Origin of the sequence: Pseudomonas migulae NBRC 103157 (assembly GCF_002091715.1) — a bacterium.
Taxonomy (GTDB): Bacteria; Pseudomonadota; Gammaproteobacteria; order Pseudomonadales; family Pseudomonadaceae; genus Aquipseudomonas; species Aquipseudomonas migulae_A.
In genome coordinates, this window is the sequence record NZ_BDAG01000034.1 from 1 (window position 1) to 56563 (window position 56563).

The window sequence follows — 56563 nt, forward strand, 5'->3', positions numbered from 1 at the left end:
GGCGGCTGGCGGTTTCGCCCTTACGGCGAGTCCCTTTTGGCAAACGCCCCAAAAGGAACCAAAAGGTCTCGCCCCGAGCGTCCGGCCCCTCGCTAAGGCTCGGCGTTCCTTCGCTCCGGTATTCATCCGGGGGCATCGCCCTCCGGTTGGCTTCGCTGGCACCTACATGCGATGAGTTCGACTGCGTCGAACGGCGCTGCGCGCCACTCCCCGGATGAACACCTCCACTCAGCCTCCCGAAGGGGCGGGTGAATCAAGATCAAGAGCTGCAGGCGAGCTAACGCTCGGCCTGATGAGTGGTGAGAAGCGGGGGTACGCCGATCTGCTTTTGTAGGCGCCGGCTTGCTGGCGATGGCGGCCTGACAGCCGGCCTGTTCTCGCGGATACACGCAGACCTCGTAGGAGCCGGCTTGCTGGCGATGACGGCCTGCCAGCCGACCTGCTCTCGCGGCAATACGCTGACCTCGCAGGAGCCGACTTGCTGGCGATGACGGCCTGCCAGCCGACCTGTTCTCGCGGAAATACGCTGACCTCGTAGGAGCCGGCTTGCTGGCGATGACGGCCTGCCAGCCGACCTGCTCTCGCGGCTATACGCAGACCTTGTAGGAGCCGGCTTGCTGGCGAAGACGCCCTGCCAGCCAACCTATTCTCGCTAATTTACGCTGACCTCGTAGGAGCCGGCTTGCTGGCGAAGACGGCCTGCCAACCAACCTGTTCTCGCCGACATACGCTGACCTTGTGGGAGCGGGCTTGCTCGCGAAAAACGTCCGGACACCGTGTTCATTCAGACCGCACGCGTAATCGTTAGCGTTCATCGCTAGCAGGGGGGGGTGTACGATCAAAGAGAAAGGCCGGCCCGCAGGCCGCCTCGCGGTGCTGTGGCGGCGGGCCCACGGAGCAGGGTCGGAAGGAGGGCTTGGCGAGGCACCGAACGAAAGTGGCAAAAGCGCTTGGTTACTTGGCGCATTTCCAAGTAACCCGCCGCAAGGGCGGAACCATAGGCGGCCGTTACCGAAGAAACGGATATACACACAACCAAAGAGCCAGTCGGCCCTAAGGCCGCTGCGTCAGCGCAAACAAAAACGGCCCCTATATAAATAGAGGCCGTTCCCGATACGACTTTAAGACGTTATCGCAAGACAGGTCTTATTTGCGGTCTTCCAGCTTGGTGATATCACGCGACTCGTAGCCGGTGTACAGCTGGCGCGGACGGCCAATCTTGTACGGGCTGGAGAGCATTTCTTTCCAGTGGGAGATCCAGCCGACAGTCCGCGCCAGAGCGAAGATCACGGTGAACATGCTGGTTGGAATGCCGATCGCCTTGAGGATGATCCCCGAGTAGAAGTCGACGTTCGGGTACAACGAGCGCTCGATGAAGTACGGATCGGTCAGGGCGATCTCTTCCAGGCGCATGGCCAGTTCGAGTTGCGGATCGTTGGTGATGCCCAGTTCCTTCAACACTTCGTCGCAGGTCTGTTTCATCACGGTGGCGCGCGGGTCGCGGTTTTTGTAAACCCGGTGACCGAAGCCCATCAGCTTGAACGGATCGTTCTTGTCCTTGGCCTTGGCGATGTACTTGTCGATGTTCGAGACATCGCCAATTTCATCGAGCATGGTCAGAACGGCTTCGTTCGCGCCGCCGTGGGCAGGGCCCCACAGTGCAGCGATGCCGGCGGCGATACAGGCGAACGGGTTGGCACCCGAAGAGCCGGCCAGGCGCACGGTGGACGTCGATGCGTTCTGCTCGTGGTCGGCATGGAGGATGAAGATCCGGTCCATGGCCTTGGCGAGTACCGGGCTGATCGGTTTGATCTCGCACGGGGTGTTGAACATCATGTGCAGGAAGTTTTCCGCGTACGACAGGTCGTTGCGCGGGTACATCATGGGTTGGCCCATGGAGTACTTGTAAACCATCGCTGCGAGGGTCGGCATCTTGGCAACCAGGCGGATCGCGGAGATTTCGCGATGCTGCGGGTTATTGATGTCGAGGGAGTCGTGGTAGAAGGCCGAGAGGGCGCCGACTACGCCGCACATGACGGCCATCGGGTGGGCGTCGCGACGGAAGCCGTTGAAGAACGTCTTCAGCTGCTCGTGAACCATGGTGTGGTTCTTTACGGTGCTGACGAACTGGGCCTTCTGTTCTGCGGTCGGCAGTTCGCCGTTGAGCAACAGATAGCAGGTTTCCAGGTAGTCCGACTTTTCAGCCAGCTGTTCGATCGGGTAGCCGCGGTGCAACAGAATGCCGTTGTCGCCGTCGATATAGGTGATCTTCGACTCGCAGGAAGCTGTCGACATGAAACCAGGGTCAAAGGTGAAACGGCCCGTGGCCGTCAGGCCCCGAACATCGATAACATCGGGACCAACGGTGCCGGTTAAAATGGGCAGCTCGACGGGGGCTGCGCCCTCGATGATCAACTGCGCTTTTTTGTCAGCCATGTGGCCTCCTATTTATGCTTGAAATCATCAGACAGACCCCCCACGCAGGGCCCGCACCACTATAGTGAGATAAATTCGAATGTCAATTTGCCTAAAGTCTTGCTCCAGAAGGCTTTAACCGGACTTTTTCCTCGAAATTGACTGCCATTTACGCCTTTTATCCAACTTGTGCAATCAGCTATTAGGGGAAGGCGAACGCGTTGTCATTAGTAGCCTAACTGTCTATACTCGGCCACCGACCGCCAGGGGCTTTTGGGCCTGCTTTATTGGGGGTCGCATCCCTGGGTGGTGGTTACCTGACCAGTGCACTCCCCAACAACTTTGCCCTGATTGTTAGGGGCTCTTCAGTGTGAAAAAAAGCCGTGAAAAGCCAACGACCTGTAAACCTAGACCTAAGGACCATCAAACTCCCCATCACCGGCGTTACGTCGTTTCTTCACCGTGTTTCCGGCATCATCCTCTTCCTGGGCCTTGGCTTCATGCTGTATGCATTGAGCAAATCCCTGGGTTCCGAGGAAGGTTTTGCCGACGTGAAGGCAACCTTGACCAGCCCTCTGGCCAAGTTCGTAGCATGGGGCCTCCTGTCCGCTCTTCTGTATCACTTGGTAGCCGGTGTGCGCCATATGATCATGGACATGGGCATCGGTGAGACGCTGGAAGGCGGCACACTGGGCTCGAAAATCATTATCGCCGTGTCTGCGGTGTTGATCGTTCTGGCGGGAGTTTGGATATGGTAACCAGCGTTACGAACCTGTCGCGTTCAGGCCTCTACGACTGGATGGCACAACGTGTGTCTGCGGTCGTTCTCGCGGCTTATTTCATCTTCCTGATCGGATACCTCGTTGCGAATCCGGGCATTGGCTACGACCAATGGCATGGCCTGTTCGCGCACAACGGAATGCGTATCTTCAGTCTGCTGGCCCTTGTGGCCCTGGGCGCTCACGCCTGGGTCGGCATGTGGACCATCGCGACCGACTACCTGACGCCGATGGCGCTGGGCAAGTCCGCGACTGCAGTACGTTTCCTTTTCCAGGCGGTATGCGGCGTTGCGATGTTCGCTTACTTCGTCTGGGGTGTGCAGATTCTCTGGGGTATCTGATTCATGTCTACTACAGTTAATACGCTTTCGTTCGACGCCATCATCATTGGCGGCGGCGGTGCCGGCATGCGCGCTGCGCTGCAGCTGGCACAAGGTGGTCACAAGACTGCCGTAGTTACCAAGGTTTTCCCGACCCGTTCGCACACTGTATCCGCCCAGGGTGGCATCACCTGTGCCATCGCTTCGGCAGATCCGAACGATGACTGGCGCTGGCACATGTACGATACCGTCAAGGGTTCCGACTATATCGGTGACCAGGACGCTATCGAATACATGTGTTCCGTAGGCCCGGAAGCGGTCTTCGAACTCGAGCACATGGGTTTGCCGTTCTCCCGTACCGAACAGGGCCGCATCTATCAGCGTCCGTTCGGCGGTCAGTCGAAAGACTTCGGTAAAGGTGGCCAGGCTGCCCGTACTTGCGCTGCTGCCGACCGTACCGGTCACGCATTGCTGCACACCCTGTACCAGGCCAACCTGAAGGCCGGCACCGTATTCCTCAACGAATACTACGGCGTCGACCTGGTGAAGAACGAAGACGGCGCCTTTGTCGGCATGATCGTCATCTGCATCGAAACCGGTGAAACCTCGTACGTCCGCGCTAACGCCACCGTTCTGGCGACTGGCGGTGCAGGCCGTATCTACTCGTCCACTACCAATGCCCTGATCAACACCGGTGACGGCGTCGGCATGGCTCTGCGTGCTGGCGTACCGGTACAAGACATTGAAATGTGGCAGTTCCACCCGACCGGCATCGCCGGCGCCGGTGTACTGGTTACAGAAGGCTGCCGCGGTGAAGGCGGTTACCTGATCAACAAGCACGGCGAGCGTTTCATGGAGCGTTATGCTCCGAACGCCAAAGACCTGGCGGGTCGTGACGTTGTTGCCCGTTCGATGGTTAAGGAAATCATCGCCGGCAACGGTTGCGGTCCGGATGGCGACCACGTAATGCTGAAACTCGATCACCTCGGTGAAGAAGTTCTGCACAGCCGTCTGCCAGGCATCATGGAACTGTCCAAGACCTTCGCTCACGTCGATCCAGCCGTGGCGCCGATTCCGGTCGTTCCAACCTGCCACTATATGATGGGCGGCGTTGCCACCAACATTCACGGTCAGGCAATCACTCAAGACGCTGAAGGCAAGGACCAGATCATTCCTGGCCTGTTCGCCGTAGGTGAAGTGGCGTGCGTATCGGTTCACGGTGCCAACCGTCTGGGCGGCAACTCGCTGCTCGACCTGGTGGTATTCGGTCGTGCCGCTGGCCTGTTCCTGGAGCAGACCCTGAAAGAAGGCGTTGATTACGCCCGTCCTCGCCAGTCCGACATCGACGCTGCCCTGGCACGTCTCGATGGCCTGAACTCGCGTACCGAAGGCGAAGACGTCGCTACTCTGCGCAAAGAGCTGCAAAGCTGCATGCAGAACTACTTCGGTGTATTCCGTACCGGCGAATACATGCAGAAGGGTATTGCCCAGCTGGCTGATCTGCGTGGCCGTATCGCCAACGTCAAGATCAACGACAAGAGCCAGGCGTTCAACACCGCTCGAATCGAAGCCCTGGAACTGCAAAACCTGCTGGAAGTGGCCGAAGCCACCGCCATCGCTGCAGAGATCCGCAAAGAGTCCCGCGGCGCTCACGCCCGTGAAGACTACGAAGATCGCGACGACGAAAACTGGCTGTGCCACACCCTGTACTTCCCGGGTGACAAGCGCGTGACCAAGCGTGCTGTGAACTTCTCGCCGAAGACTGTTCCGACTTTTGAACCTAAGATTCGGACTTATTAAGGGTGGCCGCCATGTTGCAAGTCAGTGTTTATCGCTACAACCCTGATCAGGACGCTGCGCCGTTCATGCAGGAATTCCAGGTCGATACCGGTGGTAAAGACCTGATGGTGCTGGACGTGCTGGCCCTGATCAAAGAGCAGGACGAAGGTTTCTCATATCGTCGCTCTTGCCGTGAAGGCGTTTGCGGTTCCGACGGCATGAACATCAACGGCAAAAACGGTCTGGCGTGCGTCACGCCGCTGTCTTCTGTCTTAAAAGGTAACAAGCTGATCGTTCGTCCGTTGCCAGGTTTGCCGGTTATCCGTGACCTGGTCGTCGATATGAGCATCTTCTACAAGCAATACGAGAAGGTTAAGCCATTCCTGCAGAACGACACGCCGGCTCCGGCCATCGAGCGTCTGCAGACTCCGGAAGAGCGTGAAAAGCTCGACGGTCTGTACGAGTGCATCCTGTGCGCTTGCTGCTCGACCTCTTGCCCGTCCTTCTGGTGGAACCCGGACAAGTTCCTGGGTCCAGCTGCTCTGCTGCAAGCGTACCGCTTCCTGGCAGACAGCCGTGACACCAAGACTGCCGAGCGCCTGGCTTCGCTGGATGATCCGTTCAGCGTATTCCGCTGCCGCGGGATCATGAACTGCGTCAACGTTTGTCCGAAAGGCCTGAACCCGACTAAGGCCATCGGTCACGTACGTCACATGTTGCTGCAAAGCGGCGTGTGATTCAGCAGTACCCGTAGGACCGCTGTACCCGTAGATGCTACGGCGCAGGCTTCAACCGGCGCCGTAGTTTTAACCTGAGCAGCAGCTCACAAAGCTGCCGCTCTTATTTTGAAGAAATGAGACAAGCAGGGGCATCCGGGCTGGTACCCGGACTATCAGCGTGATCCTAAGTGGCTTGTTTTGGTCGCTGCATTCGGACTTCTGCAAGTTTGCTCGGTGTCGACGCCGGTGGTGTTCCCCTAACCGAGGGTGACCAAGCATGCAAGAAAGCGTGATGCAGCGCATGTGGAACAGTGCCCACCTTTCAGGTGGAAACGCTGCCTATGTGGAAGAGCTTTATGAGCTCTACCTGCACGACCCTAACGCTGTGCCAGAAGAGTGGCGCACCTACTTTCAGAAGTTGCCTACTGACGGCAACTCTGCCACCGATGTTTCGCACTCCACAATTCGCGATCATTTCGTCTTGCTGGCAAAGAACCAGCGCCGCGCACAACCGGTTTCCGCCGGCAGCGTGAGCAGTGAGCACGAGAAGAAGCAAGTTGAAGTGCTGCGATTGATCCAGGCCTACCGTATGCGTGGCCACCAGGCAGCCCAGCTTGACCCGCTGGGGCTGTGGCAGCGTCCTGCACCTGCAGACCTGTCGATCAATCATTACGGCTTGACCAATGCCGATCTTGATACGACCTTCCGTGCCGGCGACCTGTTCATCGGCAAAGAGGAGGCGAGCCTACGCGAAATTCACGAAGCGTTGCAGCAGACATATTGCCGCACCATCGGCGCTGAATTCACGCATATCACCGATTCCGAGCAGCGCCAGTGGTTCCAGCAGCGTCTGGAAAGCGTGCGTGGTCGTCCGACGTATTCCGCCGACATCAAGAGCCACCTGCTCGAGCGCGTGACTGCCGGTGAAGGCCTGGAAAAATACCTGGGCACCAAATACCCGGGCACCAAGCGTTTCGGTCTGGAAGGCGGCGAGAGCCTGATTCCGATGCTCGACGAGCTGATCCAGCGTTCCGGTTCCTACGGCACCAAGGAAATCGTCATCGGCATGGCCCACCGTGGCCGTCTGAACGTGCTGGTCAACACCTTCGGCAAGAACCCGCGCGAGCTGTTCGACGAGTTCGAAGGCAAGAAGAAGGTCGAGCTGGGTTCCGGTGACGTTAAATATCACCAGGGCTTCTCGTCCAACGTCATGACCACCGGTGGTGAAGTTCACCTGGCCATGGCGTTCAACCCGTCCCACCTGGAAATCGTATCTCCAGTGGTCGAGGGTTCCGTTCGCGCCCGTCAGGATCGTCGTAACGACCTTACCGGTGAGAAGGTTCTGCCGATTTCCATCCACGGTGACGCGGCATTCGCCGGTCAGGGCGTGGTCATGGAAACCTTCCAGATGTCGCAGACCCGCGGTTTCAAGACCGGCGGCACCGTGCACATCGTGATCAACAACCAGGTTGGTTTCACCATCAGCAACCCGCTGGACTCGCGTTCCACCGAGTACGCGACCGACGTTGCGAAGATGATCCAGGCGCCGATCCTCCATGTGAATGGTGATGATCCGGAAGCCGTATTGTTCGTGACCCAGCTGGCCATCGACTACCGCATGCAGTTCAAGCGTGACGTGGTGATCGACCTGGTCTGCTACCGTCGTCGCGGCCACAACGAGGCCGACGAGCCTAGCGGCACCCAGCCTCTGATGTATCAGCAGATCACCAAACAGCGCACTACCCGTGAGCTGTATGCCGATCGCCTGACTCAGAGCGGTGTGCTGGACGTTGAGCGTGTTCAGGCGAAAGTCGATGAATACCGCAACGCGTTGGACAACGGTCTGCATGTTGTAAAAAGCCTGGTCAAAGAGCCGAACAAAGAGTTGTTCGTGGACTGGCGTCCGTATCTGGGCCACGCCTGGACCGCGCGTCACGACACGCGTTTCGATCTGAAAACCTTGCAGGAACTGTCTGCCAAGCTACTGGAAATTCCAGAAGGCTTTGTGGTTCAGCGCCAGGTCTCGAAGATCTACGAAGACCGTCAGAAAATGCAAGCCGGCGGCCTGCCGATCAACTGGGGTTACGCCGAAACCATGGCGTACGCGACCCTGGCGTTCGAAGGTCACCCGATTCGCATGACGGGTCAGGACATCGGTCGCGGTACGTTCTCGCACCGTCACGCTGTCTTGCACAACCAGAAAGACGCGAGCAGCTACATTCCGCTGCAGAACCTGTACAACGGTCAGCCACGCTTCGACCTGTACGACTCGTTCCTGTCGGAAGAAGCGGTACTGGCGTTCGAATACGGTTACTCGACTACCCAGCCGAATGCCCTGGTTATCTGGGAAGCCCAGTTCGGCGACTTCGCCAACGGTGCCCAGGTGGTTATCGACCAGTTCATCACCAGTGGCGAGCACAAGTGGGGCCGTCTCTGCGGTCTGACCATGCTGTTGCCGCACGGTTATGAAGGTCAGGGGCCGGAGCACTCTTCGGCTCGTCTGGAACGTTATCTGCAACTGTGCGCCGAGCACAACATTCAGGTAGCCGTACCGACTACACCTGCTCAGATCTACCACTTGCTGCGTCGTCAGGTGATTCGCCCGCTGCGCAAGCCATTGATCGTTCTGACTCCGAAGTCGCTGTTGCGTCACAAGTTGGCCATTTCGACCCTGGAAGATCTGGCCGAAGGTTCGTTCCAGACCGTTATCCCGGAAATCGATGCACTGGACCCGAAAAAGGTCGAGCGCGTTGTTCTGTGTAGCGGCAAGGTCTACTACGACCTGCTGGAAAAACGCCGTGCCGAAGGTCGTGATGACATCGCCATCGTGCGTATCGAGCAACTGTATCCATTCCCTGAGGACGACCTGAAAGAAGTCCTGGCTCCTTACACCAACGTCAAAAATGCCGTGTGGTGCCAGGAAGAGCCGATGAACCAGGGGGCGTGGTACTGCAGCCAACACCACATGCGTCGCAGCATCAGCAATCTCAACAAGTCTCTCGTACTTGAGTACGCGGGCCGTGAGGCTTCTGCTGCACCTGCATGCGGTTACGCATCGATGCACGCTGAGCAGCAGGAAAAACTGCTGCAAGACGCCTTTACTGTTTAACGCCTTCGCGCACCTGAAACCGAATTTAAGGACTCACAGATAATGGCTATCGAAATCAAAGCCCCCACTTTCCCGGAATCGGTTGCCGACGGCACCGTTGCCACCTGGCACAAACAACCGGGCGACGCTGTAAAGCGTGATGACCTGATCGTCGACATCGAAACCGACAAGGTTGTGCTGGAAGTGTTGGCGACTGCTGACGGCGTGCTGGGCGCTATCGTCAAGAACGAAGGCGACACCGTTCTGTCCGACGAAGTTCTGGGCTCCATCGTTGAAGGCGGCGCTGCTGCCGCTGCTCCGGCTGCCGCTGCTGCTCCGGCCGCGGCACAGGCTGCTGCTCCTGCCGCCGAAGGCGAAGACGATCCTGTTGCTGCACCGGCTGCTCGCAAGCTGGCTGAAGAAAACGGCATCAACATCGCTTCCGTTGCCGGTACCGGCAAAGGCGGTCGTGTGACCAAGGAAGACGTGGTTGCAGCCGTTGCTGCCAAGAAAGCCGCTCCGGCTGCCGCGCCTGCCAAGGCTGCCGCGCCTGCCAAGGCTGCCGCTCCTGCTGGCGCTGCTCCTGTGTTCGCCGCTGGCGACCGCATCGAGAAGCGCGTACCGATGACCCGCGTTCGCGCTACCGTGGCCAAGCGCCTGGTAGAAGCTCAGTCGAACATGGCGATGCTGACCACCTTCAACGAAGTCGACATGACCGAAGTCATGGCCCTGCGTTCGAAGTACAAGGACCTGTTCGAGAAGTCCCACAACGGCGTACGCCTGGGCTTCATGTCGTTCTTCGTCAAGGCTGCCACCGAAGCGCTGAAACGCTTCCCGGCTGTCAACGCATCGATCGACGGTGGCGACATCGTTTACCACGGCTACGCTGACGTCGGCGTTGCTGTTTCCAGCGACCGCGGCCTGGTTGTACCGGTTCTGCGTAACGCCGAACTGATGAGCCTGGCTGAAATCGAAGGCGGCATCGCCACCTTCGGCAAGAAGGCTCGCGACGGCAAACTGTCGATGGACGAAATGACCGGCGGCACGTTCACCATCACCAACGGTGGTACCTTCGGTTCGATGATGTCGACTCCGATCGTCAACCCGCCGCAAGCGGCTATCCTGGGCATGCACAACATTCTGCAGCGTCCTATGGCGATCAACGGTCAGGTCGTAATCCGTCCGATGATGTACCTGGCTCTGTCCTACGATCACCGTCTGATCGATGGCAAAGAAGCTGTGACCTTCCTGGTTACCATCAAGAACCTGCTGGAAGACCCGGCTCGTTTGCTGCTGGATATCTGATTTCGTTGCATGGGCCGTGCAGGATGGCGGCCCGTCTGTAATGACCAGCTTCGTCCCACGACGGTCCCCATAAGGGGCCGTCCGGTTTGATTCGAGAAGGAATGACACATGACTCAGAAATTCGACGTGGTAGTGATTGGCGCGGGCCCTGGCGGTTACGTGGCTGCCATTAAAGCAGCGCAACTGGGCCTCACCACTGCCTGCATCGAGAAATACACCGACAAGGAAGGCAAACTGGCCCTCGGCGGTACTTGCCTGAACGTCGGTTGCATTCCATCCAAGGCGCTGCTGGACAGCTCCTGGAAATACAAGGAAGCTAAAGAAGGCTTCGCGATCCACGGTATCAATCACGCTGGCGTGACCATGGACGTGTCGGCAATGGTTGGCCGTAAAGCCAACATCGTCAAAGGCCTGACCTCTGGCGTTGCCACCCTGTTCAAGGCGAACGGCGTCACTTCCCTGCAAGGCCACGGCAAACTGCTGGCCGGCAAGAAAGTCGAACTGACCAAGCCAGACGGCAGCGTTGAAATCATCGAAGCCGAGAACGTGATTCTGGCTTCGGGTTCGCGTCCGATCGACATTCCACCGGCTCCGGTTGACCAGAAAGTGATCGTCGATTCGACCGGCGCACTGGAATTCCAATCCGTACCCAAGCGTCTGGGCGTTATCGGCGCTGGCGTAATCGGTCTGGAACTGGGTTCGGTATGGTCGCGCCTGGGCGCTGAAGTGGTTGTTCTGGAAGCGCTGGAGAAGTTCCTGCCGGCTGCTGACGACGCCGTTTCCAAAGAAGCCTACAAAACCCTGACCAAACAAGGTCTGGACATCAAGCTGGGCGCTCGCGTCACCGGTTCCAAAGTGAACGGCGACGAAGTCGTTGTGAACTACACCGACGCCAACGGCGAACAGAGCATCACCTTTGACAAGCTGATCGTTGCCGTTGGTCGCCGTCCAGTGACCACCGAACTGTTGGCTGCCGACAGCGGTGTGACCATCGACGAGCGCGGTTTCGTATTCGTTGACGACCAGTGCGCCACCAGCGTACCGGGCGTTTACGCGATCGGTGACGTGGTTCGCGGCATGATGCTGGCGCACAAGGCGTCCGAAGAAGGCATCATGGTGGTTGAGCGCATCAAGGGCCACAAAGCGCAAATCAACTATGACCTGATCCCTTCGGTTATTTATACTCACCCGGAAATCGCATGGGTCGGCAAAACCGAGCAGACCTTGAAGGCTGAAGGCGTTGAAGTTAACGTTGGTACCTTCCCGTTCGCAGCCAGTGGCCGTGCCATGGCAGCCAACGACACCGGCGGTTTCGTGAAAGTCATTGCCGATGCCAAGACTGACCGCGTATTGGGCGTCCACGTGATTGGCCCGAGCGCTGCAGAACTGGTTCAGCAGGGCGCGATCGGCATGGAATTCGGCACCAGCGCTGAAGACCTGGGCATGATGGTTTTCTCCCATCCGACCCTGTCTGAAGCCTTGCACGAAGCAGCTCTGGCTGTGAATGGCGGCGCCATCCACATCGCCAACCGCAAGAAGCGTTAAGACAATAAGAAACCACGGCGGTATGGCCCGTCGTGAGCCTTGCATGCAAGACTCACCGCGGAATATCCGCTGGACGCAGTCTTGCGTGGCTGCACCGGGTATCCGGAAAGGCTACGCAAGCAGCAGTCACAGGTGGTGCGGCACTTGAACAAGTGCAGCACCGAATGCGCAGTACCTAACGAAGACGGTAATAAGCATGAATCTTCACGAGTATCAGGGTAAGCAGCTGTTCGCTGAATACGGCCTGCCAGTTTCCACCGGTTATGCGGTAGACACCCCGGAAGCAGCAGCAGAAGCTTGCGACAAGATCGGCGGCACCGAGTGGGTTGTCAAAGCCCAGGTCCACGCTGGTGGTCGCGGTAAAGCGGGCGGCGTAAAGCTGGTTCGCAGCAAAGAAGACGCCAAGGCATTCGCACAGCAGTGGCTGGGCAAGCGTCTGGTGACTTACCAGACTGATGCCAATGGTCAGCCAGTCACCAAGATCCTGGTTGAATCGTGCACTGATATCGCTAAAGAGCTGTACCTGGGCGCTGTCGTTGACCGTTCGAGCCGTCGCATCGTGTTCATGGCTTCCACCGAAGGTGGCGTGGACATCGAGAAAATCGCTCACGACACCCCTGAGAAAATCCTCAAGGCCACTATCGATCCACTGGTTGGCGCTCAGCCATTCCAGGGTCGCGAGCTGGCATTCCAACTGGGTCTGGAAGGCAAGCAAGTTGCTCAGTTCGCCAAGATCTTCGTAGGTCTGGCCAAACTGTTCAAGGATCACGACCTGGCTCTGCTGGAAGTGAACCCGCTGGTGATCAAGGCTGACGGCGATCTGCATTGCCTCGACGCCAAGATCAACATCGACGCCAACGCCATGTACCGTCAGCCTAAGCTGAAGACTTTCCACGATCCGTCGCAAGACGATCCGCGCGAAGCGCACGCTGCCAAGTTCGAACTGAACTACGTAGCGCTGGAAGGCAACATCGGTTGCATGGTCAACGGTGCTGGCCTGGCCATGGGTACCATGGACATCGTCAACCTGCATGGCGGCAAACCAGCCAACTTCCTCGACGTGGGCGGCGGTGCTACCAAAGAACGCGTTACCGAAGCGTTCAAGATCATCCTGTCCGACACTAACGTCGCTGCAGTACTGGTCAACATCTTCGGCGGCATCGTTCGTTGCGACATGATTGCCGAAGGCATCATCGGCGCTGTGAAAGAAGTCGGCGTGAAAATCCCGGTTGTTGTTCGCCTTGAAGGCAACAACGCTGAGCTGGGCGCTAAAGTACTGGCAGAAAGCGGTTTGAACATCATCGCTGCTACCAGCCTGACCGACGCTGCTCAACAAGTCGTTAAAGCTGCGGAGGGCAAATAATGAGCGTCCTGATCAATAAAGACACCAAAGTTATCTGCCAGGGTATTACCGGTTCGCAAGGTAGTTTCCACACCCAGCAAGCCATCGAGTACGGCACCAAGATGGTAGGTGGTGTAACGCCTGGTAAAGGCGGCACCGAGCACCTGGGTCTGCCAGTGTTCAACACCGTGAAAGACGCTGTAGCTGCCACTGGCGCCACCGCCAGCGTGATCTACGTTCCAGCTCCTTTCTGCAAGGACTCCATCCTGGAAGCAGCATTCGGCGGCATCAAGCTGATCGTTTGCATCACTGAAGGCATTCCTACCCTGGACATGCTGGATGCCAAGGTCAAGTGCGACGAGCTGGGTATCACCCTGATCGGCCCTAACTGCCCAGGCGTGATCACTCCAGGCGAATGCAAGATCGGCATCATGCCAGGTCACATTCACTTGCCAGGCAAGGTCGGTATCGTTTCCCGTTCCGGCACCCTGACCTACGAAGCTGTGAAGCAGACCACTGACGCCGGTTTCGGTCAGTCGACTTGCGTCGGCATCGGCGGTGACCCGATCCCGGGTTCGAACTTCATCGACATCCTGAAGCTGTTCCAGGAAGACCCGAAGACCGAAGCGATCGTCATGATCGGCGAGATCGGCGGTTCGGCTGAAGAAGAAGCGGCTGCCTACATCAAGGCACACGTGACCAAGCCGGTTGTTTCCTACATCGCTGGTGTGACTGCTCCTCCGGGCAAGCGCATGGGCCATGCTGGCGCAATCATCTCTGGCGGCAAAGGCACTGCGGACGAGAAATTCGCTGCGCTGCAAGACGCAGGCGTTAAAACCGTGCGTTCGCTGGCAGACATCGGCAAGGCCTTGGCCGAGCTGACCGGTTGGGCTGTCAAGTAAGCCTCGCGCTTAGCTGACGCTTCACCAGACAAAGGCCACCTTCGGGTGGCCTTTGTCGTTTCCGGGGTTTACTTCAAGCAGGACCGGCCCCTTCGCGAGCAAGCCCGCTCCCACACTGGATCTGCGTTGTTACAAATTCTTATGTACGACGCTGATCCAGTGTGGGAGCGGGCTTGCTCGCGAAGGCGTACTTACAGACGCCAACCATTTACATGCAAAAACGCGACACGAAACTGTCGCAGATCGGATAGTTCGCCCCCTAACAGTGCGTTTGTCGCGCAAATTCGTTAGGCTAGCCGCCATTTTTGCGTCCGCAGCCCACAAGGCCGCTACGCGCTAAAGGGTCAGTCCTATACGGACCGACAGCATTTCCCTCACCCATAAGGGAAATCCCTCTCTAAATTCCGATTCAGTAGTGTGGTATTTCCTTAATGAAAGTGTTGAAAGGCCAGGACATCCTGGCACTTGGTTTTATGACATTTGCCCTGTTCGTCGGGGCTGGCAACATCATCTTCCCGCCTATCGTCGGTTTGCAGTCCGGGCCTCATGTCTGGATGGCGGCGCTGGGCTTTCTGATTACCGCGGTCGGTCTGCCGGTGATCACCGTCGTGGCCCTGGCCAAGGTCGGCGGCGCGATGGATGCCTTGAGCAGTCCGATCGGCAAAATCGCCGGTGGCTTGCTGGCCGCTGCGTGCTACCTCGCCGTTGGCCCGCTGTTCGCGACGCCGCGCACTGCGACCGTATCGTTCGAAGTGGGCCTGGCGCCGCTGACCGGCGAAAGCCCGCTGGCGCTGTTCCTCTATAGCTCGGTGTATTTCCTGCTGGTGTTCTTCATCTCGCTCTACCCGGGCCGTTTGCTGGATACCGTAGGACGGTTTCTCGCACCGCTGAAGATCATCGCCCTGGCCGCTCTCGGCATCGCCGCGTTCGCTTTGCCGGCCGGTGATATCGGCGTGGCGACGCCGGAGTATGTCGCAGCACCGTTTTCCCAAGGCTTCATCAATGGTTACCTGACCATGGATACCCTCGGTGCGCTGGTGTTCGGCATTGTCATCGTCAACGCCATCCGCTCCCGTGGCGTCGAGTCGCCGGTGTTGATCACCCGCTATGCGATCATTGCCGGGTTGATTGCGGGCGTTGGTCTGGCGCTGGTGTATGTCAGCCTGTTCCGTCTCGGTTCGGGCAGTCATGAAGTGGCTGCCGGTGCGACCAACGGCGCAGCGGTATTGCACGCTTACGTTCAACACACCTTTGGTTCGCTGGGCAGCGGTTTCCTCGCGGTGCTGATCTCGTTGGCCTGCCTGGTCACAGCGGTCGGCCTGACCTGTGCTTGCGCCGAATACTTCAGCCGTGTGTTGCCACTGTCCTACAAGACACTGGTCATTATCCTCGCCGTGTTTTCCCTGTTTGTGTCCAACCTGGGCCTCACCAAGCTGATTGCGTTTTCGATCCCGGTACTCACCGCGATCTACCCGCCGTGCATCGCGCTGGTCGCCCTGAGCTTCTGCAAGGACTTCTGGCATGAACAGGGCCGCATCGTCGGTCCGGTGATGCTGGTGTCGTTCATCTTCGGTCTGATCGACGCGCTCAAGGGCGCAGGTCTGGCGGACTGGATGCCGACGCAACTGGCTCACCTGCCGCTGAGCGAGCAAGGCCTGGCGTGGCTGGTGCCGTCGGTCATGACGCTGGTGGTTGCGGTGGTTTGCGACCGTATGCTGGGCAAGCGCGAAGAAGCGCTGGCTTAAGGCTGTCACGGCCCGCCATAAGCGGGTCTTGAGCTACAACAGAAATGCCCCGTATCAATCGATACGGGGCATTTTTTATGCGCGTGATGCGGTGTCTTTTTTCTTGAGCTAACGTCGAAGCATTGCAAAATCCAATGTGGGAGCGGGCTTGCTCGCGAAGACGGCTTATCATTCAACGTTGATATCGACTGACCCTCCGTCTTCGCGAGCAAGCCCGCTCCCACATTGGATTTCGTTACTCCTTAACACATCACAAGGACCTGCATGTCGTTCATCCACGCCAACCTGATCCACATTCTCGCCGCTATCTGGTTTGTCATCTGCTGGGGCGGCTATACCCGTTATGCGACGTGGAAGGGCCGCGACACTGCGTGCCTGGCCAGTGTGCTGCACCTGTACCGCGAAGACTGGATGCGCCGCATGCTGCTGCGCGACAACCGCATCGCCGACGCCAGCGTGGTCGGTAACCTGGAGCGCAACGCGTCGTTCTTCGCCTCGAGCACACTGATTATCCTGGCCGGCATTCTCACCGTGCTGGGTGCGTCGGAAAGGGCTGTGTCTTTGCTGGCGGATATCCCGATGGTGCAGCAGGCCTCCCAGGGAATGTCCGAGATCAAGTTGTTGTGCCTGGCGCTGGTGTTTGTGTATGCGTTCTTTACATTCAGCTGGTGCATGCGCCAATACAACTTCGCGGCCATTCTGATCGGTTCGGCGCCCATGGTCGGCGAGCGCCATGTCTCGGAGCAGGAGCGCAAAGCCTTTGCGTCCCGGGCGGCGCGTGTCATTTCAATGGCCGCCAACCAGTTCAACTTCGGCCTGCGCTCCTATTACTTCGGCATGACCATGCTGGCCTGGTTTGTCAGCCCCTGGTTGTTCATGCTGATGAGTGCCGGCGTGGTGCTGGTGCTCTATCGCCGGGAGTTTCATTCCGACGTTCTCGACGTGATGGTCTATACCCCTACAGAGGCGCCCTTGCCTGAAGCGATCAAAGAGGCTGCTTGATGAGTATTCCGTTCTGGTGTGTGTTTATCAGCGCCTTGCTGATTTACGTGGCCCGCATGCCGGTGGCCAAGGCCATGAAAGAGCAGGGGGGTTACAACAATCACCTGCCGCGCCAGCAGCAGGCACAACTCACCGGCTTCGGTGCACGAGCGGTGGCGGCCCATCAGAACTGCTTCGAAGCCTTCATCTTGTTCTCGGCGGGGGTGTTGATGGCGCACACCACGCAGACGGCGGGATGGCTGATTGATTCGCTGGCAATCATCTTCGTGATGACGCGGGTCATTTACTTAGTGTGCTATTGGAGCGATCTCGCCTGGCAGCGAAGTCTGGTGTGGTTTGTCGGACTAGTGTGTTCGTTGCTGTTGATGATTAGTCCGACTTTTAGAACTGTTTTGCTCTAGCAAGGCAAATGACGAGCAAAAGAAAACCCGCACTTGGCGGGTTTTCTTTATCACGCTAAAAACTGTTTTAGTTTTTAGGTGCTTCTTTTGCAGCGGCTTCGTTCGATTCAGCCTGAGCTTTGGCAGCTTCGGCGTTTTCTTTCGCTGCGTCGTTCACTTTATCCTGAGCTTTGTTCATGTCTTGCTGAGCTTGCTCAGCATGTTGGTTAGCATCTTGAGCTTTGTCCTCGGATTTTTTATCGCAGGCAGCGAGACCGAGGGAAGCGGTCAACATCAAGGCAATAGCTAAAGTCTTACGCATGGGGTGTTTCTCCTTGGGAAAAATATCTACTTGGCCTTTCGAGCACAGCCAACAGGGTTAAGTTCCTCAATTCGTTCAGATATATAAGATTATTCCCACGGGAACTTTTACCGAACACGCCTAGTGCGATGTCGGAATACTAAGAAGAGTTTTTATCAAATGGCCGAAAACCCCGTTTTTGAGCGCGCGACACGATTTCTATCGGCATTGCGACACTGTCAGGTACTCGGGCTGCGAGTTCACAGTGCCAGCAGTGACGGACTCACAGTGATTCTGCCGTACAGCCCGCAAATCATCGGTAATCCGCAAACCGGCGTGATCCACGGCGGGGCGCTGACTACCTTGATGGACACCGCGTGCGGCATGTCCACCCTCTGCGTACTGCCCGAGTTCGAAGTCTGCCCGACCCTCGACCTGCGCATCGACTACATGCACGCGGCCGAGCTGCACAAGGATGTGTATGGCTTTGCCCAGTGCTACCGGGTCACCACGGACGTGATCTTCGCCCGTGGTTTTGCCTATCAGGACGATCCCGAACAGCCCATCGCCCATGTCGTGGGTACGTTCATGCGCATGGGCAAGGGCGTCAAAGGCACCAAGGGGTTTGGTGGCGCCATCGCCGGAGGAGCGAAATGACCGACACCTTCAAGGAACAACTGCAACAGGCCCATGAGCAGGGCGACTACGCCGCGCTGCTGCACCTGATTCCCTACGCCAAGCTGATCGGTGTCGAATGCGCGCGGGTCGGGGATGACCTGTTGTTTCGCCTCCCGGCAAACAAGGACAACATTGGTAACCCTTTACTGCCGGCGATTCATGGCGGTGTGATTGCAGGGTTCATGGAGCTGTCCGCCGCATTGCACTTGCTGATTCTCACCGGTTCGCCGGGCGTGCCGAAGATCATCGACTTTTCCCTCGACTACCTGCGCGCTGGGCAGTTTCGTGACACGTGGGCCAGATGTCAGGTGTGCCGTCAGGGGCGGCGTGTCGCCAACGTGGCAGTGACCGCCTGGCAAAGCACCGAATCCGAACCCATCGCCACGGCCCGCGCCCACTTCAAAATCGATGAGCCCTTGAAATCCTGATCCGAGCCCCCAACTTTGATGACAACCCGCCGCCGACCCTCTAGGTCGCGGCCACTGCCATCTGATTGGAGTTTGATGACCATGAGTGTGGAAACTCAAAAGGAAACCCTGGGCTTCCAGACCGAGGTGAAGCAGCTGCTGCACCTCATGATCCATTCGCTGTATTCCAACAAGGAAATCTTCCTTCGCGAATTGATCTCGAACGCCTCTGACGCTGTCGACAAATTACGTTTCGAAGCCCTGTCCAAGCCTGAATTGCTGGAAGGTGGCGCCGAACTGAAAATCCGTGTGAGCTTCGACAAGGACGCTAAAACCGTCACCCTCGAAGACAACGGCATCGGCATGAGCCGTGAAGATGCGATTACCCACCTGGGTACCATCGCCAAATCCGGCACCGCCGATTTCATGAAACACCTGACGGGCGATCAGAAAAAGGATTCGCACCTGATCGGTCAGTTCGGTGTGGGTTTCTACTCTGCCTTCATCGTCGCCGACAAAGTCGACGTGTTCAGTCGTCGTGCCGGTGCTGCCGCCAGCGAAGGCGTGCATTGGTCGTCGAAGGGCGAAGGTAATTTCGAAGTTGCCACCGTCGAGAAAGCCGATCGTGGTACTCGCATCGTCCTGCACCTGAAGTCCGGTGAAGACGAGTTCGCCGATGGCTGGCGTCTGCGCAACATCATCAAGAAGTACTCCGACCACATCGCTTTGCCGATTGAGTTGCCGAAAGAAGTGGCAGCCGCTGAAGGAGAAGAGAAGCCGGCCGTTGAGTGGGAAACCGTCAACCGCGCCAGCGCCCTGTGGACCCGTCCTCGCACCGAGATCAAGGACGAGGAATATCAGGAGTTCTACAAACACATCGCTCATGACTTCGAAAACCCGCTGAGCTGGAGCCACAATAAGGTCGAAGGCAAGCTCGAGTACAGCTCGCTGCTTTACGTACCGGCCCGTGCTCCGTTCGACCTGTACCAGCGTGAAGCGCCGAAAGGCCTGAAGCTGTATGTGCAGCGCGTGTTCGTGATGGATCAGGCCGAGTCGTTCCTGCCGCTGTACCTGCGCTTCATCAAAGGCGTGGTCGATTCCAATGACCTGTCGCTGAACGTGTCGCGGGAAATTCTGCAGAAAGACCCGATCATCGATTCCATGAAGTCGGCGCTGACCAAGCGCGTTCTCGACATGCTGGAAAAGCTGGCGAAGAACGAGCCTGAGCAATACAAAAGCTTCTGGAAAAACTTTGGCCAGGTCATGAAAGAAGGCCCGGCAGAAGACTTCGCCAACAAAGAGAAAATCGCTGGCCTGCTGCGTTTCGCGTCCACTCAGGGCGAAGAAGGCGAGCAAGTCGTGGGTCTGGCCGAGTACCTGGCGCGCGCCAAGGAAGGTCAGGACAAGATTTACTACCTGACCGGCGAAACCTACGCGCAAGTCAAAAACAGCCCGCACCTGGAAGTCTTCCGCAAGAAAGGCATCGAAGTGCTGCTGCTGACCGACCGCATCGACGAGTGGCTGATGAGCTACCTCAGCGACTTCGATGGTAAGAGCTTTGTCGACGTGGCGCGCGGTGACCTGGACCTGGGCAACCTGGATTCGGAAGAAGACAAGAAAGCCGCGGAAGAAGTCGCCAAGTCCAAAGAAGGTCTGGTTGAGCGTCTGAAAACTGCGCTGGGCGAATCCGTGGCTGAAGTGCGGGTTTCCCATCGTCTGACCGACTCCCCGGCGATTCTGGCCATCGGCGAGCAGGACCTGGGCATGCAAATGCGTCAGATCCTGGAAGCCAGCGGTCAGAAGGTTCCGGATTCGAAGCCTATCTTCGAATTCAACCCGGCGCACCCGCTGATCGAGAAGCTCGACAACGAGCAGAGCGACGAGCGCTTCGGCGACCTGTCGCACATCCTCTTCGATCAGGCGGCTCTGGCGGCCGGCGACAGCTTGAAGGACCCGGCCGCGTATGTGCGCCGTCTCAACAAGCTGCTGGTTGAACTGTCGGTTTAACGACGTTGTAAAAAAACCCGCTTCGGCGGGTTTTTTATGACCTGAATTTTTTTGGCTGTGAACCCGATCCTGTAGGAGTCGGCTTGCTGGCGATGGCGATTTCGACGCCGCCATCGCCAGCAAGCCGGCTCCTACAGTAGACCGCATTCCAATGTGGGAACAGTGATTGCGACTCGGTCTACCGTAGGAGTGAGCCTGCTCGCGATGGCGGCGGCAATAACGCCACAAACCTCAAGGCAGCTCAATACGCTCGCTTTCCCCCGGCACAGTCGGCCAATCCCCGGCCGCCCAGCGTCGCCGCGCTTCGTCGATAGCCGCCGGATCGCTCGCCACAAAATTCCAGTTGATCCGTCGCGGTCCATCCAGCGGCGCGCCGCCGAACAACACCGCATGACAGTCGCTCTCGGCGAACAACGTCATTTCTTCCCCGGCCGGCAGCACCACTAGCGAGTACGGCTCTAACGGCTCGCCATCGAGCTGCGCATCACCGCTCAACACATACAGCGCCCGTTCTTCATGCTCGGTGGGAATCAGCAGCGTGGTTGCTGTTTGCAGGTTCAATTCCGCGTACAGCGTAGGAGAAAGCACCGGCACTGGCGACTCCAGGCAAAAGCCTGACCCGGCGATCATTCGGATCTTCACCCCAAGGTTATCGCTGACCGGCAATGTGGACGCTGGATGATGACTGTAGTGCCCCGGGCCTCGCTCATGATCCTTCGGCGATGCCAGCCAGATCTGCAAACCGTGCATCGTGAATCCGCTTTCCTTCAATGCCTCGGGCGTACGCTCGACGTGGGCTATGGCGCTGCCGGCGGTCATCCAGCTGACGTCACCGGCCTCCACCACCTGATCGGAGCCAAGGCTGTCCTTGTGCTGGATTTTTCCTTCAAACAAGTAGGTGAGGGTCGACAGACCAATGTGCGGATGCTGACGGATGTTCATGCCTTTGCCCGCCGGATAACGGGTTTCCAGCATGTGGTCGAAAAACACAAAAGGCCCGACGCTGCGGCATTTGGCTGACGGCAGCGGACGAAGAATCGGCTGGCCTTCGACATCTTCGGCTCGGGGGCGGATCACGAGGGGAGTGTTCATGGTGCATTCCAGGCTGAGCGGGTGACGCGTGGAGCATAACCCGCTTGCCCCGCCCTTGCCGCTATTGGCTGAATGCGCCTTCAGACAGATGGGTTTCGATGCTGACTTGCGTGGTGGTCATCAGCTTGTGCACCGGGCAACGGTCGGCCACGCGGTGCAGTTCGTCGCGCTGGGCATCGGTGAGCACACCCTTGAGGGTGAGTTTGACGTGCAGGGCGTATTTGCCTTTCTGCTCTTCACTGTTGTCGCGTTTGACCTCCACACCAACACCCGTCAGCGGAATGTCTTTTTTCTTCGCATACAGCTTCAGGGTCAGGGCCTTGCACGCGCCGAGCGCTGCGTCGAAGTAATCGTGCGGCTCGGGTGCCGAGCCTTCACCGCCCGCGGAGGTCGGTACGTCGGCAAAGAGTTCGTGGTCATCGATTTGTACGCTGTGACGAAAACCTTCGGCGGAAACGGTATTGACGGTAACTGTCATGGGAAACCTCAGCAGTAGGAAAAGTCATTCGATCAAAAAAGACCTTGAAGGTATAGAGCATTCCACCTGATGCGCGTTCCACTTTCTTGTTGAGGTGATCGCAACCCAGCGGGAGCAAGCTCCCTCGCCACAGGTTATGCAGACGAAGCATTGGGCGAAAAAAAGCCCCGCATTTGCGGGGCTCATTCGTGTCGATCCGGATCAGCTGCCTTTGACGGACTTGCCGTTGACCTTGCCGTCCAGGAGCATGATGTTGTACTCCTTGCCGTCGGTTTCGACCTGTTGCAGGCGAACCAGCAGGTAATCCCAATCCTTGGCGAACCACAGCACGGTAATGCGCTTGCTTTGTGTCGGGTCGCGCACGCGCTCGACCTTGATCGCGTCGATCTGGCCAGCCTTGGTGTCGACTTTTTCCGAACCCAGCACGCGGAAGTCGTAGGTATCGACTTCACCATCATCGACCACCTGATAGCTCATGCTTTTTTTGCCGGCGGCCACGTCGTGTTGCAGGGCCAGCTGATAGGTGGATTTGTCGACCATGCCGCGGTTGAGCGGGATCTTGACCGCGTCGCCGCGATCGGTGCCGGTGACCATTTTGGCGGTCCAGTCGAAATCCAGGTCAGCCTTTTTGGCTTTGCCCAGGCCACCGCGTTCAAAGTGGTAGGACTGTGGCAGCAGGGTGTCCTTGTCCAGGGTCAGGGTGCTTTCTTCGGTCAGGCTGGCGATCATCATCGAGGCCTTGAAGCTGAGCTTCCAGACACCGTTGGCTTCCTTGGTCAGGCTGCGCTCGGCAGTGCCGCTCATTGGAAGCTGCTTCCAGTCGGCGGTGTAGCTGGCGGAGAAAGGTTGAAGTTCTGTTGCCTGCGCAAAAGGCAGGGCAAGCAGAGCGCAAGCGAAGAGCAGGGCGCGACGCATAAAATCTCCTAGGTTCGAATCAAGTGGCCGCTGGCCGCGAGTAACTTGCCATCCAGTAAAGCACCTTGTTCGCCGAGTGATAAACGGCCTTCGGCAAACCAGCGTACGGCCATCGGGTAGATCAGGTGTTCCTGGGTGTGAACTCGCTGCGCCAGACTCTGCGGCGAATCCTGCAACTCTACCGGTATTACTGCCTGTACGACCAGTGGTCCGCCATCGAGTTCCTCGGTGACAAAGTGCACGGAACAGCCGTGTTCAGTGTCTCCGGCCTCCAGCGCGCGCTGATGGGTGTGTAACCCTTTGTATTTGGGTAGCAGCGAGGGATGGATGTTGAGCAGGCGACCCGCGTAGTGGCGCACGAAGTCAGCGCTGAGGATGCGCATGAATCCGGCCAGGACCACGAGTTTGGGATTGAAGGTGTCGATCAGTTCGATCAGCGCGGCATCGAAGGCTTCGCGGCCTTCGAACGCCTTGTGATCCAGGGAGCGGGTGTCGATACCCGCCTCCCTGGCACGTTGCAGGCCGTAGGCGTCGGCGCGGTTGGAAATCACCGCGGCGATGCGGACCGGGCTGTCGCCGGTCCGCGTGCTGTCGATCAGGGCCTGCAAGTTACTGCCGGTGCCGGACAACAGCACCACCACATCACAGGTCTGAGACATCAATGAGCCTTGAGGTTCTTCAGTTCAACCTGGGCCGCGCCTTCGGCAGCGGTGGCGATCTGGCCGATGACCCAAGGCTGCTCGCCGGCTTCACGCAGCACGTTCAGCGCGGTTTCGACGTGCTCTTGAGCCACGCAGATCACCATGCCAACGCCGCAGTTCAGCACGCGGTGCATTTCGTTTTCGTCGACGTTGCCTTTCTCTTGCAGCCAGTCGAACACGGCAGGGCGAGTCCAGCTTGCAACGTCAACCACCGCTTGAGCGCCTTTTGGCAGCACGCGCGGGATGTTGTCCAGCAGGCCGCCACCGGTGATGTGGGCCATGGCTTTGACTGCGCCGGTTTCCTTGATCAGTTTCAACAGCGGTTTCACGTAGATGCGGGTCGGGGCCATCAGCAGGTCGGTCAGCGGCTTGCCGTCGAGCTGGATGTTTTCGATGTCGGCACCGGACACTTCGATGATCTTGCGGATCAGCGAGTAGCCGTTGGAGTGCGGGCCGGAAGACGGCAGGGCGAGCAGGGCATCGCCGGCAGCGACTTTGGAACCGTCGATGATTTCGGATTTTTCCACGACGCCGACGCAGAAGCCGGCCAGGTCGTAGTCTTCGCCTTCGTACATGCCCGGCATTTCAGCGGTTTCACCGCCGACCAGGGAGCAGCCGGACAGTTCGCAGCCTGCGCCGATGCCGGTCACGACCTGGGTCGCGGTTTCGACGTTCAGTTTGCCGGTGGCGTAGTAGTCCAGGAAGAACAGCGGCTCGGCGCCGCAGACCACCAGGTCGTTCACGCACATGGCCACCAGGTCGATGCCGATGCTGTCGTGCTTGTTCAGGTTCAGCGCCAGACGCAGCTTGGTGCCGACGCCGTCAGTGCCGGAAACCAGCACTGGCTGCTTGTAGCCGGCCGGGATTTCGCAGAGGGCGCCAAAACCGCCCAGGCCGCCCATGACTTCCGGGCGCGCAGTGCGCTTGGCGACGCTCTTGATGCGTTCGACCAATGCTTCACCGGCGTCGATGTCTACACCGGCGTCCTTGTAGCTCAGGGAGGGTTGCTTGCTCATGATCCAGGCCTTTAGGGGGGATTCAGGGGTAACGACCGAGTCCAGTGGGACCGCCGAAACAAACGAAGGGCATGTGCCTTGCGCGAATTTCAGGGTGCCCGGCTGTTGCCGGTCTGCGAAGGCGCGCGATTTTATCAGGCTTGAGGGGCAGCGGCCATCCTCAGGCCGACAGCAGGGGCATATCGATACAAAAAAACCGTTATTGCCCGTGTTGGTCGCCTCCCGCTTGGCTGTATAAGGTATCGCGATTATCCGTCTATCGTTATGGCAGTGCGAAAAACTTAACCGGGACGTGTGAATGTTTTGCGTGGGGCGATGGTCACAGCCTTGCCCGATTATCTTCATGCGGTCAGTTCCAGCCGCTCTTGTCGTCAGGAATCCTCCATGCGTTTTTTCAGATCATTGTTTGTGGGTTGTTTGTCTCTGGTCAGCCTGGTGAGTCATGCCGAAACGGTCAAAAGCCTTTATCAGGTGCGCGAGCCTGTCACCAGCCAGGCGCCAGAGGAGCGTGATCAAGCCACCCAGCGTGCGCTCGACACGCTGGTGCTGCGCCTGACCGGCGATCCCAAGGCTGTGCAAAGTCCGGGGTTGGCCGCCATTCGCAAGGACCCGCAGCAGATCATCAGCCAGTACGGTTTCGAAGCCGGCCCGCCGGAAGTGCTGAAGGTGGATTTCGACCCGGCCAGCACCGAGCAGGCGTTGCGCCGTGCCGGGCTGTCATTGTGGGGCGCGAACCGGCCATCGATTCTGACGTGGTGGCTGAACGACTCGACCGAAGGTTCGAGTCTGGTGGGTGATGGCCAGGCCAGCGCGGCGCCACTGCGTCGCGCGGCACAGCACCGTGGTCTGCCACTGCGGCTGCCACTGGCGGACCTGAGCGAGCAACTGGTCGCCACCGCGCCGAATCTTGAAGGCACCGATGCGGCGCCCCTGCGCGGCGCATCGGATCGTTACAATGCCGACGCCTTGCTGGCCGTGCATGCCCGTGAAGAGAGTGGTCAGTGGCAGGCAAAATGGCATCTGTGGCTGGGCGACCAGAAAGAAGCGGGCAGCGTGCAGGGCGCGGATCAGGCCGCTGTCGCCGATGCGGTACTGCTCGCGGTCAGCCAGCGACTGGCACCACGCTTTGTGGTCAAGCCCGGAAGTTCGGGCGAGCAGCTGCTGGAAGTGCAGGGCATGAATCTGGAGCGTTATGCGACGCTTGGGCGTTTGCTGGAACCGTTTGGCGCGCGCCTGCAAAGTGTTGACGCTGACCGGATTCTCTACCGGGTCAATGGCAGCGCCGAGCAGTTGCGGTCGCAGTTGTCGCTGGCGAAGTTGCAAGAGGTTCCGGCGGGTGAAGCCCCGGCGCCGACCGTGCCTGTCCAGCCGGTGGCAGAGGGCTCGGCGACTGTTGTCGCGCCACCGCCTGCACCGGTGCCGCAGTTGCGTTTCCGTTGGTAAGGCTTTCTTTCTTTATATAGATGCAAATGGAGTGGTACATGGCCGATACGCGGCGTTGGTTCTGGTTGGGTGGGGTGGTTCTGCTCTGCGCGTTTATCTGGCTGTTGCATCCGATTCTGACGCCGTTTCTTGTGGCGTTGCTGTTGGCATATTTGTTCGATCCGCTGGTGGATCGGCTGGAAAAGGCCGGCCTGTCCCGGACCTGGGGCGTGGTGGCGGTGTTCGCGCTGTTCACCTTGATCTTCACCACGTTGCTGCTGGTGCTGGTGCCGATGCTCGCCAAGCAGTTGTTTCGCCTGTACGAGCTGGCGCCGCAGATGCTCGACTGGTTGCAGCACACCGCATTGCCGTGGGCGCAATCGAAATTCGGGCTGTCGGACGGTTTCTGGAAGTTCGACAAGCTTAAAGCGGCGATCAGCGAACACATGGGGCAGACCACCGACATCGTGGGCGTGGTGCTGAGTCAGGCCACTGCATCCGGTCTTGCGTTGATCGGTTGGCTGGCCAATCTGGTGCTGATCCCGGTCGTGAGCTTCTATCTATTGCGGGACTGGGACCTGATGGTGGCCAAGATCCGCAGCCTGCTACCCCGTGACCGTGAAGAGCGCGTGGTGATCCTGGCAGGCGAATGCCATGAAGTGCTTGGTGCGTTCGTGCGCGGGCAATTGCTGGTGATGGTGGCGCTGGGTGTCATCTATTCGGCAGGGCTGATGCTGGTCGGGCTGGAACTGGGGCTGTTGATCGGGATGATTGCCGGTCTGGCGGCGATTGTGCCGTACATGGGGTTTGTCATCGGGATTGGCGCGGCGCTGATTGCCGGCCTGTTCCAGTTTGGTGGCGACTTGTACCCAATGGTTGGCATCGTTGCGGTGTTCATGGTTGGCCAGGCGCTGGAGGGCATGGTGCTGACGCCGTTGCTGGTGGGCGACCGCATCGGTCTGCACCCGGTGGCGGTGATCTTTGCGATTCTGGCCGGTGGTGAGCTGTTCGGTTTTACCGGCGTGCTGCTGGCGCTCCCTGTGGCGGCGGTGATTATGGTGCTGGTGCGCCATGTGCATGATTTGTATAAAGATTCTGATATCTACGGCGGCGTCGACGAACCTGAGCTCTAGAGGTCGCCGATGACGCATTGCGGGCGGCCTGGTTCAGTGACAGGCTGGCCCGTGTCCCATGGGCGGCTGTCACATACGCCGCCAAAGAAACGCACATGAAACCGGGGCGATAACGCAAACCTTTGATTTTGCTTATGGTCTGTCGCATTGTGCGGTCAGCTTCACGGGTATAAACTTCGCACACTTTACACAGAGGCCACTAACGGTTCCTTTGGAACTGTTCAGTCAGCATGAAACCGATTCAGCTGCCCCTAGGTGTGCGTCTGCGTGATGACGCTACCTTTATCAATTACTACCCAGGCGCCAATGCCGCTGCACTCGGCTATGTCGAGCGGCTGTGCGAAGCCGACGCCGGCTGGACCGAGAGCCTGATTTACCTCTGGGGCAAGCACGGGGTAGGGCGTACGCATTTGTTGCAGGCAGCCTGCTTGCGCTTCGAGCAGATGGGTGAGCCGGCGGTGTATCTGCCACTGGCCGAGTTGATGGATCGCGGCACCGAAATTCTCGACAACCTCGAACAGTACGAACTGGTCTGCCTGGATGATCTGCAGGCGGTTGCTGGCAAGGCGGACTGGGAAGAGGCGTTGTTCCATCTGTTCAATCGCCTGCGTGACAGCGGTCGGCGCCTGCTGATTGCAGCATCGACGTCACCGCGCGAATTGCCGGTGAAGCTGGCGGACCTGAAATCCCGTCTCACGCTGGCACTGATCTTCCAGATGCGACCGCTGTCCGACGAAGACAAATTGCGCGCCCTTCAACTGCGTGCGTCTCGTCGTGGATTGCACCTGACCGATGAAGTCGGGCATTTTATTCTGACCCGTGGCACTCGCAGCATGAGTGCGCTTTTCGAGCTGCTTGAGCGTCTCGATCAGGCCTCCCTTCAAGCTCAGCGCAAGCTGACCATTCCGTTTCTGAAGGAGACTCTGGGCTGGTAAAAGCCAAGCCCTGCAAGGTTTTTGGCATTTTTCAGGCGCCAAAAAGTGCGCTTTCCTACGGGGTGTAGGTCGCGCAAGCGTCTAAATGGGGCTTAAGCGCTTAGATGGAAACGCGAAACCGGAAAGTCACATAAAGTTCGATTGAATTTGCAAATGAGGATGATAGCGGGCATAGTCTCGGCTTCTTTACAACTATCAGCCACGGTCGTGCCCATGCTAAATCGCTTTGCACCCCTCGTGCCTCTCGCACTCGTCACCCTGTTGTTCGGTTGCGCTGCCCACTCTCCAGTGTCGGAGCAAGCGCCTCAACAGCAGGTTAAAAATTCTGTTACTGCGCAATCCTCTTCCGTTCTTTTCCAGGAAGAGCTGGCCACCGATAAAGAACTGGCAGACTTCGCTGACGGCAAGTCCTACCAGCTTCCGGTTCTGGCCGACAGCATCCTCGAACGTGGCATGTCCCTGATCGGTACCCGTTACCGTTTCGGCGGCACCTCCGAGGCTGGCTTCGATTGCAGCGGTTTCATCGGTTATCTGTTCCGTGAAGAAGCCGGCATGAACCTGCCGCGTTCCACTCGCGAAATGATCAACGTGGACGCGCCGCTGGTTGCTCGTAGCGCGCTCAAACCGGGCGATCTGCTGTTCTTCGCCACCAACGGCCGTCGCGGTCGTGTCAGTCACGCGGGGATCTACCTCGGTGACAACCAGTTCATCCACTCCAGCAGCCGCAAAAGCGGTGGTGTCCGGGTCGATAGCCTGGGCGACAGCTACTGGAGCAAGACCTTCATTGAAGCCAAGCGCGCACTCGCGATGGCCCCGACCGTGGTCACGGCTCGCAAGTAATGCATCAACTTGTCGCCACTTCAGTGGCGACAAAAAGCCTCTCTGCAACAGAGTAGGCGGACAGTTTGTAAGGCGAACTTAAAGTCTTACTTGAAGTTTGCCGCATAGCCGCTAGAATCCTGATCTATTATTGATGGCAAACCGCCTGCGTCCTGCGCAGGCGGTTTTCTTTTCTGCCCTGTCGGCAGAAAAAAGCCGCAGCCAGATCAGGATGTTCTGCTTATGACGATGTCGGCCCGCCTCGCACTCATGTTCTTCGCAGCGCTGCTCAGCGCCTGCGCCAGCCGTACACCGCCGCCTGCGCCGGTGGTTCGCGCGCCGATTGTCTTCGGTTCACCCCAACCTTTTTCGCCTGAGGCCGAAGATGTGCTGTTTCGCGCGTTGGGCCTGGTCGGCACGCCTTATCGCTGGGGCGGCAATACGCCCGATTCCGGGTTCGATTGCAGCGGCCTGATCGGTTACGTCTACCGTGACGTCACCGGCATCTCTCTGCCGCGCACTACCCGCGAGATGATCAGCATGCAAGCGGCCAATGTCGGCAAGGAAGGCCTGCAAACCGGCGACCTGATTTTCTTTGCCACCAATGGCGGCTCTCAGGTCAGCCACGCCGGGATCTACGTCGGTGAAGGCCGCTTCGTCCATGCGCCGGCCACGGGTGGCACGGTGAAGCTCGACAGCTTGTCCAAAGCTTATTGGCAGAAAGCCTACCTCAGCGCCAAGCGTGTCCTGCAACCTGAGCATCTGGCGCGCAACCCTTAATTCGCAGAGGTCGTCATGACCGCTCGGACACTCAATCTCGACGATTCCCTGTATCAATACCTGCTCGACGTTTCCCTGAGGGAAACGCCGCTGCTCAAGCGTTTGCGCGATGAAACCCAGGCGCTGCCGATGGCACGCTGGCAGGTGGCCCCGGAGCAGGGGCAATTCCTCGCATTGCTAGTGAAACTCACCGGCGCCAGGCGCTTGCTGGAAGTCGGCACCTTCACCGGTTACAGCGCGTTGTGCATGGCGGCGGCGTTGCCGGAGGACGGTTCACTAATCTGCTGTGACATTCCTGGTGACTACAACGCCACGGCGCGCAGTTACTGGCAGGAAGCAGGGCTCGCCGAACGAATTGACCTGCGCCTGGCGCCTGCGCTGGAAACCTTGGGTCAGTTGGATCAGCCCGGACAATTCGATTTGATTTTCATTGATGCCGACAAGGCGAACTATCCAGCCTACCTGGAGCATGCGCTGCGTTTGCTGCGTGGCGGAGGCCTGGCGGTGTTCGATAACACGCTGTGGAGCGGGCGGGTGCTTGAGCAGAATCCTGAGAGCGAAGACACCCGAGCCATCCAGGCGCTCAATCTCGCCTTGAAGGATGACTCGCGTGTGGATCTGTCGTTGTTGCCTGTAGGAGACGGTTTAACGCTGTGTCGCAAAAAGGTAGGCACTACACCGATCTAATGTGGGAGCGGGCTTGCTCGCGAATGCGTCATAACATTCAACTTCAATGTTGACTGTCGGTCAGCATTCGCGAGCAAGCCCGCTCCCACATTTGTTATGTATTGGCGGTTCGAGATTACTTCGCCGCAGAAACCCGCCACACCTTGTTCCCCACATCATCGGCCACCAGCAAATCACCCTGCTGATCAATCACCACACCCACCGGCCGACCCATGGCTTTCTCTTCGTCATTGAGGAAACCCGTAAGTACATCCACAGGTTGCCCGTTTGGCTTGCCAGCACTGAACGGCACGAATATCACTTTGTAACCACTGTGCGGTTTACGGTTCCACGAACCGTGCTGCCCAATGAACGCGCCTTCCTTGAATTGCGCTGGCAGCGAGTTGCCTTCAGCGAACGTCAGGCCCAGTGACGCGGTGTGCGGGCCGACTGCATAGTCCGGCGCGATGGCTTTGGCGACCAGGTCAGGGTTTTGCGGTTCGACGCGAATGTCGACGTGCTGGCCGTAATAGCTGTAAGGCCAGCCGTAGAACCCGCCGTCCTTCACTGAAGTGATGTAGTCCGGCACCAGGTCGCTGCCGATTTCATCCCGTTCGTTCACAGCAGTCCATAACGCTCCACTCTGCGGTTCCCACGCCATACCGTTGGGGTTGCGCAGGCCGGAGGCGAAGAGCCGGTGATTGCCGGTGGCGCGATCCACTTCCCAGATCGCCGCGCGGCCTTCTTCCTGATCCATGCCGTTTTCGGCGACATTGCTGTTGGAACCCACCGTGACGTACAGCTTACTGCCGTCCTTGCTGGCAATGACGTTTTTGGTCCAGTGGTGATTCAGCGTACCTCCCGGCAGGTCTACCACTTTGATCGGCTGCGACTTGATGGCCGTGTCGCCATTCTCATAGTGGAAACGCAGCAAGCGGTCCGTGTCGGCGACATACAGGTCATTGCCGACCAGCGTCATGCCGAAGGGCGAATTGAGGTTTTCCAGAAACACCGTACGGGTGTCGGCGATGCCGTCATGATCCTTGTCCCGCAACAGTGTAATGCGGTTCGGGCTCGGCACGGCGGCACCGGCGCGTCCCATGACTTTCTTCATGACCCAGCCTTTAACGCCTTTGCCGTCATCGGGTTTTGGCGGCGCGTTGGTTTCGGCGACGAGCACGTCACCGTTCGGCAGCACATACAGCCAGCGCGGGTGATCGAGGCCTTCGGCGAACGCCGCCACCTGAGTGCCCGCGGCGGCGATGGGTTTGGCACCGTCCGGCCAGCCGATCGCCGGGGCGATGTTCACCGTCGGGATCAGGGTTTTGTTCGGTTCGGGCAGTTTGGGCGACGGGCCGGTGCCGTCGGAGACTTGCAGTCTGGAGGTTTCGCCGCAGGCGACGAGCCCTCCGGCGAGGACGATGACGAGAACGAACGGGGGCTTGCGCATGCTGATCTTCCCTAAAAATGCAGTGACCTGATCAGTAGAGAAGCGCAAGCCCGCGATGGTTCAACCGTCAGCCGCGGGCTTCCTTGAACAGCACGGCGATGCCGGGGTGATAGTTGCCCGCTTCATTGCGCAACTTGCGATACGCGTAGGGGAAATACCAGGCGACGGCACAGGTGTGTTCCTTTTGCAGGTCGTCGACCATGTCCTGGAGTTCTTCCGGGGTAGCGCCGTGCTGGGCTTTTTGCGGTGCAACGAACAGGCAGCCGAGTTTCAGGTCGCTGGCGTAGCTGATTCGCCTGGCGTCGCTGGTGATATCGGCCAGCGCTTGTGTCAGGTTCAGGCTGTTGACCCGCGGCCAGCGTTGCGTGGCTTGAAGGTAGGCACGCTCTTCGCTGGTGGCGATGAACAGGTCGGCGCGGGCGTTGCGTTCACCTTCCTCGTTCTGTTTGCGGCTGGGGGTCTGTTGCAGCGTGACCATTTCCGCCATCCACGCGGCGGCCGAGAGCAAGCCGAGGTTGGCTTTTTCGTCGTACCAGTAAGGCGTGTCATTATCGCCGCGCACGGCGTTATAACGGTCGATACAGTCAAACCAGCGTTCGAGAACCGGGCGCAGGAATTCCAGCTTCGGATTGCTGATGATCATGCCTTGCATGTGGCTTACCCTTGTTATTGTGATGTGGGGTTGTGGCTCTTTGATATCACTGCTGGAAGTGTGGCACAAGATTGGCGTCAGTAAATTGATCAGCGGCAGTTATTCGCCCGACGGCGTCCCGGCTTTAATTGACGCTCCACCCCCAACCCTCTAACCTTCGCGGCTTGTTTCAGGTGCTCTGTGACCTTGGTCGACAGAGTGAAACAGGGAAGCCGGTGAGTGCGTTCGTTCAATTCAGGAACAATCACGATTCCGGCGCTGCCCCCGCAACGGTAAATGAGTGAAGACTGAGCATTTTTGCCACTGTGTCGATACCGGCATGGGAAGGCGCGCAGTCAGGCGAAACGCCGCTCATGAGCCCGGAGACCGGCCTGATCCATCCAGCGGCATCACGGTGGGCGATGCCAGGCTTCTTGCCGTCTATTCTTGTGCCTGCCCGCCGTTATCCAGCCTCAACGGAGAGCTCCCCCATGACTGATACTCCCGATCGTGACGAACGCCATCTGGCGCGCATGCTGCGTAAAAAAGCCGTGATCGACGAACGCATCGCCAATTCGCCGAATGAATGCGGCCTGCTGCTGGTGCTGACCGGCAATGGCAAAGGCAAAAGCAGCTCGGCGTTCGGCATGCTCGCCCGCTCCATGGGCCACGGCATGCAGTGCGGCGTGGTGCAGTTCATCAAGGGCCGCAACAGCACGGGCGAAGAACTGTTTTTCCGGCGCTTTCCCGAGCAGGTGCGTTTTCATGTGATGGGCGAGGGCTTTACCTGGGAAACCCAGGACCGCCAGCGTGACATCGCCGCCGCCGAAGCCGCCTGGGCCGTTTCCCGTGAATTGTTGCGTGATCCGTCGGTCGGTCTGGTGGTGCTGGATGAATTGAACATCGCCCTCAAGCACGGTTACCTCGATCTTGATCAGGTGCTCAGCGACTTGCAGGCGCGTCCGCCAATGCAGCACGTGGTCGTCACCGGCCGCGGCGCCAAGCCGGAAATGATCGAACTGGCCGACACCGTCACTGAAATGGGCGTCATCAAGCACGCCTTCCAGGCCGGGATCAAAGCGCAAAAAGGCGTCGAGCTGTGAATCAGCCCCGTCATTGCCCGGCGGTCTTGATTGCCGCGCCGGCCTCCGGTCAGGGCAAGACCACCGTCACTGCCGCGCTGGCCCGTTTGCATCGCAATCAGGGGCGCAAGGTGCGCGTGTTCAAATGCGGCCCGGACTTTCTCGATCCGATGATTCTCGAGCGCGCCAGCGGTGCGCCGGTCTATCAACTGGACATGTGGATGGTCGGCGAGCAGGAAAGTCGTCGACTGTTGTGGGAAGCCGCCGGCGAAGCGGATCTGATCCTGATCGAAGGTGTCATGGGCTTGTTCGACGGCATGCCTTCCAGCGCTGACCTGGCGCGGCATTTCGGTGTGCCGGTGCTCGGGGTGATCGACGGCACGGCGATGGCGCAGACCTTCGGTGCGCTGGCGTTGGGGTTGGCGAAGTATCAGCCGGACCTGCCGTTCGCCGGAGTGCTGGCCAACCGTGTGGGCACTTTGCGCCATGCGCAATTGCTTGAAGGCAGCCTCACTGAAGGCTTGCGCTGGTACGGCGCGTTGTCCCGGGAAACCGGGATTGAATTGCCGAGTCGGCACCTCGGCCTGGTCCAGGCCAGTGAATTGAACGATCTCGATCTGCGCCTGGATGCGGCGGCCGATGCCTTGGCCAGCAGTTGCGAAGTCGCGCTGCCACCCGCAGTGGAATTCGCTGCGCCTGACGTGATCGCCGCCGAGCCGTTGTTGGCCGGTGTGCGAATTGCCGTGGCCCGCGACGAAGCCTTCGCATTCACCTACGGCGCAAGTCTGGACTTGCTGCGAGCCATGGGTGCCGAGTTGCTGTTTTTCTCGCCGATCCGCGACGCGCAATTGCCGGAGGCTGACAGCCTCTATCTGCCGGGCGGTTACCCGGAGTTACACCATGTGGCGCTGGCGCAGAACGCCCCGATGCTCAATGCCATCCGCGCTCACCACGCGGCGGGCAAGCCATTGTTGGCCGAGTGTGGCGGGATGTTGTATTTGCTCGATTCGTTGACCGATGTCGAAGGTACTCGCGCAGAGCTGGTCGGTTTGCTGGCCGGTGACGCGGTGATGCAGAAACGGCTGGCGGCACTGGCGTTGCAGGCGGTCGAGTTACCCGAAGGTTCGCTGCGTGGGCATACCTATCACCATTCGTTGACCAGTACCGAACTTGAGCCGATTGCCCGTGGCCTGAGCCCTAACGGCGGGCGGGGTGCGGAAGCGGTTTATCGTGAGGGGCGGATGACGGCTTCCTACGTGCATTTTTATTTTCCGTCCAATCCGACGGCTGTTGCCGCGTTGTTTGCGCCTGACCGTGAGGACGCCATCGCGAACACGTCGAATCGTCGCACCGTCGCTCCCACACTGGATCACCTAACCCCTGTGGGAGCGGGCTTGCTCGCGAAGAGGCCATGACCGACAACGCATTCAGTCCGGCCGAACGGGAGGCGGTGTATCGCGCGATAGCCGAGCGCCGAGACATGCGCCACTTCAGCGGCGGCACCGTCGAACCCGAGTTGCTCCGGCGCCTGCTCGAAGCCGCGCATCAGGCCCCAAGCGTCGGCCTGATGCAGCCCTGGCGATTCATCCGCATCAGCGATCGCGCCCTGCGCGGAAAGATCCAGTTGCTGGTGGAAGAAGAACGCATCCGCACCGCCGAAGCCCTCGGCGAACGCACCGACGAATTCATGAGGCTGAAAGTCGAAGGCATCAACGATTGCGCAGAAGTGTTGGTCGCTGCGCTGATGGACGATCGTGAACGCCACATTTTCGGTCGCCGGACCTTGCCGGAAATGGACATGGCCTCGCTGTCCTGCGCAATCCAGAACCTGTGGCTGGCGTCCCGTGCCGAAGGACTCGGCATGGGCTGGGTCTCTTTATTCGAACCGCAAGCCCTGGCCGACCTGCTGGGGTTGCCCGTCGGAGCCAAGCCCTTGGCGATTCTTTGCCTCGGGCCGGTCAAGGAATTCTATCCGGCGCCGATGCTGGTACTCGAAGGCTGGGCGCAGGCGCGTCCGCTAAGTGAATTGCTGTATGAGAATTTTTGGGGAGTGAGTCAATGAGTGTGGCGTTGTTGAGTGTCGCCGCAGTTGCGCTGGATGCGCTGCTGGGTGAACCCAGGCGCTGGCATCCGCTGGTGGCGTTCGGCCGTTTTGCCGACCGCATCGAACAACGTTTCAATGGCGGTGGACGCGGCTGGCGCAGCCACGGCGTTACCGCCTGGGTGATCGCGGTCGTACCGCTGACCTTGCTCGCCACGGCTTTTTCCTGGGCGCCTTATGTCGGCTGGATCGTCGAGATTCTCGCACTCTATTGCGCGCTCGGCATGCGCAGCCTCGGTGAACACGTCACGCCTGTGGCGAAGGCGCTGCGCAGTGATGATCTGGAGGAAGCGCGCACGCGTGTCGGTTACCTGGTCAGTCGCCAGACCAGTGAACTGGATAAAACCGAAGTCGCTCGTGCCGCCACCGAATCCGTCCTGGAGAACGGCAGTGACGCGGTGTTTGCCGCGCTGTTCTGGTTTGCCGTGGCCGGCGCGCCCGGCGTGGTGCTCTACCGATTGAGCAATACGCTGGATGCGATGTGGGGTTATCGCAACGAGCGCTTCGAACGTTTCGGCTGGGCCGCAGCGAAGATCGACGACGTGCTCAACTATATTCCTGCGCGACTGGTCGCATTGACCTACGCGCTGTTGGGCAAAACCCGACTCGCCCTGAAATGCTGGCGCACCCAGGGCCCGACCTGGGACAGCCCGAACGCCGGTCCGGTGATGGCCGCCGGTGCCGGTGCACTGGGCGTCGAGTTGGGCGGGGCGGCGATTTATCACGGCGAATTGCATCAGCGTCCGCCGTTGGGCGAAGGCGTGCCGGCGGATGCCGACTCCATTGACCGTGGCTGGCAATTGGTCCAGCGCGGGGTATGGTTATGGCTGCTGATTCTCTGCGTGGGGGCTGAATTCTATGCTTGAACACGGTGGACGGTTGCGCAAGGCCGCGCTCGAATACGGCATCGCCGAAGCCGATTGGCTTGACCTGTCCAGCGGCCTCGCGCCCTGGGCGTTTCCGGTCCCGGACATTCCGTTGCGCGCCTGGGCGCGATTGCCGGAAAGCGATGACGGGCTGGAACAAGCAGCTTGCGATTATTACGGTGCCGCGCAGGCGCTGCCGGTGGCCGGTTCGCAAATGGCGATCCAGTTGCTGCCGCGTTTGCGTCGGGTCGGCAAGGTCGGCGTGCTGTCGCCGTGTTACGCCGAGCACGCCGAAGCGTGGCGCCGTAATGGCTACGTCGTGCGTGAAGTAATGGAGCAGGAGGTCGACTTCTTCCTCGACAGCCTCGACGTGCTGGTGGTGGTCAACCCGAACAATCCCACGGGCCTGAGCCTGACTCCGAGTCGTCTTCTCGATTGGCATTCCAGACTGGCCCAGCGCGGTGGCTGGCTGGTGGTGGACGAAGCGTTCATGGACAACACACCCCAACTGAGCCTGGCGCCGTGTGCCCATCAGGTCGGTTTGATCGTGTTGCGCTCTTTCGGCAAGTTTTTTGGTCTGGCCGGTGTGCGGTTGGGGTTCGTGCTGGCAGAGCGCAAGTTGCTCAAATTGCTCGCCGAACAAGTCGGGCCCTGGGCCGTCAGCGGACCGACTCGGGTGTTGGGCCAAGCCTGTTTGCAGGATACCGAAGGCCATGCCAGGCAACGCGTGCGTACCGAACAAGCCAGCGAACGTCTGGCGGTGCTTCTGGAAAAACACGGTTTCAAACCTCAGGGTGGTTGTGCGCTGTTTCAGTGGCTGACCACCGATCGCGCCGAAGAACTGCATGAGTTCATGGCCCGGCACGGCATTCTGCTGCGCTTGTTCACCCACAACAGCAGCCTGCGTTTCGGCTTGCCTGGCGAAGAAGCCGACTGGACCCGACTCGATCAAGCGTTCGATGCCTACGCCAAGGAAACCCGATGACTACGTTGATGGTGCAAGGCACCACCTCCGATGCCGGTAAAAGCACACTGGTGACGGCGCTGTGTCGCTGGGTCACGCGCCAGGGCGTACGCGTCGTGCCGTTCAAGCCTCAGAACATGGCGCTCAACAGTGCTGTGACCGCCGACGGTGGCGAGATTGGACGTGCGCAAGCGGTGCAGGCGCAGGCCGCCCATCTCGAACCGCACACCGACATGAACCCGGTGCTGCTCAAACCCAACAGCGACACCGGCGCGCAAGTGATCATTCATGGTCGCGCCGTCACGACGATGAACGCGGTCGCATATCACGACTACAAAGCCATCGCCATGCAAGCGGTACTGGCCTCCCATGCGCGACTGAGCGCGGCGTATCCGGTGGTCATGGTCGAAGGTGCAGGCTCGCCGGCCGAGATCAATCTGCGTGCCGGCGACATCGCCAACATGGGCTTCGCCGAGGCCGTGGATTGCCCGGTGGTGCTGATCGCCGACATCAATCGCGGTGGGGTCTTCGCGCATTTGGTGGGCACTCTGGAACTGCTGTCGCCGAGCGAGCAGGCACGGGTCAAAGGCTTCATCATCAACCGTTTTCGCGGCGACATCGCCTTGCTGCAACCGGGCCTCGACTGGCTGGAAGCACGTACCGGCAAACCGGTGATTGGCGTTCTGCCTTACGTGATGGACCTGCACCTGGAAGCCGAGGACGGCATCGATCAGCGCCAGACCGACAAGGCCGATCAAGTGTTGAAAGTGGTGGTGTCGGTGTTGCCGCGCATCAGCAACCACACCGATTTCGATCCGCTGCGCCTGCATCCCCAAGTCGACCTGCAATTCATCGGCCCCGGCCAGGCGATTCCACCCGCTGACCTGATCATTCTTCCCGGCTCGAAAAGCGTGCGCAGCGACCTTGCGTATTTACGCGCCAATGGCTGGGACACCGCCATCGCCCGGCATTTGCGTTACGGCGGAAAAGTCCTGGGTATTTGCGGCGGCCTGCAAATGCTCGGCGAGCAGGTGCACGATCCTTTGGGCCTTGAAGGTGCGCCGGGCTCCAGCGCCGGTTTGGGGTTGCTGGCGTTCGAAACGCAACTGGAAGAAGAGAAGCAGTTGCGCAATGTGCGCGGGCTTCTGGCGCTGGAAGATGCGCCGGTCAGCGGCTATGAAATTCATGCCGGCGTGACCACCGGGCCGGCGTTGGAAAATGCTGCCGTGCAACTGGACGATGGCCGTTGCGACGGCGCGCAAAGTGGCGACGGGCAGATTTTCGGCACTTATCTGCATGGCCTGTTCGAATCCCCGGCGGCGTGCAGCGCGCTGTTGCGTTGGGCGGGTTTGCAGGATGTACAGGAAGTGGATTACCACGGGTTGCGCGAGCGGGATATCGAGCGGTTGGCGGATTTGGTGGAGAAGCATCTGGATACCCGACTGTTGCGTGAGCTCTGCGGGATTTAAGTTGGCTGGACGGGCCCCTTCGCGAGCAAGCCCGCTCCCACATTGGATCTCAGGCCATTTTGCAATCAATGCAATTCCCCTGTGGGAGCGGGCTTGCTCGCGAAGGCGGCAGTTGCTACACCAAAGATTTTAAGGAATGAACCATGCTGCAACTGATCCTCGGCGGCGCCCGCTCCGGCAAAAGTCGTCTGGCCGAAAAACTGGCAGCAGACAGCCACCTGCCCGTGACCTACATCGCCACCAGCCAACCGCTGGACGGTGAAATGAACGAACGGGTCGCCCATCACCGCGCACGCCGTCCGGCCGAATGGGCGCTGATCGAAGAGCCCGTTGAACTCGCCCGCGTCCTGCGCGAAACCGCCCGAGCCGATCGTTGCCTGCTGGTGGATTGCCTGACCTTGTGGATGACCAATCTACTGATGCTCGATGACACCGGGCGCCTGACCGCCGAGCGTGAAGCCTTGCTGGACTGCCTGGCTGAATTGCCGGGCGAAATCATTTTTGTCAGCAACGAGACCGGAATGGGTGTCGTGCCGCTGGGCGAATTGACTCGCCGCTATGTCGATGAGGCCGGTTGGCTGCATCAAGCCTTGGCCGAGCGCTGTCAGCGAGTTGTCCTGACCGTCGCCGGCCTGCCCCTGACTTTGAAAGGAACTGCGTTATGACCCAATCCTGGTGGCTGAACCCATGCAAGCCGGTTGACGCCCACGCCGTCGAACAGGCCCAGGCGCGGCAACAGCAGCTGACCAAGCCCGCCGGTTCCCTAGGGCGACTCGAGTCGGTGGCGGTGCAATTGGCCGGGTTGCAGGGGCAGGTCAAACCGAGCCTGGATCAGCTGTGGATCGCGATTTTTGCCGGTGACCATGGCGTCGTCGCCGAAGGCGTATCGGCGTTTCCCCAGGAAGTTACCGGGCAGATGCTGCACAACTTTGTCAGCGGTGGCGCGGCGATCAGTGTGCTGGCGCGCCAACTCGGCGCGTCCCTCGAAGTGGTCGACCTCGGCACGGTGACGCCGTCGTTGAATCTGCCGGGCGTGCGCCACTTGAACATCGGTGCCGGCACCGCGAATTTTGTCGACGGCGCGGCCATGACTCAAGCCCAGGGTGAACTTGCCTTGCAGGCCGGTCGCGACAGCGTGCGGCGCGCCATTGCGGCGGGCGCGCAGTTGTTCATCGGCGGCGAGATGGGCATCGGCAACACCACGTCGGCCAGTGCGTTGGCCTGTGCCTTGCTGGATTGTCCGGTGGTGCACCTGGCTGGGCCGGGCACCGGCCTCAACGCGGCAGGCGTCAGTCATAAGGCTCAGGTCATCGAGCGCGCTTTGGCCTTGCACAGCTTTCAGCGTGGCGATGCACTGCAAACCCTGTTCAACCTCGGCGGTTTCGAAATTGCAGCGCTGGTCGGTGCGTATCTGGCGTGTGCCCAGGAAGGCGTGGCGGTGCTGGTGGACGGGTTCATTTGCAGCGTCGCCGCGTTGGTGGCGGTGCGCTTGAATCCTGACTGCCGGCCGTGGCTGTTGTTCGGTCATCGCGGCGCCGAGCCGGGTCATCGCCATGTGCTGGAAACCCTGAACGCCGAACCCTTGCTCGACCTCGGCCTGCGTCTGGGCGAAGGCAGCGGCGCCGCGTTGGCCGTGCCGCTGCTGCGTCTGGCCTGCGACCTTCACGGACAAATGGCGACGTTCGCCGAAGCGGCCGTGGCGGACCGTCCGGCATGACCTTGCGCCTTGACCTGTTGCGCCACGGTGAAACCGAACTCGGCGGCGGCCTGCGCGGTAGCCTCGACGATGCGTTGACAGACACAGGTTGGTCGCAGATGCGCGCGGCGGTGGTCGAGCAGGGACCTTGGGATCGACTGGTCAGTTCGCCGTTGCAACGCTGTGCGCGGTTCGCGCAAGAGCTCGGGGCGCAACTGGGTTTGCCGGTGCAGCTGGATAAAGATCTGCAGGAACTGCATTTCGGTGCGTGGGAAGGGCAGAACGCGGCGGCGTTGATGGAAACCGATGCCGAAGCGTTGGGCCTGTTCTGGGCCGACCCTTATTCGTTTACGCCACCTCAAGGGGAGCGGGTCGAGGATTTTTCGACGCGGGTATTGGCGGCCGTCGCTCGGTTGCATGAGGCTTATGCGGGCGAACGTGTTTTGGTGATCAGTCATGGCGGCGTCATGCGTTTGTTGCTGGCGCAGGCACGAGGCTTGCCGCGTGAGCAGTTGCTCAACGTTGAAGTTGCGCATGGTGCGCTGTTTTCTCTGAGCGTCGAGACTGGCGTCATCCTCAAGGAAGCGAGCTGACCATGCTGCCGTTCTGGATCGCCCTGCAATTTTTGAGCAGCCTGCCGATTCGTCTGCCGGGCATGCCGGCGCCTCAGGAGTTGGGGCGTTCGCTGCTGTTTTATCCGTTGGTGGGGCTGCTGTTTGGCGCGATTTTGTGGGCGCTGAACGAGGTGTTGTTCGGCACACCGTTGTTACTGCACGCAGCGTTGTTGTTGACGGTTTGGGTGTTGCTCAGCGGCGCGTTACACCTCGACGGCCTGGCCGATAGCGCTGACGCGTGGCTCGGTGGATTCGGCGACCGTGAACGCACACTGACGATCATGAAAGATCCGCGCAGCGGTCCGATCGCGGTAGTGACGCTGGTGCTGGTGTTGCTGCTCAAGTTCGCCGCGGTGCTGGCATTGATCGAGCAGCAGCACAGCGTTTTCCTGATCATCGTTCCGTTGATTGGCCGTGCCGCGTTGTTGGGGTTGTTCCTGACCACGCCATATGTGCGGGCCGGTGGTCTGGGGCAGGCGCTGGCGGATCATCTTCCGCGATTGGCGGGCAAGTGGGTGCTGGCGGTCAGTGCGTTGGGTTGTGTGCTGATTGCCGGGCTCAGTGGTGTTTTTGCTGTGGTGTTGGCGGCGCTGGTTTTCGGTTGGCTGCGGCAAGTGATGCTTCGGCGATTGGGCGGGGCGACGGGCGATACGGCGGGGGCGTTGCTGGAATTGCTGGAGGTTGCTGTGCTGGTGGGGCTGGCGTTGGTCTGATGGTTTCTGTGCGGGATTTTTCGGCCCCTTCGCGAGCAAGCCCGCTCCCACATTTGTTCTACTGTAAACGCCGGTGATCAAATGTGGGAGCGGGCTTGCTCGCGAAGGCGGTCTGCCAGACACTTCAATACTGTGAACGAACCCCATCTGTAACTTGATTTAACACACTCGCGGGTATATACACGCACCATGCTCGAATCCCAATGTTTATGCATCAACCTGCGCCGCGCCGCCCGTGGCGTCAGCAGGCATTACGACGGCGCTCTCGACGGCTTCGGAATCAACGTTGCCCAGTATTCTTTGCTGTGTAATCTGCAGCGTCTGAATGCACCAAGTATTTCCGTCCTGGCGGAAGCCATGGGCCTGGACCGCAGCACCCTCGGTCGTAATCTGCGAGTGCTGGAGGGCGAAGGCCTGGTCAGGCTGGTCGAGGGCGAAGACATGCGCAATCGCATCGTCAAGCTGACCGAGGCCGGCACTGAACGCCTGACTGCGGCTTTGCCAGCCTGGGAGGCGGCGCAACAGCGACTGGTTGACCGATTGGGTGCCGAAAAACGCGAAATCTTGCTGAAGCTGCTGGACGAACTGGCCTGACGCCGGTTTTTCCGATCTTAAGCGGGTATATACCCGCTACCGGAGAATAAGAATGACATCGATGTGGCGTACTTGCGGTTGGGTGTTGGTGGGGAGTGCGCTGATCCTTGCGTTGTCTCTGGGAGTGCGACATGGCTTCGGGCTGTTCCTGGCGCCCATGAGTGCCGAATTTGGCTGGGGGCGCGAGACGTTTGCATTTGCCATCGCCTTGCAGAACCTGATCTGGGGACTGGCGCAGCCCTTCACCGGCGCGCTGGCCGACCGCTTCGGCGCGGCGAAAGTGGTGCTGGTCGGTGGCGTACTCTACGCATTGGGCCTGGTTTTCATGGGCATGTCGGACTCGGCTGTGACCTTGTCGTTGAGCGCCGGTCTGTTGATCGGTCTCGGTCTGTCGGGCACTTCGTTCTCGGTGATCCTCGGCGTGGTCGGCCGCGCGGTGCCGCCGGAGAAACGCAGCATGGGCATGGGCATTGCCAGTGCCGCCGGCTCCTTCGGCCAGTTCGCCATGTTGCCCGGTACGCTGGGGTTGATCGGCTGGCTCGGCTGGTCGGCGGCATTGCTGGTGCTGGGCCTGCTGGTGGCGCTGATCGTGCCGTTGGTGAGCATGCTCAAGGACAATCCGTTGCCGGTCCTCGGTCATGAGCAAACGCTGACCGAAGCGCTACGCGAAGCCTGTTCTCATTCAGGATTCTGGCTGTTGTCGTTCGGCTTTTTTGTCTGCGGTTTCCAGGTGGTGTTCATCGGCGTGCACTTGCCGGCGTATCTGGTGGACCAGCACCTGCCTGCTTCCGTCGGAACCACCGTGCTGGCGCTGATCGGCTTGTTCAACATCTTCGGGACTTACACAGCAGGCTGGCTCGGCGGACGGATGTCCAAGCCGCGTTTGCTCACCGGTCTGTATCTGGTGCGGGCCGTGGTGATTGCGCTGTTTCTGTGGGCGCCGGTCACGACGACCACGGCTTATCTGTTCGGCATGGCCATGGGCTTCCTGTGGCTGTCGACGGTGCCATTGACCAACGGCACCGTGGCGACCTTGTTTGGCGTGCGAAATCTGTCCATGCTCGGTGGGATTGTTTTCCTGTTTCACCAGCTCGGATCATTCCTCGGTGGCTGGTTGGGCGGGGTGGTGTATGACCGGACCGGGAGCTATGACTTGATCTGGCAGGTAGCGATTCTCTTGAGTCTGTTGGCCGCTGCCTTGAACTGGCCGGTGCGTGAGCGGCCGGTGGAGCGCCTGCAAACCCGGATGAGTGCGACATGAACAACCTCTGGCCGCGGATTGCCATAACGGCGGGCGGCGTCTTGCTGCTGTCCCTGGTGTGGTGGGGTTGGCATCAGGGCGGGCTGGCGTTGATGCAATTGGGCATGGGCGCTTGCTAGCATGACGTGAGGGCGAGTAAGTTCGTTTCAGACGACTTTTCAAGGAGGCATGGACATGCTGATGCGCTGGCTTGCCGTTCCCGCGTTACTGATGGCGTTTACCGGCTTGTCACAAGCCCGCGAGTGCCCGGAGCTGTTGCAAGGCTCGTTGCCCAAGCTGCGCGCCAAGGAAACGATCGACTTGTGCCAGCGCTTCGCCGGTAAACCGCTGGTGGTGGTCAATACCGCGAGCTTTTGTGGTTTCGCCCCGCAGTTCAAAAGCCTGGAGGCGCTGAATCAGCGTTTCAAAGCGCAGGGGCTGGAGGTAATCGGTGTGCCTTCCAATGACTTCAAGCAGGAGTCCAGGGACGCTGAGCAGACCGCCAAGGTGTGCTACGTGGATTATGGCGTGACCTTCACCATGACCGAGCCGCAGAAAGTGCGCGGTGATGACGCGGCTCACCTGTTCCAGGTGCTCGCTGCACAAAGCGATGAGCCCAAGTGGAACTTCTACAAATACGTGGTCGATCGCAAGGGCAAAGTCATTGCCAATTTTTCCAGCCTGACCGAGCCTGATGACCCCAAGTTTATCGAGGCTGTGGAAAAGGCGCTGGCCTCGCAACCCTGATCCATTCCATTTGTGGGAGCCGGCTTGCTGGCGATGAACGATCACGCGGTTTGCCTGCTAACCGCGGCGTCTGGATCGCCAGCAAGCCGGCTCCTACAAAAAAGCCCCGCCTCTGTACAAGAGAGCGGGGCTTTTTGATTCGGGCGGCGAGTGGTTCAGGTTCGCCGGGAATCATTAGAAGCGGTAGGTTGCACCAACACCGAAACCGTTCGCCGAGTTCTCATACTTGGCGGTGTAGTTCTGGTTGCGAGCGTTGGTCTCGTTGATCTTGACCGACTCTTCCATCAGGTACGAATACGCGACGTCGATGGTCAGGTCCTCGGTCGGGCTCCAGCCGGCGCCCAGGCTGAAAATCTTGCGATCGCCAGTCGGGATGCGCGGGGAACGGTTCTCGTTGTTGGTCGGTGCCTGATCGACAGAGAAACCGGTACGCAGGACCCATTGCTTGTTGACCTGATACGAAGCACCGATGGCGTGAGCCCAGGTGTCATGCCAGTTCTGTTCTTCGGTGATGGTGCCGAACTGGGAACGCAGGGCAGCTGGGACGCCTTCGTTCTCGACGGTGATCTCTTTCAGGCGGCTCCAGCGAGTCCAGGTGCTGCCTGCGTAGAGAGTCCATTGATCGTCCAACTGATGAGTCACCGAGAAGTCGACCGACTCAGGCGTGGTGATGTCCAGCGATGCGTCGTACTTCTGGCTCGGGTTCTGACCCTGCAGCGCGAAGAGTTGGTAGTCGACCTTGGTGTTGCCCTCGAGCTTGTATTTCACTTTCGAGTGGTAGGTCAGGCCGACGCGAGTGCTATCGGTGGCTTGAACCAGGATACCGAAGTTGTAGCCAAGAGCAGTGTCGTCACCCTCGATCTTGACTTTGCCGTCTGGACGGGCCTGCGTGGCCGACAGGTTCGATTCCAGGGTGCCGTCAATACGGTTGATGGTCGGACCGAAACCGATCGACACCTTGTCGTTGAAGGCATAGCTGACGGTTGGCTGCACGGTGACGATTTTGACTTCACTCTTGCTACCGAAATAACGGCCGGCAAAGTTGTTCTCGTAGTCGGTCACCAGGCCGAACGGTGCGTATACACCGATACCGAATGCCCAATGGTCATCGATTGGCTTGACGTAGTAACCCATAGGGACACCCATGAAAGGGACCATGTCACCTTTGTTGGTACCACTATTAGGGCGGGAGCTGGCATCACTGATGTCAGCATGTGCGTCGATAAATGCAACACCACCAGTCACTTGTTCGCGCTTGAGGCGAGCCATGCCGGCAGGGTTTCCAAAAACGGTGGATGCGTCGTCGGCAGCAGAGGATCGCCCGGCAAAACCTGTCCCCATTCCGCTGATGCTTTGTTCGTTGAGGGCAAAACCACTTGCGAAGATTTGGGTGGATGCCACGGCAACGGCAAGGCTAAGGGTGGTTTTGAGCATTACTTTTTTCATTATTAGAACTCCTGGTGATCACCGGGGCGGAAATTACCAACATTTTCGTCCCAGCGCCATAGGCTGTAATGCTTGATTTAGAGCGGTTTTGTAGGACAATCCGACCAAATTCGCGGCATGTTGCGCGATCTTCGGAAAGGGGGATCAGCAGGCGACCTGGTTCAGTGGTGAAACACAAGTTTGCCAGGCATAGGTGAAGTCTCTCAGGCGTCCTTGAGGCTGGAAGGTCTGGCGCCAGATGCGGGCCATTCCCAGCAGGTCGTCTGATTCGGGGAGCGGAGTATTCTGTTCTTCGACCAGCAGCCAGGCGATGGCGGTGGCATAACGCAGGTTGACGGTCAGTTCGAGGTGGGGGCCGCTCAGAAAAGCATGTTGGCTGGCCAGGCCGCGGACCAGGCTGGCGCGTTCCGGATCAAGTGCCAGGTAATGGTCCCAGAGTGCCTGGTGGCGGGGTTCGGCGATTCGGTACAGGCCATGTCCACGGCGATCGTGAAGGGCGGATCCCAGCGCTGACTGACTGGCGGCGATGCCCAGCAGCAGGGATTCGGCGGTTGCGCTATGGCGCCCAAGGTAAATCAATGTCGGACGTATCACATAACGGCACAGTTCGCTGGCAGCGATACCCATAAAACCCTCGAACATGAAGTGGTCGGCGAGTCCTGAAGGTAGCGTTGGCAGCGGGTGGATCGAATCAGGCTCGCCGGAAGCGGCTTGAGCCGCTTGAGTTGAAGTGTAGTGTCATATTCGCGCTGTAAAGGACTGTTTTTAAAATATTTCCGGCGGCCAGTTATAACCGTTATATCGGTTAGTGCTTACGCGGCGGACACGCAAAGAGAAATATCGGGCAATAAAAAGCCCCGCTTTTCAGCGAGGCTTCTGAGGTTTTCAGCCTTTGTGGCGTATCAGGCAACCAGTGCCTGACGGGTACGCTCGATCACGGCCTGCAGCGGCTCGGCGCTGGAGTATTGATCGGGGTACAGGCGTTCGCTGTGACGAGCGATGCCGTGTTCGTTGACCAGTGTGAAGCTGAAGCAGCCTTTGCGAGCGGCCATGATCAGGCAGTTCATTGGTGCAAAAGCATTGGTTAGGGTGCGGATGGCATCCTGGGTGTGGATTTGAGTAGTCATTAATGGGTGTTCCTACAAGCGACACGGATAAGAACCGTGCAAAATTAAAACGTTCCAGTGACGACGACCACCATTGGTCGAACGAAGAACCCGACTGGAACAAAGCAGCCAGTTTGAAGCGCTGATTAAATTGGCGCGCTTGGGCTGGCAGGTAGGTACTTAGGAGGGCAGGCAACACATCAAGGGCAAAGGTTCTGGGCCCGGGGTGAAGATCCTGATCAATTTGCAGGCTGGTTCGGTCAGAGTAAGTGAGCTTCGCAACACCCTTTGCTTTCGATTCAAAGGCAGTGTTGACGCAAGGTTTACCTGGAAACCATCGAGGTGGTCGATCCCGCTTGTTCGGTAGAGGCTTCCTTTGGGAAGGCTGACCGGGAGGATTTGTTCGACCAGAATTGACTTTCAGCTTGGTACTAACGCCGCGGATAGTAACGGATTGAATTGCCGAATGGAAGTGTGTTAGCAAAAAACCTCTGCGTGCACGCCGACCCCCAAGGACTCATTGATGGTATTGACCCTCCGTTTTGCCCTGCTATAGCCCCAAAATCCGACAGTCGGTCGGTCACGTTCATCGGGCCAGGTCAGCCTGGATCAAGGGTTTGCCAAGGTTTATCCCCAGGCCGGGTAACAAAATGCGCCGAAAGGGCGCATCGATATAACTGCCGCGAAGGTACTTGTGCACATAAGTTGCGCGCGTTGTCACCCCACTGTCATCTTGCCTTCAAGCACAGTGGGTGCCTGTAACCAAAATTTAAGTCAATGAAAAACATCGCTTTTTTTTACTGGTGAAAAAATCGTCAGTTTGACTGCGAGCCCCATTCCACAGGGCTTTGCGAGAGTTCAGGGGCGGTTGTCCACTGAGTTATCCACAGCTTCTGTGGATTGTCCCGAGCGCTTGCTCTAGCACGGGCGTGCCGGGTTTTTTAGGCTTTACCTGTAAGAAAAAAAGAGTAGAGTGGCGCGCCTTCCGATCTGCCCCACAGTGCTTTATGAAGTTTCGCTCAGTATCAGATTCCGTTACCTCTACACCTCCCCGTGTTCCCCCGCCCAAGCGATTTTCGATGCGTGTGGCCGAGTGGCTGCTCGACAGCCCGCGCCTGGGTGAAAACAGCAACGTCAAACACTTCGCCGGGCGTTTGCTCAAGCAACCGGCCCGCGAAGGTGTGGTGGCTGCGCAAAGCCGTCTCGGCCGGTTGATGTGCCGCGAATGCGGGAATGCCCGGGATCGTCGTATCGGCCAGGACCTTTTGCGTCAGGCCGCGCGGGCAGGGGATCGACGAGCCCAACAGGAACTGGGTCTGATCGAAGACTGAGCTGTCCAAGACCTGACACCTTGGTTAACCTTCAAGCTTTATCGAATGGGCAGGAATGGCGATGGCGATGGACTTGACCAGCATATTGCTCGGTCTGGCGGGAGCTGCACTGCCGTTGTTGGCATTGGCCTGGCAACTTCAGCGCCGGGCGAGCGCCTCGCAGTCGGATGTTGCGCTGCTGGAAGAGCGTCTGGCCATGGCCCAACTGGCCCAGGATGGGTTGAACGCCCAACTCGAATCCTGCCGTGACGAAATCGCTGATCTGGGACTGGCCAACGCCGCCAAACAGGCAGACCTTGCCGCGATGCGCCGTGAAGTCGAACTGTTGCAGATCGAGCGCGATGACGCCCGCGATGCCGCCCACGCCTGGAACATCGAACGCGCCGGCAAAGAGGCTGAGTTGCGGCGTCTGGACGCCCAGGCCGCCTCCCTCAACGCCGAGCTGCGTGAGCAGCAGGAAAGCCATCAGCAGCGCCTCAGCGACCTGCAAGGCTCGCGAGACGAATTGCGTGCCCAGTTCGCCGAGCTGGCGGGCAAGATCTTCGACGAGCGCGAGCAGCGTTTCGCCGAAACCAGTCAGCAGCGTCTGGGCCAGTTGCTCGATCCTTTGAAGGAACGCATCCAGTCGTTTGAAAAACGTGTCGAGGAAAGTTATCAGGCCGAGGCGCGTGAGCGCTTCTCGCTGGCCAAGGAACTGGAGCGCCTGCAACAACTGAACCTGCGCCTGAGCGACGAAGCCACCAACCTGACCCGCGCCTTGAAAGGCCAGAAAACCCAGGGCAACTGGGGCGAGCTGATTCTTGAACGAGTGCTTGAGCACGCCGGCCTCGAGAAGGGGCGCGAGTATCAGACCCAGGTCAATCTCAAAGGTCCGGACGGTGAGCGGTTCCAGCCAGACGTGATTATCTATTTGCCGGGTGACAAGCAGGTGGTGGTCGACTCCAAGGTCAGCCTGACGGCTTATCAGCAATACGTGGCGGCGGAAGACGATGCCATTGGCCAGATCGCCATCAAGCAGCACGTGCTGTCGTTACGCACTCACGTCAAAGGCCTGGCCGGCAAGGATTACAAGCGACTCGATGGTTTGCACAGCCTGGATTTCGTCTTGCTGTTCGTGCCCATCGAAGCGGCATTTTCCGCGGCGTTGCAGGCGGAGCCAACCCTGTTTCAGGAAGCCTTCGACCGCAACATCGTGATCGTCAGCCCGACCACGTTGCTGGCCACCCTGCGTGTCATCGACAGCCTGTGGAAGCAGGAGCGTCAGAGTCAGAATGCCCGGGAAATCGCCGAGCGGGCAGGGTGGCTGTACGACAAGTTCGTGTTGTTCATTCAGGACCTGGATGAAGTCGGCAATCGCTTGCAGCAACTGGACAAGGCCTACAGTTCTGCGCGCAACAAGCTGACAGAAGGCCGCGGCAATCTGGTCAGTCGCAGCGAGCAGCTCAAGTTGCTGGGCGCGCGAGCGAGCAAAAGTCTGCCGGCGGATCTGCTGGAGCGGGCGATGACCGATGTCGATGGGTTGGCCGAGTTGCCTGAGTAAGATCAAAAGATCGCAGCTACAACGGCAAATGCCGACTCAACAACGCCCGCAACGCCGCCGGTTTCACCGGTTTCGCCAGATAATCCAACCCCGCCGCATGCACCTGAGCCACCGTTTCCGGGTGCCCATCGGCGCTGATCACCACGCCAGGTACCGGCTCGCCCAAGCGGGTCCGTAACCAGGCCATCAAGTCAGTCCCGGTCTCGCCATCGTCCAGGTGATAATCCACCAGCGCCAGTTGCGGACGCATGCCATTGTTCAGCAGCGCCGCGCATTCGTCGCGATTGCGCGCCGTCCAGACCTGGCAACCCCAACGGGTCAGCAAACTGTTCATGCCGATGAGGATGCTGTCTTCGTTGTCGATGCATAGCACCTGCGCGCCGCTCATGAGTTTGCCGTTGAGCTCGGTGACGTTGGCCGGTGCCGGGATTTGCGCCTTGGCCAACGGCACGCTGACGCTGAATACACTGCCGCGCCCCGGCCAGGAGCGTACTTGCAGGGTGTGACCGAGAACGCGACACAGTCCATCGGCAATCGCCAGTCCCAGGCCCAAACCTTTCTCGGCATGGGTCTGGTGGCTGTCCAGGCGCTTGAATTCTTCGAATATCACTTTCAGTTTGTCTTGCGCTATCCCCGGCCCTCGGTCCCAGACTTCCAGGCTCAGTTCACCCTGGTGCCGACGAACCCCCAACAGTACCGGCCCCTTGGCGTAGCGGAAGGCGTTGGTCAGGAAATTCTGCAAGATCCGTCGCAACAGTTTGATGTCACTGTCGATCCGCAACGCGCTGCCTCGAACCCTGAATTTGAGCCCTTGGTCCCGGGCCAGCGCCTTGAATTCTGCGCCGAGCGTGTCGAACAGTTCATTGAGCACGAACGGCTTCGGATCCGGGTTGATCTTGCCGTTTTCCAGGCGGGAAATGTCCAGCAGGTCGCTGATCAGGTCTTCGGCCGAGCGCAATGACGAATCCAGGTGATGGACCAGTTTCTGCGCTTCGCTGGACAAGCCGTCGTCCTGATGGGACAGGGCTGCAGAAAACAGTCGCGCGGCGTTCAGCGGTTGCATCAGGTCATGACTGACCGCCGTGAGGAAACGGGTTTTCGACTGGTTGGCCAACTCGGCGGTGCCCTTGGCTTCGGTGAGTGCCACGTTCAGTTGCGACAGCTCGTGCGTGCGCTCCGTGACTCGCCGCTCCAGGCCTTCGTTAGCTTCGGTCAGCGCCTGCTCGGCTTCGCGGAACGCGGTGATGTCGGTAAAACTCATGACGAAACCGCCACCCGGCATCGGGTTGCCGATCAACTCGATCACACGGCCATTGGGGAACAGTCGTTCAGAGGTGTGGGCGCGGCCCTGACGCATCCAGTGCAAACGTCGGGCGACGTGTACTTCGGCTTCGCCAGGACCGCACAGACCGCGTTCGGCGTTGTAGCGAATGATGTCGGCAATCGGCCGGCCGACGCTGATCAAGCCGTCCGGGTAGTTGAACAGCTCCAGATAACGCCGGTTCCACGCCACCAGTCGCAATGACTGGTCGACCACGCTGATGCCTTGCGTGATGTTTTCGATCGCACCTTGCAGCAATGCGCGATTGAACTGCAGCACTTCCGAGGCTTCGTCGGCGATTCGGACGACATCCTCGAGTTGCATCTCCCGACCTTCGATGGCGGCTTTTACCACGGCACGTGTCGAAGAGGCGCCGAGAACACCGGCCAGCAAGCGTTCGGTGTGGGCGATCCATTCACCGTCGGCGTTCTGGTTCGGGTTGAAGCCTTTGCCCTGGCGATAGGCGAAACGGATAAAACTCTGACGGGCGCGTTCTTCACCGACAAACCGTGCAGCCAGTTGCAGCAGGTCGTCGATTTGCACCGCCAGCATCGAGCGGGCGCTGGGGCGGGCACTGATTTCCTGGCCGATGAAGCGGCCAGCCTGCCAGTGTTCCGAAACCCGTGTGCGCGAAAGCACCGATACCCACGCGAACAAGGTGAAGTTGGCCGCCAGTGACAACACCACGCCTTGGGTCAGCGGGGTGAGCGGCAGGTTCAGCGGGTTGCTGTGCAGCCAGGCCAGGCCGGGGAAACTGCTCAACGACAAACCGAGGCTGTGGGCGGCAATTGGCAGAATCAGCGTGTAGAACCACAGGAATGTCCCGGCGGCGAGGCCGGCGAACACGCCGCGGCGGTTAGCCTGTTTCCAGTACAGCGCGCCGAGCATGGCCGGTGCCAGTTGGGTCACGGCGGCGAAGGCGATCTGGCCGATGGTCGCCAGGCTCGCGGTGGAGCCCAGCAGGCGATAGCTGACATAGGCCAGCAGCAGAATCACCACGATGCTGACGCGGCGCACCGAAAGCATCCACTGGCGGAACACTTCGAACGGCCGCTCGGCGTTATTGCGGCGTAGCAACCAAGGCAACAGCATGTCGTTGGAAACCATGGTCGACAACGCAACGCTGGCCACGATCACCATGCCGGTCGCCGCCGAGGCACCGCCGATAAAGGCCAGCATCGCCAGCGCGGGGTGGGCTTGGGCCAGTGGCAGGCTGATGACGAACGAGTCCGGCAACACCGAGCTGGGCAGCAGCATCTGACCGGCCAAAGCGATCGGGACGACAAACAAGGCCGCCAGCGCCAGGTACGCCGGGAAGACCCACTTGGCCAGGCGCAAATCCTGTGGGTCGATGTTTTCCACCACCGTCACGTGGAACTGCCGGGGCAGGCAGATGATTGCCATCATCGCCACGCCGGTCTGCACCACCATCGACGGCCAATTGATGGTTTCCTTCCAATACGCTTCGAGGCGCGGTGCGAGCATTGCCTGATCGAACAGGTCGTCGAAACCGTCGTACAGGCCGTAGGTCACGAACGCGCCGACCGCGAGAAACGCGAACAGCTTGACCAGCGACTCGAACGCAATCGCCAGCACCATGCCGCGGTGGTGTTCGGTGGCGTCGAGGTTGCGCGTACCAAACACAATGGTGAACAACGCGAGCACCAGCGACACGATCAACGCCGTGTCCTGGGCGCGAGTGCCCATGGCGTCGGCACCGGCACCGATCAGCAGGTTCACCCCGAGCACGATGCCCTTGAGCTGCAACGCGATGTAAGGCAGCACGCCGACCAGGCAGATCAACGCCACGACAACCGCCAGTGACTGGGATTTGCCATAACGGGCGGCGATGAAGTCGGCAATGGAGGTGATGTTCTCCTGCTTGCTGATCATCACCATTTTTTGCAGGACCCACGGTGCGCAGACCAACAGCAGGATCGGCCCGAGGTAGATCGGCAGGAACGACCAGAGTTGTTCGGCGGCCTGGCCGACGGCGCCAAAGAACGTCCAGCTGGTGCAATAGACCGCCAGCGACAGGCTGTACACCCAGGCGCGCACCCGCGGCGGCAACGGCGCACTGCGACGGTCACCGTAGAAGGCGATGGCGAACATGATGGCCATATAGGCCAGGGCGACGGCGGCGATCAGCCCGCTGGACAGCGACATGGGAACTCCAGACAAAAGACACCGGGACTCCCGCCCGGACAGACAGTCTCGCACGACCGTCCAAGTTAGTCAGTGTCGACCAAGGTCGTGGCGTGGTGGGGTGTCGCAGGCGGTGGGGCAGATGTCTCTGAGGTGTTTTTTTGGGCCCCTTCGCGAGCAAGCCCGCTCCCACATTCGACTGCATTCTTATGGGAAAACTCGGTTGAATGTGGGAGCGGGCTTGCTCGCGAAGGGGCCCTCACTGACTCAACGCAATTTCGATTAACCTATGCAGCTCCTCAACCTCCAGCGGTGCCTTCGAAAACAGAATGCGAAACACCGAAGGCGCCGCTACCAGATTGATCAGTCGGTCAACACTCGGTTTCGGCTGGTCAGGATAGCGATCCAGAATCGTCTGCAACTGCCCGCCAATGAGCGTCGCGCAAAAGCCCGGTGTCAGACTCGATTGCACATCGCGCAACATGTTGCGGCCAGGTTCGGAACTCATTTCGTCCAGGTACTGCTCCGCCCACGCCCGCACATCTCCGCGCAGGCTGCCGGTGTTGGCCGGCTCACTGTCGGGCTGCATGCGCGCAAGGGCGACATCTGCCAGCAACGCCGATAAATCGCCCCAGCGCCGGTAAATGGTCGACGGTGTAACGCCTGCACGTGCAGCGATTTGCGGGACGGTCACGGTGGCGCGGTCCTGTTCTTCAAGGAGCGCTCGGACGGCCGAATGAATTGACTCTTGCACCCGGGCACTGCGGCCGCCGGGGCGTAAACCTTCTTTAATAGCCATGCATCGGACCTTAACACAAAGAATTTGCTTTAAGCGTTAGCGAGTAGCACACTCCGCAAAAGCAAAAAATTAGCTTTTGTGGGGGTGTGCGCATGTCGAATAAAGCTTCCAACCGTTCAATCCTGTGGTTTCTGGCGATCACTTTACTGAGTTTTCTCGCCGCTTCCACGGCGCCGACGCCGTTGTATCACTTGTATCAGGAGCAGCTGCAATTCTCGGCAGCGACCCTGACCGTGATTTTTGGCGTCTACGCCATCAGTTTGCTGGCGGCGCTGCTGACAGTCGGTTCGCTTTCGGATCATCTGGGCCGCAAGCCGGTCATTTTCACGGCCGTCATACTTAATCTGCTGGCGATGCTGCTGTTTATCAATGCGGACAGCGTGGCGTGGTTGATCAGTGCGCGGGTCCTTCAGGGTTTTGCCACCGGGATGGCCACCGCCGTATTGAGCGCCGCGCTGCTGGACACCGATCGTCAGCAGGGGCCGCTGGTCAACAGCGTTGCGCCGCTGCTCGGCATGGCGATTGGTGGCATGGGCTGCGGCTTGCTGGCCGAGTTTGCGCCGCTGCCGTTGCAGTTGACCTATTGGGTGCTGATTGCGCTGTTTGTGATGCAGGCGCTGTACGTCTGGCGCCTGCCAGAAAGCGTCAGTCCGCAACCGGGGGCATGGGCCTCGTTGCGTCCAACCCTGCATGTGCCGACGCAGGCGCGCGCCACCTTGTGGCGGGTGTTGCCGCTGAATCTCTCGACCTGGGCGCTCGGCGGTTTTTATGCCTCGCTCTCGCCCTCGCTGCTACGCACGGCCACCGGCTCGACCTCGAATCTGATAGGTGGGGCGGCAGTCGCAGCATTGACCCTGACCGGCGCGCTGATGATCTTTACCCTGCGTCACCAACCCGCCGCGAAGGCACTGCGGTTGGGCGGTACGTTCCTGCCAACTGGCGTCGTGTTGCTTTTGCTGGGTGTGCACAGCGCAAGCCTGCCTTTGTTTTTCCTTGGCACGCTGGTGGCCGGTTGCGGATTCGGCGCCGGTTTCCTTGGCTCAGTGCGCAGTCTGGTACCCCTGGCGCTGCCCCATGAGCGGGCAGGGTTGATGTCGGCATTTTATGTGCTCAGTTACCTGGCGTTCTGTTTGCCGTCGTTGCTGGCGGGGAGTCTGACGCGGACGTTTGGCCTGGTGGCGACCACCGATGGTTATGGCGTGGTGCTGATCATCCTGTCTGTCGGTGCGTTACTCGGGTTGATGCGTCAGCAGTCCATCAAAGTCTGTAGCGTCGATGTTTAATGATCGCTAGCCTTGGCAGCGCCATTCATCTCGACGGACCGTCCATGAAAATCATCCGCAGCCAATCCTTCACTGCCGACCGTGCCTGGGGGGCGCTCGACATCGCCAACATGAACGGCATCACCACCCGCTTGCACTGGACCGATCAGCCCTACAAATGGCACATCAATGACGGCCAGGAAGTGTTCGTCGTGCTCGATGGCCAGGTGCACATGCATTACCGCGAAGAGGGTCTGGAGAAAGAGGTGGTGTTGAGCGTAGGAGATATCTTTTACGCCTCCGTGGGCACCGAGCATGTGGCGCATCCGTTGGGGGTGGCGAGGATATTGGTGATCGAATCGGAAGGCAGTGTCTGATGGCATATCGGCAAAACAGATAACAGTTAGAGATATTACCCGTTATATCGATATTCGATTCGGATCTACCATGGGCTCCACCTCAACAGAGGACAGGAGTTCGACCATGACATGCCCTAATGCCGTCAGACCCGGCATCAAACCCTTCAGTCATTTGCAGCATCCGCGCGAGGTGATCCGTCAGTTCACCCCGAACTGGTTTGCCGCGACCATGGGCACCGGCGTTTTAGCGTTGGCGCTGGCGCAGTTGCCGGTCGCGAGCCCTGGTTTGCACGCGGTTGCCGAATCCCTCTGGCTGTTCAATATCTTTCTGTTCGCTTTGTTCACGGCGCTGTACGCGGCACGCTGGGTGCTGTTCTTCGACGAAGCACGGCGGATTTTCGGCCATTCCACGGTAT

At 59.4% G+C, this 56563-nt stretch carries 54 protein-coding genes and 1 riboswitch (1 of these 55 cut by a window edge); of the genes, 40 read left to right on the forward strand and 14 right to left on the reverse strand.

Features of this window, described 5'->3' with window-relative positions; genetic code table 11:
• Positions 1-1146: 1146 nt before the first annotated feature.
• A complete protein-coding gene (gene gltA, locus PMI01S_RS22505; protein ID WP_084322328.1) occupies positions 1147-2436 on the reverse strand; it encodes a citrate synthase in 1290 nt (429 codons plus the stop codon).
• 362 nt (positions 2437-2798) lie between these two features.
• On the opposite strand from gltA, the gene sdhC reads away from it, so the two are divergent.
• The 12 genes from sdhC to PMI01S_RS22565 all read left to right on the forward strand — a co-directional run bounded on the left by sdhC (position 2799) and on the right by PMI01S_RS22565 (position 17342).
• Positions 2799-3173, forward strand: coding sequence for a succinate dehydrogenase, cytochrome b556 subunit (gene sdhC, locus PMI01S_RS22510; protein ID WP_084322329.1), 375 nt, complete (start codon positions 2799-2801; stop codon positions 3171-3173).
• Entirely contained in the window at positions 3167-3535 is a 369-nt protein-coding gene (gene sdhD / locus PMI01S_RS22515; protein WP_007959040.1) for a succinate dehydrogenase, hydrophobic membrane anchor protein, read from the forward strand. Before sdhC ends, sdhD begins: the two co-directional genes overlap by 7 nt.
• A 3-nt stretch (positions 3536-3538) precedes the next feature.
• Complete coding sequence (sdhA, locus tag PMI01S_RS22520) at positions 3539-5314, forward strand: succinate dehydrogenase flavoprotein subunit (protein ID WP_084322330.1); 1776 nt, start codon at positions 3539-3541, stop codon at positions 5312-5314.
• 11 nt (positions 5315-5325) lie between these two features.
• Entirely contained in the window at positions 5326-6030 is a 705-nt protein-coding gene (locus tag PMI01S_RS22525) for a succinate dehydrogenase iron-sulfur subunit (RefSeq protein WP_084322331.1), read from the forward strand.
• 259 nt (positions 6031-6289) lie between these two features.
• Positions 6290-9121: a 2-oxoglutarate dehydrogenase E1 component gene (locus tag PMI01S_RS22530; RefSeq protein WP_084322332.1), complete on the forward strand. Its 2832-nt coding sequence runs from the start codon at positions 6290-6292 to the stop codon at positions 9119-9121.
• A 42-nt stretch (positions 9122-9163) separates the two neighbouring features.
• Positions 9164-10405 (forward strand): 2-oxoglutarate dehydrogenase complex dihydrolipoyllysine-residue succinyltransferase, encoded by a 1242-nt coding sequence (odhB, locus tag PMI01S_RS22535; RefSeq protein WP_084322333.1) that lies wholly within the window; start codon positions 9164-9166, stop codon positions 10403-10405.
• Between the two features lie 108 nt (positions 10406-10513).
• Complete coding sequence (gene lpdA / locus PMI01S_RS22540) at positions 10514-11950, forward strand: dihydrolipoyl dehydrogenase (RefSeq protein WP_008032670.1); 1437 nt, start codon at positions 10514-10516, stop codon at positions 11948-11950.
• A gap of 196 nt (positions 11951-12146) precedes the next feature.
• On the forward strand, positions 12147-13313 hold the full coding sequence (gene sucC / locus PMI01S_RS22545) for an ADP-forming succinate--CoA ligase subunit beta (RefSeq protein ID WP_007898980.1): 1167 nt from the start codon (positions 12147-12149) through the stop codon (positions 13311-13313).
• Complete coding sequence (gene sucD / locus PMI01S_RS22550) at positions 13313-14194, forward strand: succinate--CoA ligase subunit alpha (protein WP_008032672.1); 882 nt, start codon at positions 13313-13315, stop codon at positions 14192-14194. The genes sucC and sucD overlap by 1 nt, the downstream gene beginning before the upstream one ends.
• Before the next feature lie 431 nt (positions 14195-14625).
• Positions 14626-15939, forward strand: a complete 1314-nt coding sequence (brnQ, locus tag PMI01S_RS22555) for a branched-chain amino acid transport system II carrier protein (RefSeq protein ID WP_084322334.1) — start codon at positions 14626-14628, stop codon at positions 15937-15939.
• 264 nt (positions 15940-16203) lie between these two features.
• On the forward strand, positions 16204-16941 hold the full coding sequence (locus tag PMI01S_RS22560; protein WP_084322335.1) for a DUF599 domain-containing protein: 738 nt from the start codon (positions 16204-16206) through the stop codon (positions 16939-16941).
• Positions 16941-17342 (forward strand): MAPEG family protein, encoded by a 402-nt coding sequence (locus tag PMI01S_RS22565; protein ID WP_084322336.1) that lies wholly within the window; start codon positions 16941-16943, stop codon positions 17340-17342. The genes PMI01S_RS22560 and PMI01S_RS22565 overlap by 1 nt, the downstream gene beginning before the upstream one ends.
• A gap of 67 nt (positions 17343-17409) precedes the next feature.
• Here PMI01S_RS22565 and PMI01S_RS22570 read toward each other — a convergent pair whose 3' ends face one another.
• A complete protein-coding gene (locus PMI01S_RS22570; RefSeq protein ID WP_064679026.1) occupies positions 17410-17643 on the reverse strand; it encodes a hypothetical protein in 234 nt (77 codons plus the stop codon).
• A 159-nt stretch (positions 17644-17802) separates the two neighbouring features.
• On the opposite strand from PMI01S_RS22570, the gene PMI01S_RS22575 reads away from it, so the two are divergent.
• The 3 genes from PMI01S_RS22575 to htpG all read left to right on the forward strand — a co-directional run bounded on the left by PMI01S_RS22575 (position 17803) and on the right by htpG (position 20714).
• Positions 17803-18279: a PaaI family thioesterase gene (locus PMI01S_RS22575; protein WP_084322337.1), complete on the forward strand. Its 477-nt coding sequence runs from the start codon at positions 17803-17805 to the stop codon at positions 18277-18279.
• Positions 18276-18728, forward strand: a complete 453-nt coding sequence (locus PMI01S_RS22580) for a PaaI family thioesterase (protein ID WP_084322338.1) — start codon at positions 18276-18278, stop codon at positions 18726-18728. Before PMI01S_RS22575 ends, PMI01S_RS22580 begins: the two co-directional genes overlap by 4 nt.
• A gap of 81 nt (positions 18729-18809) precedes the next feature.
• On the forward strand, positions 18810-20714 hold the full coding sequence (gene htpG / locus PMI01S_RS22585; RefSeq protein WP_084322390.1) for a molecular chaperone HtpG: 1905 nt from the start codon (positions 18810-18812) through the stop codon (positions 20712-20714).
• A 231-nt stretch (positions 20715-20945) separates the two neighbouring features.
• On the opposite strand, the gene PMI01S_RS22590 is transcribed toward htpG, so the two are convergent.
• From PMI01S_RS22590 to purM, 5 genes are all read right to left on the reverse strand, one after another.
• Positions 20946-21806, reverse strand: a complete 861-nt coding sequence (locus tag PMI01S_RS22590; RefSeq protein ID WP_084322339.1) for a pirin family protein — start codon at positions 21804-21806, stop codon at positions 20946-20948.
• A gap of 61 nt (positions 21807-21867) precedes the next feature.
• Positions 21868-22284: an OsmC family protein gene (locus PMI01S_RS22595; protein WP_084322340.1), complete on the reverse strand. Its 417-nt coding sequence runs from the start codon at positions 22282-22284 to the stop codon at positions 21868-21870.
• Between the two features lie 201 nt (positions 22285-22485).
• Positions 22486-23199: a DUF3108 domain-containing protein gene (locus tag PMI01S_RS22600; protein ID WP_084322341.1), complete on the reverse strand. Its 714-nt coding sequence runs from the start codon at positions 23197-23199 to the stop codon at positions 22486-22488.
• 8 nt (positions 23200-23207) lie between these two features.
• Positions 23208-23858, reverse strand: coding sequence for a phosphoribosylglycinamide formyltransferase (gene purN / locus PMI01S_RS22605; RefSeq protein WP_084322342.1), 651 nt, complete (start codon positions 23856-23858; stop codon positions 23208-23210).
• A complete protein-coding gene (gene purM / locus PMI01S_RS22610) occupies positions 23858-24916 on the reverse strand; it encodes a phosphoribosylformylglycinamidine cyclo-ligase (protein ID WP_008013877.1) in 1059 nt (352 codons plus the stop codon). Before purM ends, purN begins: the two co-directional genes overlap by 1 nt.
• Positions 24917-25300: 384 nt before the next feature.
• Here purM and PMI01S_RS22615 point away from each other — a divergent pair, with 384 nt between their 5' ends.
• From PMI01S_RS22615 to PMI01S_RS22640, 6 genes are all read left to right on the forward strand, one after another.
• Positions 25301-26359, forward strand: coding sequence for a DUF2066 domain-containing protein (locus tag PMI01S_RS22615; protein ID WP_084322343.1), 1059 nt, complete (start codon positions 25301-25303; stop codon positions 26357-26359).
• Positions 26360-26397: 38 nt separating this feature from the next.
• On the forward strand, positions 26398-27471 hold the full coding sequence (locus PMI01S_RS22620) for an AI-2E family transporter (protein WP_084322344.1): 1074 nt from the start codon (positions 26398-26400) through the stop codon (positions 27469-27471).
• A 230-nt stretch (positions 27472-27701) separates the two neighbouring features.
• Complete coding sequence (hda, locus tag PMI01S_RS22625) at positions 27702-28406, forward strand: DnaA regulatory inactivator Hda (protein WP_084322345.1); 705 nt, start codon at positions 27702-27704, stop codon at positions 28404-28406.
• A 213-nt stretch (positions 28407-28619) separates the two neighbouring features.
• Complete coding sequence (locus tag PMI01S_RS22630) at positions 28620-29246, forward strand: C40 family peptidase (protein WP_017337261.1); 627 nt, start codon at positions 28620-28622, stop codon at positions 29244-29246.
• 222 nt (positions 29247-29468) lie between these two features.
• Positions 29469-30005, forward strand: a complete 537-nt coding sequence (locus PMI01S_RS22635; RefSeq protein ID WP_084322346.1) for a C40 family peptidase — start codon at positions 29469-29471, stop codon at positions 30003-30005.
• Positions 30006-30020: 15 nt separating this feature from the next.
• On the forward strand, positions 30021-30692 hold the full coding sequence (locus tag PMI01S_RS22640) for an O-methyltransferase (RefSeq protein ID WP_084322347.1): 672 nt from the start codon (positions 30021-30023) through the stop codon (positions 30690-30692).
• A gap of 115 nt (positions 30693-30807) precedes the next feature.
• On the opposite strand, the gene PMI01S_RS22645 is transcribed toward PMI01S_RS22640, so the two are convergent.
• Both PMI01S_RS22645 and PMI01S_RS22650 read right to left on the reverse strand, forming a co-directional pair.
• A complete protein-coding gene (locus PMI01S_RS22645; RefSeq protein ID WP_084322348.1) occupies positions 30808-32121 on the reverse strand; it encodes a PQQ-dependent sugar dehydrogenase in 1314 nt (437 codons plus the stop codon).
• 67 nt (positions 32122-32188) lie between these two features.
• Positions 32189-32773: a hypothetical protein gene (locus tag PMI01S_RS22650; RefSeq protein ID WP_084322349.1), complete on the reverse strand. Its 585-nt coding sequence runs from the start codon at positions 32771-32773 to the stop codon at positions 32189-32191.
• Between the two features lie 154 nt (positions 32774-32927).
• Positions 32928-33162: riboswitch (cobalamin riboswitch) on the forward strand.
• Positions 33163-33243: 81 nt separating this feature from the next.
• On the opposite strand from PMI01S_RS22650, the gene cobO reads away from it, so the two are divergent.
• From cobO to PMI01S_RS22715, 14 genes are all read left to right on the forward strand, one after another.
• Positions 33244-33855 (forward strand): cob(I)yrinic acid a,c-diamide adenosyltransferase, encoded by a 612-nt coding sequence (gene cobO, locus PMI01S_RS22655; RefSeq protein ID WP_084322350.1) that lies wholly within the window; start codon positions 33244-33246, stop codon positions 33853-33855.
• On the forward strand, positions 33852-35249 hold the full coding sequence (locus tag PMI01S_RS22660) for a cobyrinic acid a,c-diamide synthase CobB (RefSeq protein WP_084322351.1): 1398 nt from the start codon (positions 33852-33854) through the stop codon (positions 35247-35249). Before cobO ends, PMI01S_RS22660 begins: the two co-directional genes overlap by 4 nt.
• A complete protein-coding gene (gene bluB, locus PMI01S_RS22665; RefSeq protein WP_084322352.1) occupies positions 35246-35896 on the forward strand; it encodes a 5,6-dimethylbenzimidazole synthase in 651 nt (216 codons plus the stop codon). Before PMI01S_RS22660 ends, bluB begins: the two co-directional genes overlap by 4 nt.
• A complete protein-coding gene (gene cbiB, locus PMI01S_RS22670; RefSeq protein WP_084322353.1) occupies positions 35893-36801 on the forward strand; it encodes an adenosylcobinamide-phosphate synthase CbiB in 909 nt (302 codons plus the stop codon). Before bluB ends, cbiB begins: the two co-directional genes overlap by 4 nt.
• Complete coding sequence (gene cobD, locus PMI01S_RS22675; protein ID WP_084322354.1) at positions 36794-37786, forward strand: threonine-phosphate decarboxylase CobD; 993 nt, start codon at positions 36794-36796, stop codon at positions 37784-37786. Before cbiB ends, cobD begins: the two co-directional genes overlap by 8 nt.
• Positions 37783-39234 carry a cobyric acid synthase gene (locus PMI01S_RS22680; RefSeq protein ID WP_084322355.1) on the forward strand — a complete coding sequence of 484 codons (1452 nt, stop codon included), beginning with the start codon at positions 37783-37785 and terminating at the stop codon, positions 39232-39234. The genes cobD and PMI01S_RS22680 overlap by 4 nt, the downstream gene beginning before the upstream one ends.
• Before the next feature lie 143 nt (positions 39235-39377).
• Positions 39378-39899 (forward strand): bifunctional adenosylcobinamide kinase/adenosylcobinamide-phosphate guanylyltransferase, encoded by a 522-nt coding sequence (cobU, locus tag PMI01S_RS22685; RefSeq protein WP_084322356.1) that lies wholly within the window; start codon positions 39378-39380, stop codon positions 39897-39899.
• Positions 39896-40951 (forward strand): nicotinate-nucleotide--dimethylbenzimidazole phosphoribosyltransferase, encoded by a 1056-nt coding sequence (cobT, locus tag PMI01S_RS22690; protein WP_084322357.1) that lies wholly within the window; start codon positions 39896-39898, stop codon positions 40949-40951. The genes cobU and cobT overlap by 4 nt, the downstream gene beginning before the upstream one ends.
• Positions 40948-41523: an alpha-ribazole phosphatase family protein gene (cobC, locus tag PMI01S_RS22695; RefSeq protein ID WP_084322358.1), complete on the forward strand. Its 576-nt coding sequence runs from the start codon at positions 40948-40950 to the stop codon at positions 41521-41523. The genes cobT and cobC overlap by 4 nt, the downstream gene beginning before the upstream one ends.
• 2 nt (positions 41524-41525) lie before the next feature.
• Positions 41526-42257, forward strand: a complete 732-nt coding sequence (locus tag PMI01S_RS22700) for an adenosylcobinamide-GDP ribazoletransferase (protein ID WP_084322359.1) — start codon at positions 41526-41528, stop codon at positions 42255-42257.
• 189 nt (positions 42258-42446) lie between these two features.
• Positions 42447-42851, forward strand: coding sequence for a MarR family winged helix-turn-helix transcriptional regulator (locus tag PMI01S_RS22705; RefSeq protein WP_084322360.1), 405 nt, complete (start codon positions 42447-42449; stop codon positions 42849-42851).
• Between the two features lie 52 nt (positions 42852-42903).
• Positions 42904-44112: an MFS transporter gene (locus PMI01S_RS22710; RefSeq protein WP_084322361.1), complete on the forward strand. Its 1209-nt coding sequence runs from the start codon at positions 42904-42906 to the stop codon at positions 44110-44112.
• Positions 44109-44231 (forward strand): hypothetical protein, encoded by a 123-nt coding sequence (locus PMI01S_RS32090; protein WP_255326122.1) that lies wholly within the window; start codon positions 44109-44111, stop codon positions 44229-44231. Before PMI01S_RS22710 ends, PMI01S_RS32090 begins: the two co-directional genes overlap by 4 nt.
• Positions 44232-44286: 55 nt before the next feature.
• On the forward strand, positions 44287-44838 hold the full coding sequence (locus PMI01S_RS22715) for a glutathione peroxidase (protein ID WP_084322362.1): 552 nt from the start codon (positions 44287-44289) through the stop codon (positions 44836-44838).
• 174 nt (positions 44839-45012) lie between these two features.
• Here PMI01S_RS22715 and PMI01S_RS22720 read toward each other — a convergent pair whose 3' ends face one another.
• From PMI01S_RS22720 to PMI01S_RS22730, 3 genes are all read right to left on the reverse strand, one after another.
• Positions 45013-46284, reverse strand: coding sequence for an OmpP1/FadL family transporter (locus tag PMI01S_RS22720; protein ID WP_084322363.1), 1272 nt, complete (start codon positions 46282-46284; stop codon positions 45013-45015).
• A 144-nt stretch (positions 46285-46428) separates the two neighbouring features.
• Positions 46429-46911, reverse strand: coding sequence for a hypothetical protein (locus tag PMI01S_RS22725; protein ID WP_084322391.1), 483 nt, complete (start codon positions 46909-46911; stop codon positions 46429-46431).
• A gap of 275 nt (positions 46912-47186) precedes the next feature.
• Positions 47187-47411 (reverse strand): hypothetical protein, encoded by a 225-nt coding sequence (locus PMI01S_RS22730; RefSeq protein WP_008031832.1) that lies wholly within the window; start codon positions 47409-47411, stop codon positions 47187-47189.
• A gap of 986 nt (positions 47412-48397) precedes the next feature.
• Between PMI01S_RS22730 and PMI01S_RS22740 the strand changes: the two genes are divergently transcribed.
• Positions 48398-48721, forward strand: a complete 324-nt coding sequence (locus tag PMI01S_RS22740) for an SEL1-like repeat protein (protein WP_084322364.1) — start codon at positions 48398-48400, stop codon at positions 48719-48721.
• A 175-nt stretch (positions 48722-48896) separates the two neighbouring features.
• A complete protein-coding gene (locus tag PMI01S_RS22745) occupies positions 48897-50261 on the forward strand; it encodes a DNA recombination protein RmuC (protein ID WP_167362949.1) in 1365 nt (454 codons plus the stop codon).
• A 16-nt stretch (positions 50262-50277) separates the two neighbouring features.
• On the opposite strand, the gene PMI01S_RS22750 is transcribed toward PMI01S_RS22745, so the two are convergent.
• Together PMI01S_RS22750 and PMI01S_RS22755 are read right to left on the reverse strand one after the other, a co-directional pair.
• Positions 50278-53748, reverse strand: a complete 3471-nt coding sequence (locus PMI01S_RS22750) for a hybrid sensor histidine kinase/response regulator (protein ID WP_084322366.1) — start codon at positions 53746-53748, stop codon at positions 50278-50280.
• Positions 53749-53986: 238 nt separating this feature from the next.
• A complete protein-coding gene (locus PMI01S_RS22755) occupies positions 53987-54526 on the reverse strand; it encodes a TetR/AcrR family transcriptional regulator (protein WP_084322367.1) in 540 nt (179 codons plus the stop codon).
• A gap of 92 nt (positions 54527-54618) precedes the next feature.
• Here PMI01S_RS22755 and PMI01S_RS22760 point away from each other — a divergent pair, with 92 nt between their 5' ends.
• From PMI01S_RS22760 to PMI01S_RS22770, 3 genes are all read left to right on the forward strand, one after another.
• Positions 54619-55809 carry an MFS transporter gene (locus PMI01S_RS22760; protein WP_084322368.1) on the forward strand — a complete coding sequence of 397 codons (1191 nt, stop codon included), beginning with the start codon at positions 54619-54621 and terminating at the stop codon, positions 55807-55809.
• 44 nt (positions 55810-55853) lie between these two features.
• Positions 55854-56165, forward strand: coding sequence for a cupin domain-containing protein (locus PMI01S_RS22765; RefSeq protein WP_084322392.1), 312 nt, complete (start codon positions 55854-55856; stop codon positions 56163-56165).
• Positions 56166-56271: 106 nt separating this feature from the next.
• Positions 56272-56563 carry the beginning of a TDT family transporter gene (locus PMI01S_RS22770; protein ID WP_084322369.1) on the forward strand. 860 nt of this gene lie beyond the right edge of the window, so only the first 292 of its 1152 coding nucleotides appear in the window; it begins with the start codon at positions 56272-56274; its stop codon lies off the right edge, out of view.

Coding starts and splice junctions, on each gene's coding strand:
- gltA (WP_084322328.1), bottom strand. CDS start 2,436: ATGGCTGACAAAAAAGCGCAGTTGATCATCGAGGGCGCAGCCCCCGTC.
- sdhD (WP_007959040.1), top strand. CDS start 3,167: ATGGTAACCAGCGTTACGAACCTGTCGCGTTCAGGCCTCTACGACTGG.
- sdhA (WP_084322330.1), top strand. CDS start 3,539: ATGTCTACTACAGTTAATACGCTTTCGTTCGACGCCATCATCATTGGC.
- PMI01S_RS22525 (WP_084322331.1), top strand. CDS start 5,326: ATGTTGCAAGTCAGTGTTTATCGCTACAACCCTGATCAGGACGCTGCG.
- PMI01S_RS22530 (WP_084322332.1), top strand. CDS start 6,290: ATGCAAGAAAGCGTGATGCAGCGCATGTGGAACAGTGCCCACCTTTCA.
- odhB (WP_084322333.1), top strand. CDS start 9,164: ATGGCTATCGAAATCAAAGCCCCCACTTTCCCGGAATCGGTTGCCGAC.
- lpdA (WP_008032670.1), top strand. CDS start 10,514: ATGACTCAGAAATTCGACGTGGTAGTGATTGGCGCGGGCCCTGGCGGT.
- sucC (WP_007898980.1), top strand. CDS start 12,147: ATGAATCTTCACGAGTATCAGGGTAAGCAGCTGTTCGCTGAATACGGC.
- sucD (WP_008032672.1), top strand. CDS start 13,313: ATGAGCGTCCTGATCAATAAAGACACCAAAGTTATCTGCCAGGGTATT.
- brnQ (WP_084322334.1), top strand. CDS start 14,626: ATGAAAGTGTTGAAAGGCCAGGACATCCTGGCACTTGGTTTTATGACA.
- PMI01S_RS22560 (WP_084322335.1), top strand. CDS start 16,204: ATGTCGTTCATCCACGCCAACCTGATCCACATTCTCGCCGCTATCTGG.
- PMI01S_RS22565 (WP_084322336.1), top strand. CDS start 16,941: ATGAGTATTCCGTTCTGGTGTGTGTTTATCAGCGCCTTGCTGATTTAC.
- PMI01S_RS22570 (WP_064679026.1), bottom strand. CDS start 17,643: ATGCGTAAGACTTTAGCTATTGCCTTGATGTTGACCGCTTCCCTCGGT.
- PMI01S_RS22575 (WP_084322337.1), top strand. CDS start 17,803: ATGGCCGAAAACCCCGTTTTTGAGCGCGCGACACGATTTCTATCGGCA.
- PMI01S_RS22580 (WP_084322338.1), top strand. CDS start 18,276: ATGACCGACACCTTCAAGGAACAACTGCAACAGGCCCATGAGCAGGGC.
- htpG (WP_084322390.1), top strand. CDS start 18,810: ATGAGTGTGGAAACTCAAAAGGAAACCCTGGGCTTCCAGACCGAGGTG.
- PMI01S_RS22590 (WP_084322339.1), bottom strand. CDS start 21,806: ATGAACACTCCCCTCGTGATCCGCCCCCGAGCCGAAGATGTCGAAGGC.
- PMI01S_RS22595 (WP_084322340.1), bottom strand. CDS start 22,284: ATGACAGTTACCGTCAATACCGTTTCCGCCGAAGGTTTTCGTCACAGC.
- PMI01S_RS22600 (WP_084322341.1), bottom strand. CDS start 23,199: ATGCGTCGCGCCCTGCTCTTCGCTTGCGCTCTGCTTGCCCTGCCTTTT.
- purN (WP_084322342.1), bottom strand. CDS start 23,858: ATGTCTCAGACCTGTGATGTGGTGGTGCTGTTGTCCGGCACCGGCAGT.
- purM (WP_008013877.1), bottom strand. CDS start 24,916: ATGAGCAAGCAACCCTCCCTGAGCTACAAGGACGCCGGTGTAGACATC.
- PMI01S_RS22615 (WP_084322343.1), top strand. CDS start 25,301: ATGCGTTTTTTCAGATCATTGTTTGTGGGTTGTTTGTCTCTGGTCAGC.
- PMI01S_RS22620 (WP_084322344.1), top strand. CDS start 26,398: ATGGCCGATACGCGGCGTTGGTTCTGGTTGGGTGGGGTGGTTCTGCTC.
- hda (WP_084322345.1), top strand. CDS start 27,702: ATGAAACCGATTCAGCTGCCCCTAGGTGTGCGTCTGCGTGATGACGCT.
- PMI01S_RS22630 (WP_017337261.1), top strand. CDS start 28,620: ATGCTAAATCGCTTTGCACCCCTCGTGCCTCTCGCACTCGTCACCCTG.
- PMI01S_RS22635 (WP_084322346.1), top strand. CDS start 29,469: ATGACGATGTCGGCCCGCCTCGCACTCATGTTCTTCGCAGCGCTGCTC.
- PMI01S_RS22640 (WP_084322347.1), top strand. CDS start 30,021: ATGACCGCTCGGACACTCAATCTCGACGATTCCCTGTATCAATACCTG.
- PMI01S_RS22645 (WP_084322348.1), bottom strand. CDS start 32,121: ATGCGCAAGCCCCCGTTCGTTCTCGTCATCGTCCTCGCCGGAGGGCTC.
- PMI01S_RS22650 (WP_084322349.1), bottom strand. CDS start 32,773: ATGCAAGGCATGATCATCAGCAATCCGAAGCTGGAATTCCTGCGCCCG.
- cobO (WP_084322350.1), top strand. CDS start 33,244: ATGACTGATACTCCCGATCGTGACGAACGCCATCTGGCGCGCATGCTG.
- bluB (WP_084322352.1), top strand. CDS start 35,246: ATGACCGACAACGCATTCAGTCCGGCCGAACGGGAGGCGGTGTATCGC.
- cbiB (WP_084322353.1), top strand. CDS start 35,893: ATGAGTGTGGCGTTGTTGAGTGTCGCCGCAGTTGCGCTGGATGCGCTG.
- cobD (WP_084322354.1), top strand. CDS start 36,794: ATGCTTGAACACGGTGGACGGTTGCGCAAGGCCGCGCTCGAATACGGC.
- PMI01S_RS22680 (WP_084322355.1), top strand. CDS start 37,783: ATGACTACGTTGATGGTGCAAGGCACCACCTCCGATGCCGGTAAAAGC.
- cobU (WP_084322356.1), top strand. CDS start 39,378: ATGCTGCAACTGATCCTCGGCGGCGCCCGCTCCGGCAAAAGTCGTCTG.
- cobT (WP_084322357.1), top strand. CDS start 39,896: ATGACCCAATCCTGGTGGCTGAACCCATGCAAGCCGGTTGACGCCCAC.
- cobC (WP_084322358.1), top strand. CDS start 40,948: ATGACCTTGCGCCTTGACCTGTTGCGCCACGGTGAAACCGAACTCGGC.
- PMI01S_RS22700 (WP_084322359.1), top strand. CDS start 41,526: ATGCTGCCGTTCTGGATCGCCCTGCAATTTTTGAGCAGCCTGCCGATT.
- PMI01S_RS22705 (WP_084322360.1), top strand. CDS start 42,447: ATGCTCGAATCCCAATGTTTATGCATCAACCTGCGCCGCGCCGCCCGT.
- PMI01S_RS22710 (WP_084322361.1), top strand. CDS start 42,904: ATGACATCGATGTGGCGTACTTGCGGTTGGGTGTTGGTGGGGAGTGCG.
- PMI01S_RS32090 (WP_255326122.1), top strand. CDS start 44,109: ATGAACAACCTCTGGCCGCGGATTGCCATAACGGCGGGCGGCGTCTTG.
- PMI01S_RS22715 (WP_084322362.1), top strand. CDS start 44,287: ATGCTGATGCGCTGGCTTGCCGTTCCCGCGTTACTGATGGCGTTTACC.
- PMI01S_RS22720 (WP_084322363.1), bottom strand. CDS start 46,284: ATGAAAAAAGTAATGCTCAAAACCACCCTTAGCCTTGCCGTTGCCGTG.
- PMI01S_RS22725 (WP_084322391.1), bottom strand. CDS start 46,911: ATGGGTATCGCTGCCAGCGAACTGTGCCGTTATGTGATACGTCCGACA.
- PMI01S_RS22730 (WP_008031832.1), bottom strand. CDS start 47,411: ATGACTACTCAAATCCACACCCAGGATGCCATCCGCACCCTAACCAAT.
- PMI01S_RS22740 (WP_084322364.1), top strand. CDS start 48,398: ATGAAGTTTCGCTCAGTATCAGATTCCGTTACCTCTACACCTCCCCGT.
- PMI01S_RS22750 (WP_084322366.1), bottom strand. CDS start 53,748: ATGTCGCTGTCCAGCGGGCTGATCGCCGCCGTCGCCCTGGCCTATATG.
- PMI01S_RS22755 (WP_084322367.1), bottom strand. CDS start 54,526: ATGGCTATTAAAGAAGGTTTACGCCCCGGCGGCCGCAGTGCCCGGGTG.
- PMI01S_RS22760 (WP_084322368.1), top strand. CDS start 54,619: ATGTCGAATAAAGCTTCCAACCGTTCAATCCTGTGGTTTCTGGCGATC.
- PMI01S_RS22765 (WP_084322392.1), top strand. CDS start 55,854: ATGAAAATCATCCGCAGCCAATCCTTCACTGCCGACCGTGCCTGGGGG.